At 70.3% G+C, this 56164-nt stretch carries 59 protein-coding genes and 2 pseudogenes; 29 read left to right on the top strand and 32 right to left on the bottom strand.

Annotated elements, in window-relative coordinates; all coding sequences use genetic code 11:
* Both ABZU74_RS21400 and ABZU74_RS21405 read right to left on the bottom strand, forming a co-directional pair.
* Window positions 1-108, bottom strand: a 108-nt coding sequence (locus ABZU74_RS21400; protein ID WP_222431411.1) for a glutamine synthetase, incomplete at its 3' end; no start/stop codon positions are given.
* 311 nt (window positions 109-419) lie between these two features.
* Window positions 420-1649, bottom strand: a complete 1230-nt coding sequence (locus tag ABZU74_RS21405) for a hypothetical protein (protein ID WP_355426512.1) — start codon at window positions 1647-1649, stop codon at window positions 420-422.
* A 31-nt stretch (window positions 1650-1680) separates the two neighbouring features.
* Here ABZU74_RS21405 and ABZU74_RS21410 point away from each other — a divergent pair, with 31 nt between their 5' ends.
* Genes ABZU74_RS21410 through ABZU74_RS21425 form a run of 4 tightly spaced genes read left to right on the top strand, consistent with a single transcriptional unit; the run spans window position 1681 to window position 4563 of the window.
* On the top strand, window positions 1681-2442 hold the full coding sequence (locus ABZU74_RS21410) for a cyclase family protein (RefSeq protein ID WP_355426515.1): 762 nt from the start codon (window positions 1681-1683) through the stop codon (window positions 2440-2442).
* 12 nt (window positions 2443-2454) lie between these two features.
* Window positions 2455-4113 carry a thiamine pyrophosphate-binding protein gene (locus ABZU74_RS21415; protein ID WP_355426518.1) on the top strand — a complete coding sequence of 553 codons (1659 nt, stop codon included), beginning with the start codon at window positions 2455-2457 and terminating at the stop codon, window positions 4111-4113.
* 20 nt (window positions 4114-4133) lie between these two features.
* Window positions 4134-4262, top strand: coding sequence for a VOC family protein (locus tag ABZU74_RS21420; protein ID WP_355426520.1), 129 nt, complete (start codon window positions 4134-4136; stop codon window positions 4260-4262).
* Window positions 4263-4266: 4 nt separating this feature from the next.
* The gene (locus ABZU74_RS21425; RefSeq protein ID WP_355426522.1) at window positions 4267-4563 is read left to right on the top strand and encodes a hypothetical protein; all 297 of its coding nucleotides are present in this window, start codon (window positions 4267-4269) and stop codon (window positions 4561-4563) included.
* Window positions 4564-4596: 33 nt separating this feature from the next.
* Here ABZU74_RS21425 and ABZU74_RS21430 read toward each other — a convergent pair whose 3' ends face one another.
* From ABZU74_RS21430 to ABZU74_RS21490, 13 genes are all read right to left on the bottom strand, one after another.
* Window positions 4597-5004 carry a four-helix bundle copper-binding protein gene (locus ABZU74_RS21430; RefSeq protein WP_355426525.1) on the bottom strand — a complete coding sequence of 136 codons (408 nt, stop codon included), beginning with the start codon at window positions 5002-5004 and terminating at the stop codon, window positions 4597-4599.
* Window positions 5005-5180: 176 nt separating this feature from the next.
* Complete coding sequence (locus ABZU74_RS21435) at window positions 5181-5639, bottom strand: hypothetical protein (RefSeq protein ID WP_355426528.1); 459 nt, start codon at window positions 5637-5639, stop codon at window positions 5181-5183.
* Between the two features lie 3 nt (window positions 5640-5642).
* On the bottom strand, window positions 5643-8078 hold the full coding sequence (locus tag ABZU74_RS21440) for a nitrate reductase (protein WP_355426531.1): 2436 nt from the start codon (window positions 8076-8078) through the stop codon (window positions 5643-5645).
* The gene (locus ABZU74_RS21445) at window positions 8047-8517 is read right to left on the bottom strand and encodes an HPP family protein (RefSeq protein WP_355426534.1); all 471 of its coding nucleotides are present in this window, start codon (window positions 8515-8517) and stop codon (window positions 8047-8049) included. The genes ABZU74_RS21440 and ABZU74_RS21445 overlap by 32 nt, the downstream gene beginning before the upstream one ends.
* A 397-nt stretch (window positions 8518-8914) precedes the next feature.
* On the bottom strand, window positions 8915-10252 hold the full coding sequence (locus ABZU74_RS21450) for an RICIN domain-containing protein (RefSeq protein WP_355426537.1): 1338 nt from the start codon (window positions 10250-10252) through the stop codon (window positions 8915-8917).
* A gap of 68 nt (window positions 10253-10320) precedes the next feature.
* Window positions 10321-11670, bottom strand: coding sequence for a ricin-type beta-trefoil lectin domain protein (locus ABZU74_RS21455; protein WP_355426540.1), 1350 nt, complete (start codon window positions 11668-11670; stop codon window positions 10321-10323).
* A gap of 374 nt (window positions 11671-12044) precedes the next feature.
* The gene (locus ABZU74_RS21460) at window positions 12045-12548 is read right to left on the bottom strand and encodes a DM13 domain-containing protein (protein WP_355426778.1); all 504 of its coding nucleotides are present in this window, start codon (window positions 12546-12548) and stop codon (window positions 12045-12047) included.
* 123 nt (window positions 12549-12671) lie between these two features.
* On the bottom strand, window positions 12672-13511 hold the full coding sequence (locus ABZU74_RS21465; RefSeq protein WP_355426543.1) for an S-methyl-5'-thioadenosine phosphorylase: 840 nt from the start codon (window positions 13509-13511) through the stop codon (window positions 12672-12674).
* A gap of 44 nt (window positions 13512-13555) precedes the next feature.
* The gene (locus tag ABZU74_RS21470; protein ID WP_355426546.1) at window positions 13556-13981 is read right to left on the bottom strand and encodes a hypothetical protein; all 426 of its coding nucleotides are present in this window, start codon (window positions 13979-13981) and stop codon (window positions 13556-13558) included.
* The gene (locus ABZU74_RS21475; protein ID WP_355426549.1) at window positions 13978-15132 is read right to left on the bottom strand and encodes a molybdopterin-dependent oxidoreductase; all 1155 of its coding nucleotides are present in this window, start codon (window positions 15130-15132) and stop codon (window positions 13978-13980) included. Before ABZU74_RS21475 ends, ABZU74_RS21470 begins: the two co-directional genes overlap by 4 nt.
* The gene (locus ABZU74_RS21480; protein ID WP_355426781.1) at window positions 15129-15743 is read right to left on the bottom strand and encodes a class I SAM-dependent methyltransferase; all 615 of its coding nucleotides are present in this window, start codon (window positions 15741-15743) and stop codon (window positions 15129-15131) included. The genes ABZU74_RS21475 and ABZU74_RS21480 overlap by 4 nt, the downstream gene beginning before the upstream one ends.
* A 95-nt stretch (window positions 15744-15838) precedes the next feature.
* Window positions 15839-16516 carry a TIGR04282 family arsenosugar biosynthesis glycosyltransferase gene (locus tag ABZU74_RS21485; RefSeq protein ID WP_355426552.1) on the bottom strand — a complete coding sequence of 226 codons (678 nt, stop codon included), beginning with the start codon at window positions 16514-16516 and terminating at the stop codon, window positions 15839-15841.
* Window positions 16513-17190: a glycosyltransferase family 2 protein gene (locus tag ABZU74_RS21490; protein ID WP_355426555.1), complete on the bottom strand. Its 678-nt coding sequence runs from the start codon at window positions 17188-17190 to the stop codon at window positions 16513-16515. The genes ABZU74_RS21485 and ABZU74_RS21490 overlap by 4 nt, the downstream gene beginning before the upstream one ends.
* Window positions 17191-17345: 155 nt before the next feature.
* On the opposite strand from ABZU74_RS21490, the gene ABZU74_RS21495 reads away from it, so the two are divergent.
* Window positions 17346-18701, top strand: a complete 1356-nt coding sequence (locus ABZU74_RS21495) for a hypothetical protein (RefSeq protein WP_355426558.1) — start codon at window positions 17346-17348, stop codon at window positions 18699-18701.
* On the opposite strand, the gene ABZU74_RS21500 is transcribed toward ABZU74_RS21495, so the two are convergent.
* A complete protein-coding gene (locus tag ABZU74_RS21500; protein ID WP_355426561.1) occupies window positions 18673-19752 on the bottom strand; it encodes an NAD-dependent epimerase/dehydratase family protein in 1080 nt (359 codons plus the stop codon). The two genes, ABZU74_RS21495 and ABZU74_RS21500, sit on opposite strands and share 29 nt — an antisense overlap.
* Window positions 19753-19912: 160 nt before the next feature.
* Here ABZU74_RS21500 and ABZU74_RS21505 point away from each other — a divergent pair, with 160 nt between their 5' ends.
* A complete protein-coding gene (locus ABZU74_RS21505) occupies window positions 19913-20608 on the top strand; it encodes a response regulator transcription factor (protein ID WP_355426564.1) in 696 nt (231 codons plus the stop codon).
* The gene (locus tag ABZU74_RS21510) at window positions 20601-21617 is read left to right on the top strand and encodes an ATP-binding protein (protein WP_355426567.1); all 1017 of its coding nucleotides are present in this window, start codon (window positions 20601-20603) and stop codon (window positions 21615-21617) included. The genes ABZU74_RS21505 and ABZU74_RS21510 overlap by 8 nt, the downstream gene beginning before the upstream one ends.
* Before the next feature lie 9 nt (window positions 21618-21626).
* On the opposite strand, the gene ABZU74_RS21515 is transcribed toward ABZU74_RS21510, so the two are convergent.
* Together ABZU74_RS21515 and ABZU74_RS21520 are read right to left on the bottom strand one after the other, a co-directional pair.
* Complete coding sequence (locus ABZU74_RS21515; protein WP_355426570.1) at window positions 21627-22379, bottom strand: hypothetical protein; 753 nt, start codon at window positions 22377-22379, stop codon at window positions 21627-21629.
* Between the two features lie 114 nt (window positions 22380-22493).
* On the bottom strand, window positions 22494-23531 hold the full coding sequence (locus ABZU74_RS21520; protein ID WP_355426572.1) for an NADPH:quinone reductase: 1038 nt from the start codon (window positions 23529-23531) through the stop codon (window positions 22494-22496).
* Window positions 23532-23629: 98 nt separating this feature from the next.
* On the opposite strand from ABZU74_RS21520, the gene ABZU74_RS21525 reads away from it, so the two are divergent.
* Entirely contained in the window at window positions 23630-24052 is a 423-nt protein-coding gene (locus tag ABZU74_RS21525; protein WP_355426575.1) for a metalloregulator ArsR/SmtB family transcription factor, read from the top strand.
* 56 nt (window positions 24053-24108) lie between these two features.
* Here ABZU74_RS21525 and ABZU74_RS21530 read toward each other — a convergent pair whose 3' ends face one another.
* Complete coding sequence (locus tag ABZU74_RS21530) at window positions 24109-24639, bottom strand: GNAT family N-acetyltransferase (RefSeq protein ID WP_355426578.1); 531 nt, start codon at window positions 24637-24639, stop codon at window positions 24109-24111.
* A 43-nt stretch (window positions 24640-24682) separates the two neighbouring features.
* Window positions 24683-25210: a MarR family transcriptional regulator gene (locus ABZU74_RS21535; RefSeq protein WP_355426580.1), complete on the bottom strand. Its 528-nt coding sequence runs from the start codon at window positions 25208-25210 to the stop codon at window positions 24683-24685.
* A 39-nt stretch (window positions 25211-25249) separates the two neighbouring features.
* Here ABZU74_RS21535 and ABZU74_RS21540 point away from each other — a divergent pair, with 39 nt between their 5' ends.
* The gene (locus tag ABZU74_RS21540; protein ID WP_355426583.1) at window positions 25250-25876 is read left to right on the top strand and encodes a disulfide bond formation protein DsbA; all 627 of its coding nucleotides are present in this window, start codon (window positions 25250-25252) and stop codon (window positions 25874-25876) included.
* A gap of 135 nt (window positions 25877-26011) precedes the next feature.
* Window positions 26012-26887 carry an endonuclease/exonuclease/phosphatase family protein gene (locus ABZU74_RS21545; protein ID WP_355426586.1) on the top strand — a complete coding sequence of 292 codons (876 nt, stop codon included), beginning with the start codon at window positions 26012-26014 and terminating at the stop codon, window positions 26885-26887.
* A 79-nt stretch (window positions 26888-26966) separates the two neighbouring features.
* Here the strand turns inward: ABZU74_RS21545 and ABZU74_RS21550 are convergent, their stop codons facing one another.
* Window positions 26967-27323 (bottom strand): GNAT family N-acetyltransferase, encoded by a 357-nt coding sequence (locus tag ABZU74_RS21550; protein ID WP_355426589.1) that lies wholly within the window; start codon window positions 27321-27323, stop codon window positions 26967-26969.
* A 60-nt stretch (window positions 27324-27383) separates the two neighbouring features.
* On the opposite strand from ABZU74_RS21550, the gene ABZU74_RS21555 reads away from it, so the two are divergent.
* Complete coding sequence (locus tag ABZU74_RS21555) at window positions 27384-28238, top strand: ATP-grasp domain-containing protein (protein ID WP_355426592.1); 855 nt, start codon at window positions 27384-27386, stop codon at window positions 28236-28238.
* Here ABZU74_RS21555 and coaD read toward each other — a convergent pair.
* A pseudogene (gene coaD / locus ABZU74_RS21560) lies at window positions 28215-28604 on the bottom strand (pantetheine-phosphate adenylyltransferase); the annotation flags it as partial. The gene ABZU74_RS21555 and the pseudogene coaD overlap by 24 nt on opposite strands.
* 73 nt (window positions 28605-28677) lie before the next feature.
* Window positions 28678-29210: pseudogene (locus ABZU74_RS21565) on the bottom strand (DUF6817 domain-containing protein).
* Between the two features lie 160 nt (window positions 29211-29370).
* Here ABZU74_RS21565 and ABZU74_RS21570 point away from each other — a divergent pair.
* The 7 genes from ABZU74_RS21570 to ABZU74_RS21600 all read left to right on the top strand — a co-directional run bounded on the left by ABZU74_RS21570 (window position 29371) and on the right by ABZU74_RS21600 (window position 37664).
* Window positions 29371-29955: an NADAR family protein gene (locus ABZU74_RS21570; RefSeq protein ID WP_355426784.1), complete on the top strand. Its 585-nt coding sequence runs from the start codon at window positions 29371-29373 to the stop codon at window positions 29953-29955.
* Window positions 29952-30479: an HAD domain-containing protein gene (locus ABZU74_RS21575; RefSeq protein ID WP_355426595.1), complete on the top strand. Its 528-nt coding sequence runs from the start codon at window positions 29952-29954 to the stop codon at window positions 30477-30479. Before ABZU74_RS21570 ends, ABZU74_RS21575 begins: the two co-directional genes overlap by 4 nt.
* 291 nt (window positions 30480-30770) lie before the next feature.
* On the top strand, window positions 30771-32168 hold the full coding sequence (locus ABZU74_RS21580; protein WP_355426598.1) for a family 43 glycosylhydrolase: 1398 nt from the start codon (window positions 30771-30773) through the stop codon (window positions 32166-32168).
* Window positions 32169-32204: 36 nt separating this feature from the next.
* Window positions 32205-33644, top strand: a complete 1440-nt coding sequence (locus ABZU74_RS21585) for a glycoside hydrolase family 43 protein (protein WP_355426601.1) — start codon at window positions 32205-32207, stop codon at window positions 33642-33644.
* Window positions 33645-33674: 30 nt separating this feature from the next.
* The gene (locus tag ABZU74_RS21590; protein ID WP_355426604.1) at window positions 33675-35150 is read left to right on the top strand and encodes an RICIN domain-containing protein; all 1476 of its coding nucleotides are present in this window, start codon (window positions 33675-33677) and stop codon (window positions 35148-35150) included.
* Window positions 35151-35883: 733 nt separating this feature from the next.
* Window positions 35884-36594, top strand: coding sequence for a ThuA domain-containing protein (locus tag ABZU74_RS21595; protein ID WP_355426607.1), 711 nt, complete (start codon window positions 35884-35886; stop codon window positions 36592-36594).
* Window positions 36564-37664, top strand: a complete 1101-nt coding sequence (locus tag ABZU74_RS21600; protein WP_355426610.1) for a Gfo/Idh/MocA family oxidoreductase — start codon at window positions 36564-36566, stop codon at window positions 37662-37664. The genes ABZU74_RS21595 and ABZU74_RS21600 overlap by 31 nt, the downstream gene beginning before the upstream one ends.
* A gap of 82 nt (window positions 37665-37746) precedes the next feature.
* On the opposite strand, the gene ABZU74_RS21605 is transcribed toward ABZU74_RS21600, so the two are convergent.
* The 3 genes from ABZU74_RS21605 to ABZU74_RS21615 all read right to left on the bottom strand — a co-directional run bounded on the left by ABZU74_RS21605 (window position 37747) and on the right by ABZU74_RS21615 (window position 41195).
* Window positions 37747-38805 carry a hypothetical protein gene (locus tag ABZU74_RS21605; RefSeq protein WP_355426613.1) on the bottom strand — a complete coding sequence of 353 codons (1059 nt, stop codon included), beginning with the start codon at window positions 38803-38805 and terminating at the stop codon, window positions 37747-37749.
* 148 nt (window positions 38806-38953) lie between these two features.
* Window positions 38954-40453 carry an FAD-dependent oxidoreductase gene (locus tag ABZU74_RS21610; protein WP_355426615.1) on the bottom strand — a complete coding sequence of 500 codons (1500 nt, stop codon included), beginning with the start codon at window positions 40451-40453 and terminating at the stop codon, window positions 38954-38956.
* A 121-nt stretch (window positions 40454-40574) separates the two neighbouring features.
* Complete coding sequence (locus ABZU74_RS21615) at window positions 40575-41195, bottom strand: TetR family transcriptional regulator (RefSeq protein ID WP_355426618.1); 621 nt, start codon at window positions 41193-41195, stop codon at window positions 40575-40577.
* 134 nt (window positions 41196-41329) lie between these two features.
* On the opposite strand from ABZU74_RS21615, the gene ABZU74_RS21620 reads away from it, so the two are divergent.
* The 11 genes from ABZU74_RS21620 (at window position 41330) to ABZU74_RS21670 (ending at window position 50448) form a co-directional block, all read left to right on the top strand.
* Complete coding sequence (locus ABZU74_RS21620) at window positions 41330-41689, top strand: DNA polymerase ligase N-terminal domain-containing protein (RefSeq protein WP_355426621.1); 360 nt, start codon at window positions 41330-41332, stop codon at window positions 41687-41689.
* A 59-nt stretch (window positions 41690-41748) separates the two neighbouring features.
* Window positions 41749-42483 carry a VOC family protein gene (locus ABZU74_RS21625; RefSeq protein ID WP_355426624.1) on the top strand — a complete coding sequence of 245 codons (735 nt, stop codon included), beginning with the start codon at window positions 41749-41751 and terminating at the stop codon, window positions 42481-42483.
* A gap of 130 nt (window positions 42484-42613) precedes the next feature.
* Window positions 42614-43219 carry a TraR/DksA C4-type zinc finger protein gene (locus tag ABZU74_RS21630; RefSeq protein ID WP_355426627.1) on the top strand — a complete coding sequence of 202 codons (606 nt, stop codon included), beginning with the start codon at window positions 42614-42616 and terminating at the stop codon, window positions 43217-43219.
* A 156-nt stretch (window positions 43220-43375) separates the two neighbouring features.
* Window positions 43376-44419, top strand: a complete 1044-nt coding sequence (locus ABZU74_RS21635; protein WP_355426630.1) for an aromatic ring-hydroxylating dioxygenase subunit alpha — start codon at window positions 43376-43378, stop codon at window positions 44417-44419.
* Window positions 44416-44634 carry a hypothetical protein gene (locus ABZU74_RS21640; protein WP_355426632.1) on the top strand — a complete coding sequence of 73 codons (219 nt, stop codon included), beginning with the start codon at window positions 44416-44418 and terminating at the stop codon, window positions 44632-44634. The genes ABZU74_RS21635 and ABZU74_RS21640 overlap by 4 nt, the downstream gene beginning before the upstream one ends.
* Window positions 44631-45584 carry a PDR/VanB family oxidoreductase gene (locus tag ABZU74_RS21645; protein ID WP_355426635.1) on the top strand — a complete coding sequence of 318 codons (954 nt, stop codon included), beginning with the start codon at window positions 44631-44633 and terminating at the stop codon, window positions 45582-45584. Before ABZU74_RS21640 ends, ABZU74_RS21645 begins: the two co-directional genes overlap by 4 nt.
* 30 nt (window positions 45585-45614) lie before the next feature.
* Window positions 45615-46370 carry an IclR family transcriptional regulator gene (locus tag ABZU74_RS21650; protein WP_355426637.1) on the top strand — a complete coding sequence of 252 codons (756 nt, stop codon included), beginning with the start codon at window positions 45615-45617 and terminating at the stop codon, window positions 46368-46370.
* A gap of 162 nt (window positions 46371-46532) precedes the next feature.
* On the top strand, window positions 46533-47459 hold the full coding sequence (locus ABZU74_RS21655; protein ID WP_355426639.1) for an SDR family NAD(P)-dependent oxidoreductase: 927 nt from the start codon (window positions 46533-46535) through the stop codon (window positions 47457-47459).
* Window positions 47460-47510: 51 nt separating this feature from the next.
* Window positions 47511-48392, top strand: coding sequence for an amidohydrolase family protein (locus ABZU74_RS21660; RefSeq protein WP_355426642.1), 882 nt, complete (start codon window positions 47511-47513; stop codon window positions 48390-48392).
* Window positions 48393-48409: 17 nt separating this feature from the next.
* A complete protein-coding gene (locus tag ABZU74_RS21665; protein WP_355426645.1) occupies window positions 48410-48862 on the top strand; it encodes a MaoC family dehydratase in 453 nt (150 codons plus the stop codon).
* A 59-nt stretch (window positions 48863-48921) separates the two neighbouring features.
* Entirely contained in the window at window positions 48922-50448 is a 1527-nt protein-coding gene (locus tag ABZU74_RS21670; RefSeq protein ID WP_355426648.1) for a long-chain fatty acid--CoA ligase, read from the top strand.
* Here the strand turns inward: ABZU74_RS21670 and ABZU74_RS21675 are convergent.
* The 6 genes from ABZU74_RS21675 to pobA all read right to left on the bottom strand — a co-directional run bounded on the left by ABZU74_RS21675 (window position 50372) and on the right by pobA (window position 56162).
* Complete coding sequence (locus ABZU74_RS21675; protein ID WP_355426651.1) at window positions 50372-51259, bottom strand: PaaX family transcriptional regulator C-terminal domain-containing protein; 888 nt, start codon at window positions 51257-51259, stop codon at window positions 50372-50374. The two genes, ABZU74_RS21670 and ABZU74_RS21675, sit on opposite strands and share 77 nt — an antisense overlap.
* A 39-nt stretch (window positions 51260-51298) precedes the next feature.
* Window positions 51299-52111: an ABC transporter ATP-binding protein gene (locus tag ABZU74_RS21680; protein ID WP_355426654.1), complete on the bottom strand. Its 813-nt coding sequence runs from the start codon at window positions 52109-52111 to the stop codon at window positions 51299-51301.
* Window positions 52104-52928: an ABC transporter permease gene (locus ABZU74_RS21685; RefSeq protein WP_355426657.1), complete on the bottom strand. Its 825-nt coding sequence runs from the start codon at window positions 52926-52928 to the stop codon at window positions 52104-52106. Before ABZU74_RS21685 ends, ABZU74_RS21680 begins: the two co-directional genes overlap by 8 nt.
* Window positions 52925-53725 carry an ABC transporter permease gene (locus ABZU74_RS21690; protein ID WP_355426659.1) on the bottom strand — a complete coding sequence of 267 codons (801 nt, stop codon included), beginning with the start codon at window positions 53723-53725 and terminating at the stop codon, window positions 52925-52927. The genes ABZU74_RS21685 and ABZU74_RS21690 overlap by 4 nt, the downstream gene beginning before the upstream one ends.
* 72 nt (window positions 53726-53797) lie before the next feature.
* A complete protein-coding gene (locus ABZU74_RS21695) occupies window positions 53798-54772 on the bottom strand; it encodes an ABC transporter substrate-binding protein (protein WP_355426661.1) in 975 nt (324 codons plus the stop codon).
* Between the two features lie 208 nt (window positions 54773-54980).
* Window positions 54981-56162 carry a 4-hydroxybenzoate 3-monooxygenase gene (gene pobA, locus ABZU74_RS21700; protein ID WP_355426664.1) on the bottom strand — a complete coding sequence of 394 codons (1182 nt, stop codon included), beginning with the start codon at window positions 56160-56162 and terminating at the stop codon, window positions 54981-54983.
* Window positions 56163-56164 lie beyond the last annotated feature (2 nt).

The raw sequence follows: 56164 nt of genomic DNA on the forward strand, positions 1-56164 counted from the left end.
CAGGTTGAAGTGCTGCATCACGCCGGGCAGGTCACAGAAACGAACGTCGACGAACTTCACGTCCTCGTTCTTGAGGTATCGCAGCAGTTCCTCGGAATTGGCGAACATGAGTCCCCCGGAAGACTTGGTCCGATCATGGCCCGGTGTGGTGGGCGTGTCCGATTCCGGTCGACGCACCCCGCCTCGACCGTAAACGGCGGAGGCGGCGGGCGCCGCCGTTTGTTCGGCTTCGCCGTCGACGTCCCTCAGCGGGATCCGGCCGCTTGTATTCGGGGGAGCGCGACGGTGGGACGGATGATGTTGAGCAGCTCGGCCGCCCGACCGAGCCAGAGCGGCGGCCTGAGCAGCAAATCGCGAGGTCAGCGGCGGCGGTGTCCAGCGACACGGCGGCGTCAGGTCGAGGGCTGGCATGACGGGATTCAGCAGTCGTCACCCCCTGTCACGTCGGCGAACGCGCCGAGGTGCAGGCGCGCCGCCATGTCGCTGGCGAACCAGGCGAAGAAGTCGCTCGCCGGGTCGAGGCCGGCGCGGACCTCGTGGCGCCAGGCGGGCTGCTCGAGCACTGCGAGGTACTGCTGCACGATGCGGTCTCGCTCCTCGGCGGTGCATCCGCACTGATACGAGGGCTTGACCGTCAGATGGTTGGCGATGACAGCGGCGTCGACGTACCGGTTCACAGTCGGCGCCTGGCGGGCGAGGTGGGCGGCGTGCGCGGCGAGGACGATGGGTGCCGGCGGATAGTGCTCGAGCGTCATGCCCATGCCACCGCAGTGGGCCATGGTCTTCAGGAGTCGGCCGGTGTGATCGATCAGGTCATCGTCGACCTCGGTGCTGGTGATCGCTTCGTGTAGGTGGGCTGCGGTGGCGACCCGGCCGGCGAAGTAGCCGTTGAGGACGTCACCGTCGCAGGCGTTGCGCAACAGCCACGGCCTGGAGCCGGAGAGGCCGTGACGGCACAACGCTTCGACGACGTAGACCCGGCCCCAGCCGGAGACACGGGCGGCGAGCCAGAGCAACGCCTCGTCGCCTCCGCGGCGGCGTTGCAGTGCGTCAGCGGCCAACGGCCCGAAGTGGTCCGACAGCAGGCCGATGGTTTGGATCAGTGGAATGTCGTCTTCGGCCCAGTCGGTGGCCAGCAGCGCCAGACCTACCGTGGCCGCGCTGCGGTCGACGCTGTGCCGCACCAGCCACCGACCGGTCTGCCGCACACGCTGCCGGTCCGCGCGTAGCGCTGCGGCAGAGATGTGCTCGTTGCGATGGATGGGGACGTCGGAATCGTGGAACGCCTCGGCAAGTTCGCTTGCCGGCGCGTCAGGCTGACTGAAGTGCCTGTCGAGAATGATGGCGACATCGGCTCCGTCGAGTCGCCGGTCGCTCCTGGACGGCCTGGTCCGCGCCCGCGCTCGGTGGCGGTCCTCGTCCGGATATGGCTGGCCGTCATGGGGGAGAACACCGTCGGGATCCTGCTGATGCAGACGCAGGGCATGGGCGAACAGGGTCACCGGGGGTCCGAGCAGTCCAGGCTCGGTTGGCGCGCTCACCGGCGGACGGAGGACTCGATTCTTTTGATCATGGCGGCAGTTTACCCCGCCGGAATGACGGGCACGGCCCGGCCGGCCGCTGCGACCGCAGCCCTGGTCGTGATCCATCGTGGAGCGTGAGCGGGTGTACCGTCGCCGCATGACGGTGCTGCAGGAGTTTGTCGCCGCTCTTTCCAGCGGCCGGATCCAGGTTGTCGACCTCACCGCTCCGCTCTCGGACCAGACCCCGATCCTGGGTCTGCCCGAGCAGTTCGGCCAGACCTGGCCGTTCCGGCTCAGTGAGATCAGCCGGTACGACGACCGCGGTCCGGCCTGGTACTGGAACAACTTCTCCACCGGCGAGCACACCGGCACCCACTTCGACGCACCGGTGCACTGGGTCACCGGTCAACAGGGCGCCGACGTCTCGCAGGTCCCGGTGAGCCAGCTGATCGCCCCGGCGGTGGTGATCGACCACGCGGCCGACGCCGCCGACAACAGTGACTTCCTGCTCGAGGTCGACCACGTCAAGGCGTGGGAAGCGGAACACGGCGCCCTGCCCACCGGTGGCTGGCTGCTCTACCGCACCGGCTGGGACGCGTACGGCGACGACCCCCAGCGGTACGCCAACGCCGGGCGTACCCCGGGCATCTCGGTGGAGTGCGCCCGCTGGCTGGCCGAGGAGTCGCCGATCCAGGGCGTCGGGGTGGAGACGGTCGGGACCGACGCGGGCGCCGCGCACTCGTTCGACCCGCCGTTCCCGTGCCACTCGTTCCTGCTCGGCCAGGACAAGTACGGCCTGACCCAGCTCCGTAACCTGGCGCAGTTGCCGGCGACCGGCGCGGTGGTGATCGCCGGACCGTTGCCAATCGTCTCCGGGTCCGGCAGCCCGTGCCGGGTCCTCGCGCTTGTCGAACGGTAGGCCGGGCCACCGATGCGGGTAGCCGAGGTAGTCGGGCGGGTCCTGTACGGACACGGCGCACGGCACGTCTTCGGGGTGGTCGGTAGCGGCAACTTCCATGTCACGAACGCGCTTGTCGCGGCCGGTGCCCGGTTCGTGGCGGCGGCCCACGAGGGCGGCGCGGCGAGCATGGCCGACGGGTACGCCCGCACCTCCGGGAGGGTGGGCCTGCTCTCGGTGCACCAGGGTCCGGGTGTCACCAACGCGCTGACCGGCCTCACCGAGGCCGCGAAGAGTCGTACCCCGATGGTGGTCCTGGCCCCGGAGGCGACCGCGCCGCGGTCGAACTTCTTCATCGACCTGCCGGCGCTCGCCGTCGCGGTCGGGGCCGACTTCCGCCGGGTACGCCTGTCGCACGCGGCCGAGGACACGGGCGCGGCGTACCGGGCCGCCGCCCGGGGCGCGACGGTGGTGCTGGGCCTCCCGCTGGAGGTGCAGCAAGCCGTGACCGAACCGTGGTCCGGTCCGGTCCCCGCGGTCCCGCCGACCCCGGCCACCGCCCCGCACGTCGAGCCGTTGCTGGCCGCGATCCAGGCCGCCCGTCGACCGGTCTTCATCGCCGGTAGGGGGGCACGGTCGGCCCGGGAACCGCTGATCCGGCTCGCCGACGCGTGCGGCGCGCTGCTCGCGGTCTCGGCCGCGGCGAAGGGACTGTTCGCCGGGAACCCGTGGAACCTCGACGTGGCCGGTGGCTTCGCCACCCCGCTCGCCGCCGAGCTGATCGGCACGGCGGACCTGGTCGTCGCGTGGGGCAGCACGCTGAACATGTGGACCACCCGGCACGGCGAACTGATCCCGCCCTCCGCGGTCGTCGTCCAGGTGGACCATGACCCGGCCGCGTTCGGGGTGAACCGCCCGGTCGACCTGGCGGTGGCCGGTGAGGTGACGGCGGTCGCCGAGGCGGTGCTCGCCCGGCTCGGCGTCGGCACCACCGGGTCCGGGGACGCCACCACCGGCGGGTGGCGTACGCCGGAGCTGGCACAACGGATTCGCGACCACGGCCGCTGGCGGACGGTCCCGTACCGGGACGAGAGTGCGACGGGGCGGCCCGACGGAGCGGCGACGATCGACCCGAGGACCCTCTCGGCAGCCCTGGACGACCTGCTGCCGCCCGACCGGACGGTGGTGGTCGACTCGGGCAATTTCATGGGTTACCCGTCGATGTGGCTCGACGTGCCGGACGTGGTTGGATTCTGCTTCACCCAGGCGTTCCAGTCGGTCGGGCTCGGCCTGGCCAGTGCGCTCGGCGCGGCGGTCGCCCGCCCGGACCGGCTCACCGTCGCCGCGGTCGGCGATGGTGGCTTCGTGATGTCCGCGATCGAACTGGTCACCGCCGTCCGGCTGGCGCTACCAGTGCTCGTGGTGATCTACGACGACGCGGCGTACGGCGCCGAGGTGCACCACTTCGGCCCGGACGGGCACCCGTTGGAGACCGTCACCTTCCCCGAGACCGACCTGGCCGCGATCGCCCGCGGTTACGGCTGCGACGGGTTGACCGTCCGGACCGTCGACGATCTCCGACCGGTACGCCAGTGGCTGGCTGGTCCCCGCACCCGGCCGTTCGTGGTCGACGCGAAGGTCTGCGCGGAGCGCGGCTCGTGGTGGCTGGAGGAGGCGTTCCGTGGCCACTGAGCCACCACCGCCGTGCCCGGTTGATCCGGCAGAAGGTGCCCGACCTGGTTGCCGCCGGCGCGGCGGTGGTCCGCGAGGAGTGGTGTGACGATGTCCTCGGGCACATCGTCATGAGTGACCCCGAGGGCAACGAGTTCTGCGTCGCCTGATGCCATGATCACCGCCGTGGCGACCTCGCGGGCTGATGGCGTCCCCGCCGAGCAGGTGCCGATCGAGCAGCGCCGGCGGGACCGTTTGCTGGTGGAGCCGGAGGGTAGGTGGGAATCCATGACTACGCCTGAGCAGAGCCAGCAGGAAAGAGCCCTCGAAACCGGCGCGGTGTATCAGGACGCCGAGGGACGCCGAACGACAGATCCCGGCTCCGGTGCCGCGAACGCCGAGAGCGAGGCCGACCGCAACGCGGAGCACCTGAGGCGGGGCGAGGTCGGGCCGCGCGTCCCAGAGGAGTAGCGGTCCGGGTTGGGTGACCGTCCCGCCTGCTTCTCAGCTCATGGTGGCCAACAGGTCCCGGCAGGCCCGCTCGCACGTCCGGCACACCTCGGCGCAGACCCGGCAGTGCTCGTGCTTGTCGGCGTGAGCGGCGCACTCGTCTCCGCACGACCTGCAGGCGATGGCACACGCCTCCAGCAGGCTGCGGCTGATATTCGCGTCGTAGCCGGTGTGTCGGGAGAGCACCCGAGCGGTGGTGGTGCAGATGTCGGCGCAGTCCAGGTCCGTTCGGATGCACTTGGTCAGTTCGGCGACCATGTCCTCGCTCAGGCAGGCGTCCGCGCACGCGGTGCAGGCCTGGGCGCAGTCGTTGAGCGCGTCGATCGCCGCCGCCAGCTTCGTCCGGTCCAGGTTGATCGATTTGGGGTACGTCTCCAGCATTGCCATGGTGGTGGTGCTCATCAGGAAGCCCTCTCTCTCGGTTCCTGATGCCCTACCCGAAGAGCCCCGAGACACACCGGGTAGACGCCGCCGGACGACCGGAGATCAACGGGCCGACGTGCCGCCCTGCCCGGGTCGTCGGTCGGAGAGTGGGTCATGGCACCGAGTCCTCACGGTCGGTGCGCCCGTCCGGGTTGTCAGTCGGCGACGACGAGCGCCTGGGGCGCGGCGGCCTTCATCCGGGTTCGCAGCCATTTGAGCTGGATCGCCGTTTCTCCTTCGCAGTGTTGTACGACCGCAAGCAGCTCCTTGTCGCGGGCACCGTAGGCGGCCTGGCCGACGACGGTCCAGGTGATGTCGCACTCGGCGGCCATCAGGTAGAGGTCCTGCAGGTCACGCAGGAGGCCGATGCCGCCGGTGCGGGTGCCGGTGAACAGTTGCGAGTACAGCCGGTCGGGTTCGTCGGGGGCGTCCTCGGAGTAGCGGACCACGAATGGATGCAGCTGTTCGGCGTATCCGTCGCAGCGCTGCGCCTGCTGCTGGCAGAGGTGCTCGATGTCGGGTTCCTCGGCGTGCGCTTCGGCGACCTGCCGGAACGCGTCGGCAAGGTTGACCTGCGCGCGGTGCAGGAGACCGAGGTAGTGGGCGAGCTGCACGACTCACTCCTTCCCACTGGTGGCTTCGGCCGTCGGGCCGCCAACGGTGGGTGGCACGTCAGCGTCCGCTGGTGGTGCGCTGCCGCCGACCGTCGGCGCCGGCGAGGGTACGCCCCGCCCGTCGGCGAGTTTCGTCACCGCGACGGCGGCGACCTTGAAGAGGGGCTGCTTGGACACCGGGTCCCAGGCGGTGATGGTCAGTTCGTTCGCCGCTCGTGGGGTGCGCCCGGCGGGGTCCTGGTCGAAATAGCCGTAGTGGAACGGCAGGAAGACGACGCCGGGGCGGATGCCGCAGAGCCGGGCGTGGGCCTGGATGGTGCCGCGGGCTGAGGAGACGCCGACCAGGTCGCCCTCGACGATGCCGAGCCGGGCCGCGTCGGCGGGGTTGAGCTCCACCCACACGTCCGGTGCCGCCTGGTTGAGCTGTGGGGTGCGGCCGGTCTTGGTGCGGGTGTGGAACTGGTAGACGGTGCGGCCGGTGGTGAGGAGCAGCGGATGCTCGTCGTCGGGCACCTCGGGTGAGGGTTGGTAGTCGACGGTGTGCAGGAACGCCCGCCCGTTCGGTTCCTTGGCCCGGTATTCCGCCTCGGTGAACTCCGCACCGGTGGCCAGGTCCTGGCCGTACGTCTCGCAGTAGTCCGGGTCGGTGTGGAAGTGTCCGTCGGTGTAGAGGCGCTCGGTGCCGTCGGGGTGCTCGTCGGTGCAGGGCCACTGGATGCCGGAGCCGCCGCGCAGCTTGTCGTAGGTGATGCCGGTGTAGTCGCACGGCCGACCCCGCGAACACTCCTTCCACGCCTCGAACACCTCCTCCGGCCCGGTCCAGTCAATCAGCGGCTGGCCGTCCCGGTCGCGGAAGTCCATCCGGCGGGCGTAGTCGAGGAAGATGTCCAGGTCCGGGCGGGCCTCGCCGGGCGGATCGACTGCCTTGTCGGAGATGTGCACGGTCCGGTCGACGCTGGTGAACGTGCCGGTCTTCTCACCCCAGGTAGCGGCGGGCAGCACGACATCGGCCAGCTCGGCGGTCTCGGTGAGGAAAAGATCCTGGACCACCACGAACAGCTCCGGCCTGCTCAGGATCTGCCGGATCCGGCGCAGCTCCGGCAGCGAGACGGCCGGGTTCGTGGCGGAGATCCACAGCAGTTTGATCGAGCCCTGCTCGGCGTACCGGAAGATCTGCATGGCGTGCGTCGGCGGCGCCCAGTGCGGGATGGTGTCCACGTCCACGTTCCACAGCCGGGCCAGTTCCTCGATGTGCCGCTCGTTGTACCAGTTGCGCAGGCCGGGCAGGTCGCCGTCGGCGCCGGTCTCCCGGGTGTTCTGGGCGGTGGGCTGGCCGTTCATCTGGTAGATCCCGGCGCCGGGCCGGCCGATCATGCCGCGAACCAGGTGCAGGTTGTTGACCGCGCAGGCGGCGGCGGTCGCCTGGTTCGACTGGTAGAAGCCCTGCAACACGGTCGACAGCAAGCGCTGCGAGGTGCCGAGCAGTTCGGCGGCACGTTCCACATCGGCGGCCGGCACGTCGCAGATGTCGGCGACCCGCTGCGGCGGGTAGCCGTCGACGACCCGGCACAGCTCGTCGAAACCCACTGTGTGCGCGTCGACGTAGTCGTGGTCGTACCAGCCGCGCTGGATGATCTCGCGGAGCAGGCCGTTCATCAGGGCCACGTTGGTGCCGTTACGCACCGCAAGGTGCAGATCGGCCTCTCGGGCGACCGGGGTCGCGCGCGGGTCCACCGCCAGCATCGCCGGCGGGTTGGGGCCACGGCGTCGGTCCAGCATCCGCATCCACAGCACCGTCTGCGTCTCGGCGACGTTGTGACCCCACAGGGCGATGGCGTCGCAGTGGTCCACATCGGTGTACGAGCCGGGCTGCCCGTCGGTGCCGAAGCTCGCCTTCATCGCCGCCGCCGCTGTAGCCGTGCAGAGCCGGGTGTTGCCGTCCATGTGCGGCGTGCCCAGACCGGCCTTACCGATCACACCCAGCGTGTAGTACTCCTCCAGGAACAGCTGCCCGGAGGTGTAGAAGCCGAAGTGCCCCCACCCGCCCGGCCCGTCGAGGAGTTCCTTCGACCGGGCCACGATGCGGCCCATCGCGGTGTCCCAGTCCGTCTCGACCAGACGATCGCCGTCGCGGACCAACGGTCGGGTGAGCCGGTCCGGGCTGTGGTTGGCCTGCCAGCCGTACAGGTCCTTCGGGTCGACCCGACCCCGGTTGATCCGGTCCACGGCCCGCCCGCGCACCCCGACGATCCGCCCGTCGGCGACGCCGATGTCCAGCGCGTCGCCGTTGGAGTGCAGCACCGAGGCCGACTGCACCCAGCGGTCCACGTCGGCATCGGCCCGGCCGTCGGCCAGGTACCGGTCCACCCGCACCGGCCACTGCTGCCCCGACCCGTACGGGGTCCGCTCACCCCACGGGTCGGCGATCCGGTCCACCACGATGTCCTCCTTCCGGCGACGGCGCGAGCGCCGCCCACAGCGGCATCGGTCGGCCCGACACCCGTCCGTACAGCCAGTCGACGACCGTGACCAGCACCACCGCGCGGGCCGCGACGAGCAACTGGGTCGGGGTACGCAGCAGGCCGAGGCTCACGATCAGTGTCGTCGCACCCGCCGGGGCGTGTGATGCCTTCAGCAGCACCAGCACCGATATGGTCACCGCCAGCGACCCGGCGACCCCCGCCACGATCCTGGGCCCGGTCACCCCCTCCTGGAGCGCCGAGGGTTCGTCGGCGAGCCCGCAGACCAGCAGGAACAGGTACCCGGCCAGCAGGGCCAAGAGCCACGGCTGGTGGGTGACGAGCGCGACCAGCCCAGCGAGCGCCACGGCCAGTGCGCCGCCGACGAAGGCGTGCGCGGAGCGCCCCGCTCGGCCCATCACGTTCCCCTTCTCACCTCGACCACCTTCCAGCATGTGGCCCTACCCCCAGGTCGGCGGGTCGAACCGGACGGACGGCACCTCTTCGGGGCTCCTGAAGATCACACGGGGAGAGACTGGTCGACCGCTCGACTGCGCATCCCGGTCGCCCGAGACCGCACCGGCCGCCACAGGTCGCGCCCGGGATCCACCCACCCTTTGCTCTGCACCCGCCGACGCGCCCGTTACGGACCGTGCGTGGTGCGCGGGCGGGTGCAGAGCAAAGGGTGGCCGTGCCTGTGGTGCTACCCGTCCGCGCGCCCGGTCTCTGCCGCCCTCACTGCCTGACGGCGACGCGCCGCCCGGGACAGGACCCGAGCGGCGCGTCACCGACCTGGTGGGCGTTGCCTGACGCGTACTAGGTGCGCCTGCTCCACTGCTGGTTGGCGCCGCCGTGGCAGGCCCAGAGGTGGAGTTGCGTCCCATTGGCCGTGCCGGAAGCCACGGCGTCCAGGCACAACCCGGACTGGGCTCCGGTGATGGTGCCGTTGGAGTTCAGGTTCCACTGTTGGTTGGCTTGGCCGTTGCAGTCCCAGATGATCACCGCAGTGCCGTTGCTGCTGCCCGCCCCGCTGGCGTCCAGGCACTTGTTGCCGTAGACGGTCAGGGTGCGGTTGGCGGTGTAGGTCCAGCGCTGGTTGGTGCCACCGTGGCAGTCCCACAGTTGCGGGCGGGCGCCGTTGGTCGTGCTGGAGTTGGGGATGTCGATGCAGCGGCCGGACGGGCTACCCACGATCAGCACGTTCTGCTGGCCGGGCGGTGGGGTCGATGGCGGGGGAGTGGTGGGCGGCACGTCAGACCCGAACTGGCTGAAGAACCGCCACACCTCCGGCTTGACCCAGCTCCGCGCGCCGCTCTCGCAGCCGGCACACCCGTCCACCGGACCTTGCTGGTGGCCGCCGTCGAACGCGGCCCAGACCACCGGGTATCCGGGCTGGCAGGAGTACGCGGTGGTGATGTGGGTGCGGCTGCCCGCGGCCGGTTCGGGTGGGTTCTGCGCGGCACATCCGTTGTTGCGGACGAACCTGTCGCGCAGCGACCGTCCGCTGGGGATGTTGTCGTTGATGCCGTGAATCCCCAGGTAGGCCACCGGCTGGGTGCCGCCGCTGCATCCGCTGATCGCCCCCGGGGCCGCGATTGCCGCTACCGCACGGAACACCGTCGGCCGGGAACACGCCAACGAGTAGCTCATCGCGCCGCCGTAGCTGAACCCGACCGAGAAGCGTTGGGTGGTGTCGACGCAGAGAGCGTTCTCGATCACGCGGATCATGTCGTCGGTGAAGGTCACGTCTTCACCGTTGGAGTTGCCCCAGCCGTTGTTGAGGCCCTGCGGGGCCACGAAGATGGTGCTGTTGTTCGCCTGCGAGAGCATGCCGTAATAAGCCCACGCGGCGCCGTCGGTTCCGCCCGACGCCACCTGACTGGCGGTGCCGCCCAACCAGTGGAACCCGAAGGCCAGCCGGTGGGCATAGGTGTTGTTGTAGCTGTCGGGCAGCCGAAGGATGAAGCTGCGACTCTTCCCGCTGCTCTGGATGGTGTGGGTGCCGCTGTTCAGCCCGGGCGCCTTGCCGCAGCCGGCAGTGGTGGCGGCGGCCGCCGGTGCGACGGTCGTGACGACGTACATTCCGACGGCGATCAGGACCATCACCGCCATGGCTGCCCCCAGCCAGGGGGCGGAGAATCTGCGAAGTGGCACGGCTGAGCCTCCTTGTGGGTGCTTGAACATCCGTTGGACCGGTCCCCGTCCCGGGAACCTCGCCGGGATCAGCTCCGGCTCCAGCGCTGGTTGGCCGCGCCGGTGCAGTCCCAGATCTGGACGCGCGTGCCGTTGGCCGTGCCGTTGCCGACCAGGTCCAGGCACCGGCCCGAACCAACTCCGGTGATCGATCCGTCGGCGTTGAGCCGCCACTTCTGGTTGGACTGGCCGTTGCAGTCCCAAATGATCACCGAGCTGCCGTTCGCGGTGCCGGCGCCGTTGACGTCGAGGCACTTGCTGCCGAAGACGCGCAGCTCCTGGGCGGCGGTCAAGGTCCAGCTCTGGTTGCTCTGGCCGTGGCAGTCCCAGATGATCGCCGCCGCGCCGTTGGTCTGCGAGGCGCCGTTGACGTCAAGGCACCGTCCGGAGGACGTGTTGCGCAGGGTCGACGTGCCGCTCGGCGGCGGGGTGGTCGGTGGCGGCGACGTGGGATCGGTGCTACCGAACTGGGTGAAGAACTTCCACACCTCGCCCTTGGTCCAGGTCCTGGCTCCGCTGTCCCCGCCGCCGTCCACCGGCCCGGGGGTGTGCCCGCCGTCGAAGGCGGCCCAGACCACCGGATAGCCGGACCGGCAGCCGGAGTAGGTGGTGGTGATGTGGGTCAGGCTGCCCGCCCTCGGTTCAGGTGGGCTCTGTGCGGTGCACCCGTTGTTCCGCACGAACGTGTCCCGCAGGGACCGTCCGGCGGAGATGTTGAGCACCGGGTCCCCGATGCCATGGATGCCCATGTACGCGACCGGCTGGGTGCCGCCGCTGCACCCGCTGAGCTGCCCGCCGGAGTAGACCGCGACAGCGCGGAAGACACCTGGCCGGGAACAGGCCAGCGAGTAGCTCATGCCGCCGCCGTAGCTGAAGCCGAGCGCGAAGCGTTGCGTGGTGTCGACGCAGAGGTCCGCCTCGATCAGGCTGATCATGTTGTCGACGAAGGTGACGTCCTGGCCACCGGGGTTGGCCCAGCCGTTGCCGTTGCCCTGGGGGGCGACGAAAATGGTGCTGTTGTTCGCCTGCTGCCGCAGCCCGTAGTAGGACCAGGCGGCCCCGTCGGCCCCGCCACCGTCGACGTCGTTGGCGGTGCCGCCGTTCCAGTGGAATCCGAAGATCAGCCGGTAGGTGTGGTTCCTGTCGTAGTTGTCAGGAATCCGCAGGATGAAACTACGGTTCTGGCCGCTGCTCTGGATGGATCGTTGGCCGCTGGTCAACGTGGGCGCCTTGCCGCACCCCGCGGTCGCTGCGGCCGCTCCGATGTTCGCGGCCGACGCGGTGGTGCTCAAGCCGCCGGCCACTGCCGCCGCGCTCACTGTCACGACGACCGCCGCCGTCGTCGCGAGCAATCCAAGGATGGGTCTACGTCTTGTCATGAAGGGGCTCCCGCCACTCGGCACGAAACTGGTTGAAAGGGGGTCCGCCGCAACCCGCACGCCGCCACGACGCGCCACTGCGGGTCACTCCCACCGACCACGTTCGCCGCGGGCGAACCCCGGAAGACGCGTTGTGCCGACGACGCCCGGCCGGCTCATCGACGCAGGTTTCCGCCGCTGGTCTCGCCGCCCACGCAGGACCAGTCGGTCGTCGAATCGATGGTGGCCACACCGTGCGCCCGAACACCACGCGACCGATCGCCCGACGATGCCGGAGCACCTGGTGTCGGCGTCGAATCGATTCGCCCCGACGCTAGATCTCACAGTGACAGATGTCAATGCCGTGTCCGGCAGGTTGCGTCCCGGGTGGCCGGTCAGGCCACGGTGAGATCGGCCGCGCCGAAGGAAACCGCGAACCGCTTGCACCAGATGGAGACGCTGCGGAAGTCGCGTGGGTCCACCGAGGCCGGTAGCGCGTACACCTGGTTGCCCTTGTTGCCTTTGAGCTTCGCCAGCTCGACCCATGCGCCATCGTCGAACACCCGCCAGCCGGCCGTGCCCCGGATGACCGGTTGGTCGGTCAGCCACACCCGCAGGTCCGGACCGTTCGACGTGTTCAGGTCTCGGATGACGAGCTGGTGGCGTCCGTCGGCGAGCCGGTGAATCTCGGCACTGCCGGTCGTCCGGTGCTCATGGGTGACGAACTCACCGGCGGCCAGGATCTCGTTGCCCGCAGGGGTAGGTGCCGACGTCGCGGGGGCCGCGCTCGCGGACGCCGGGGGCGGGGTGGCCGATGCCGTTCCCCCGCCGGGAACCGCTTCGTCGACGTAGGTGTCGGTGAACAGCTTCCACGGTTGGAACCAGTAGAGAGCCAGCATCGCCACGACGAAAGCTGCGGCGAGGCTGGCCCGGGCCACCGGCGACCGGAAGATCCGTTTTCCCACCCCCGCAGCGTACGGCCGCGGTCGCCGTCGAACTGGCCGCGAATCCTTTCCGAACCCTTACGACGGCGTGCCTGCCAGCGCCTGCGCGCACGGGCAGGCGCCCTGGTCTGCCGGCATCGTCTTCACCGCGTCGCCGAGCAGGAGGCGCAGGCGATCGATGTTCCGGGCGAAGACCGTGAACACCTCCTGCTGCGTCACGCCGTGACCGACCTCGACGCCCGAGTCGAGGTCGGTCACCAGGGACAGCGCGGTGTAACACAGTGCCAGTTCACGTGCCAGCACTGCTTCCGGGTGACCGGTCATGCCGACGATCGACCAGCCCTCCCGGCCGTACCACAGTGATTCGGCTCGGGTGGAGAACCGGGGCCCTTCGATGACGACCATGGTTCCCCCGTCGGCCGGCTGCCAACCCGCGGATCGGGCGGCGTCGAGGACCGTGGCCCGTCCGATCGGACAGTACGGGTCGGCGAAGGGCGCATGGACGACCTGGGGGAGTTGCCCGTCGGCGCGTTGCTGGCCGTCGTAGTAGGTCTGCGTGCGGCCGCTGGTCCGGTCCACCAGTTGGTCCGGCACGACGAGGGTCCCGGGGCCCAGCTCCGGTCGCAGGCCGCCCACGGCGCCCGGGGCGAGCACCTGGCGGACGCCGCGTGCTCGCAGCGCCCACAGGTTGGCCCGGTAGTTGATGCGGTGTGGGGGGAGGGTGTGCCGGCGTCCGTGGCGGGGCAGGAACACCACCGGCCGCCCGGCGAGACTCCCGACGGACAGCGCGTCGCTCGGCGGTCCGTACGGTGTGTCGACGGTGACCTCGGTGACGTCGTCGAGGAACTCGTAGAACCCGGATCCGCCGATCACGCCGATCGGCGGTCGGTCGGTCGTGCTGATGTCTCCTGCTGACATGGGTATCCCTCCTGGGCGAACGGTGAAGAACGCGTGGGGCCGGCTCAGGGCCGGTCTCTTCGCCGGTCGGTGACGCGCCGGTCGACCGCCGTGGCGACGACCAGCACGATCACGATCGCGGCCCAGACGACGGCCAGCGCGACGGCGAGCCCCAGCGGGTAGTTGCGGTCCGGTAGGCCCGGGTTCGGAGGTGCCGAGGGCGGTCGCCACAGCAGGGGCACCGCGATCAGCAGCAACGTGGCGCTGGCCAGCAGACCCGCGGTGATCCAGGCCCGGCGTGCCCGGTTCGTCACCAGCCGACCCAGCGCCAGCCCGACCAGCCCGACCAGCGGCGCCACCAGGAGGTCGTGCAGCACCGGACCGCCGATCAGCCACGGCACTGTGGTGCCGAGCTGGGGGAGGAGCAGCCAACCGCCGTAGGCCGTGAACGCGACGCCGACCACGAGCAGGAGCCTTCGGACGGTTCTCACCGCAGCACCTCCAGCCGGGCCACCCACTTGGTCTGCAGGACGCCCGGCCGGCTCGCAGCGATGAGTCGGCAGGGGTAACCGTGGTCGGGGGACAGTTGCTCGCCATTGATCCGCAGGGCGAGCAGGGTCAGCGGGTCGCTGGCATGAGCCGCCGGGAGTGTGCTGGCCGCGTACAGGCCGTCGGTTTCCAGTGAGGTGACCCGAACCGGTCGGCCGGTCGGTGCGCCGGCCCGTCGGAGCAGTTCGACGACGGGCACACCGGTCCAGTGGGCCGAGGCGCTCCAGCCCTCGACGCAGGCGATGGGCAGTTCCGCCGTGCGTTGCGGCAGGGCCGCCAGGTCGAGCAGGGACAGGGTGTCCCGCCCGCCCGGCCAGACGATCTCCAGTCGCCAGTCCGGCGGAACGACGATGCGCGCGGCAGCCGCCGTACGGTTGATCGGCGCGCCCTGCGGCCCGGAGGCGGAACGCCACGCCAGCGGCGACGCTCGACGTAGCCACGGCACTGTGACCCCGGCGGTGGCCAGCACGGCGATGCCGGCGACGCCCGCCGAGGTACGCAGGAACGCCCGTCGCTGCGCCGACTCCGGATCGTCGGCCCCCAGTGCCGCTCGTCGGCGCCGCAGTGGCGCGCTCAGCGCCGCGCGGGCGACCGGGAGCTTCACCGCGACGTGCAGCAGCATCGCCCCCGCCACCAGCCAGGCGACCGCGTAGTGCGCCGTCGGGAAGAAGAACCCCCACGGGTACGACTGGGCGACGTTGAACAGGCCCGTGACCAGTTCGAAGAACGCGGCGCAGACCAGCACCAGGACGGAGATCCGTTCGAGGGCGTGGGCTGACAACCGGATCGGCTGGCGCAGGGGCGGACGGGCAAACAGCCGGGGGTAGACGCTCCACAGCTTGGCCAGCAGCAGCGGGATCGCCGCGACACCGGAGAGCACGTGGACGCCCTGGGTGACCCGGTACAGGTTGACCGGCCGGGTCGGCCAGGTGAACCAGCCCGGCGGGTGCTGGAGGTAGTGGCTGAGCAGCCCGGTGCCGAAACACAGCCCGAACGCCACACCGAGCCAGAGGCCGAGCCGGGCGGTGACCAGCGGTGAGTGCGAGGGCGCGGTGAAGTCCTCGGGGGCGGGGAGGCGTGGTCGGCGGATCATGAGCGCGCCAACTCGACGAACCAGCGTCGGCCGAACCGGAAACGGTCGGCGACCCGCAGGCCGGCGGTGTCGGCGGCCCGGGCCACCGCCTCCGCCCCGACCCGCGCCCATCGAAACGCCGGCCCCCGCAGCTGTCCATCGCCGGACGATCCAGACAGGACGTACGCCTGTCCCTGCCACAGCCCGGCCCCCGGCGGTTCCACCTCGACCACGAGCGTTCCGTCGGTCGCGATCAGGGCGCCGCACCGGCGCAACAGTCGGACCGGGTCGCCACCGATGCCGATGTTGCCGTCGATGAGCAGGGCGTGCGCCCACCTGCCCTCGCCGGGAAGTGGTGCGAAGACGTCGCGTCGCAGGGCGACCACCCCCCGGCCCTGGGTCAGGCGTACCGCCTCGGCGGAGATGTCCACCCCCAGTGCGACGAGGCCGCGTTGGGCGAGTGCCCGGGTCAGCCGGCCGGGGCCGCAGCCGAGATCGATCGTGGGCCCGGCGCAGCGTGCGGCGACGGACTCGACGGCCGGTTCCGGTGGGCCGTGCCAGCGCCGTACCGGCAACAGGTCACGTCGCCCGTCGGCGTGCACCAGCCAATGGTCGGGTTGGGCCGCGGGCATCGGGCCGACCTGCCCGTCGCGCAGGTCCTGCTCGGCGGACCACCCGCCGAGCCTGCCCAGCGCCACGTCGAAACCGTCGAGACTGATCGTCGAGGTCACCGGGGGCGTCCGCTCACCAACTGGCCCACCGACGCGACGGCCTCCGCGAACCGGGTGCCGGGTAGGTCGGCCGCGACGGCAAGCGCCGTCGGCCAGTCGTCGACATCCCGCTGAACGGGCAGGATCGCCGGGCGTATGCCCTGCTGGCGCAGGGCGGCGAGGGTACGGCGACCGGTGTCCCCTGTCGACATGGGTACGTCGCGTAACGCGCTCGCGGACGACGGGTCGCGTAACCCGAGCGCCCACCACCCGCCGTCGAGCGCCGGCCCGAACACCGCCTCGTGATCGGCGAGCCGCTCCAGCGCGGTGGTGAGCAGGCTCGGCCGGATCTGCGGTGTGTCCATGCCGATCTGCAGCACCGGCCGGCCGGGAAACGTCGCGGCGGTGTCGGCGTGAGCGTTCGCGAGGCGGTCGGCGAACGTGCCGCCGCGCTGCGGAAGCAGGTGCCAACCCACCAGGGCGGCGGCCAGTTCAGCGCCGTACTCGGCATCGGCGAACCGGCCGGTGTGGGCCAGCACGGGAATGGTCGAGGCGGTGGCGCGTACCGCCGCGAGGGTGTCCAACAGCGACGCCGCCGCGATCCGGGCCGCCTGGGTGGGGTCAGCCGGCGGGCAGAGGCGCGTCTTGGCCAGCCCGGGGACCGGTGCCTTCGCGACCAGGAGCAGGACGTTCACCGACCACCACCGGCGTCGGCGCGGAGCACTCCGGCGAAGTCCCGGGTCGCCCGCCACGTGCCCCGGACCGACCCGGAGACCTTCGAGGTGGTGCCGGCGGCCCGGTGCGCGTACGCGACGTCCAGCTCGAGGATCCGCCAGCCCGCCTCGGCCGCGCGGAGTAGCAGCTCCAGGGGGTAGCCGAACGCGCGGTCGTTGACACCGAGGCCCAGCAGCGCCGCGCGGCGGGCCACCCGGATCGGGCTGATGTCGTACACCGGCACGCCGCGACGCCGCAGCAGGGCGGCGACCAGCGCGTTCCCGGTGCGGGCGTGCCACGGCCAGGCATCCGCCGAGACCGGCCGACGCCGCCCGACGGCGAGATCGGCCCGACCGTCCCGCACGGCCGCGACGAGCCTGGTCAACTCGGCTGGATCGAACGAGCCGTCCGCGTCGAGCACGCAGACCAGGTCCGCCTCCGCCGCCAGCAGGCCGGCGTGCACGGCCGCGCCGTAACCGCGCCTCGGCTCGTGGACGACCCGGGCCCCGTGCGCGGTCGCGACGACAGGCGAACCGTCGGTGGAGCCGTTGTCGACCACGATGGCCCGGTAGCCGGGCGGCAGCCCGCTCAGTACGGCAGGCAGTGCGGCCGCCTCGTCCAGACACGGCAGCACCACGTCGATCGCTGTGTGCATACCGGCGACGCTAGGCCCGCCGCCGGCCGTCCGGACCGCCGTTGCACCTTACGAATCGCTTACGCGGCAACGGATCTTACGACTCCCTGACGTCTCACCGTCCGGCCGTCGAATCCCTGGTCGAGGTCGTAGCGTCGGCCGTCACCATGACCATGATGACCCGACCGGGACGACCCCGGTCCGCCGACCTGATCGTCCTCGGCGCCGAGGTGGCCCTGCTCGCCGTTGCCGTCGCCGTCGGCGCACTGCTCAACCAGCGGGGTGTGCGGCTTCATGCGGACGCGGCGCCGCTCTACGCTTCCTGGCAGCCCCATCTGGGGGCCGGTACCCCCGTCGCGCTGCTCGTCGCGGCTCTGTTCGTCTGGCGGGGCACGCGCTGGGGAACCGGCACGCCGTGGCCGCGGCTGCTGGCAGTCGGCTATCTCGCCTCGGTGCTCTGGACACTGTCGCTGGCCCTGGTGGACGGCTGGTCGGCGGGGTTGACCGAGCGGCTCACGGTGCAGGCCGAGTATCTGCACGAGGTGCCCCGGGTGACGGATGTCGGCGTCATGCTGTCCGGCTTCGCCGACCGGATCCTCGACTTCCAGCCCGATTCGTGGTCCACCCACACCGCGGGTCATCCACCGGGAGCGTTGCTGCTCTTCGTCTGGCTGGAGCGGATCGGTCTGGGCGGCGGGACTGCCGCCGGGCTCGCCTGTGTGCTGCTCGGCGCCACCGTCTCGGTGTCGGTTCCGGTGATGTTGCGGGCGCTCGGCGCCGAGGACGCGGCCCGGGCGGTGTGGCCGTTCCTGGTGCTCTTCCCGGGAGCGGTCTGGGTGGGCGCGTCAGCGGACGGGATCTTCGCCGCGGTGGTCGCCGCCGGGCTGGCACTGCTGGCGGTCGGCGGCCGGCCCGGGGCCGCACTGAGCGGGTTGCTGCTCGGCTTCGCGCTCTACCTGTCGTACGGGTTCGTCCTGGTCGGGTTGCTCGCGTTGACCGTCGTGTTGCTCCGGGCGCGGGACCGCCTCGGCGTGCTCCTGGTCGCGGCGACGGGGGTCGCGGCGGTCGTCGCCGTGTTCACCCTCGCCGGCTTCTGGTGGCTGGACGGCTACCACCTGGTGGCACGTCGTTACTACCAGGGCTGGGCGGCGGAACGTCCGTACGGTTACTGGGTCTGGGCGAATCTCGCCGCCCTGTTGCTCTCGGTCGGTCCGGTGGTCGGGCCGGCGCTGCGACGGGCGGTGACCGCAGTGTCGGTCCGATCACCGCACCCGCCGCTCGCGGCGGCCCTCCGACAGCGGATCGCCGGCGCCGGTCCCACGGTGTGGCTGCCGATCGCGGCGACGGTGGCGGTGCTCGCGGCGGACCTGTCCGGGCTCAGCAAGGCCGAGGTGGAGCGGATCTGGCTACCGTTCGCCGTCTGGCTGCTGGTCGCCACCGCGCACCTGCCCACCGGTCACCGACGGTGGTGGTTGGCGGCCCAGGCCGCCACGGCTCTCGCCGTCAACCACCTACTGTGGACGGTGTCGTGACCGATGCCGGATCCCGCATCACCGCTGTGGTGAAGTCGGCGATGCCAGCGGCGAAGCCGATTCGGGCGGTGAAACCCAGCAGCCGGGCGGCGCGGGCCGGATCGGCCACGACGTGCCGTACGTCCGCAGTTCGCCCGCCCCCGACCGTGACCGGCGCTGGCCCGCCCATCGCCGACGCCAGCTCGCCTGCCAACTCGCCGACGGTGTGCGGTTCACCGGAGCAGACGTTGACCGGGGTCAGGGGATCCGGTGCCGGTGTCGTCAGGGCCAACAGGTTGGCCGTGGCCACATCGGTCACGTGCACGAAATCGCGCCGTTGCCGGCCGTCCTCCAGCACCCGGGGCGGTTGCCCGGCGGCCAGGGCGGACCGGAAGATCGACGCGACCCCGGAATACGGCGTGTCACGAGGCATTCGTGGACCGTAGACGTTGTGGTACCGCAGGGCCCAGACCGACCCGCCGGTCTGCCGGGCCCAGGCGCCGGCGAGGTGTTCCTGGGCCAGCTTGGTGGCGGCGTACGTGCTGTGCGGCTCCAGCGGCGCGTCCTCCGGCACGAGACCGGGGGAGAGCACCTGGTCGCAGCGAGGGCAGGTCCGCTCGTACCGGCCCTCGGCCAGGTCGACGGCCCGGCGGCCGGCGGGCCGGACGATCCCGTGGGTAGGGCAGTGGTAGCGACCCTCGCCGTAGACCACCATCGAGCTGGCCAGCACCAGTCGGCGTACCCCGGTGGCGTGCATCGCCGCGAGGACGGTGGCCGTGCCGAGGTCGTTGTGCGCGGCGTACCGGGGGGCGTCGACCGGGTCGACGCCATGGCCGACCATGGCCGCCTGATGGCAGACCGCGTCGACCCCGGCCAACAGCCGGGTCAGCAGTTCGCTGTCGCGTACGTCGCCGACCACCAGGTCGTGCCGCTCGGTCCAGGGCGGTGCTGTCGCACCGTGCGCCTCGGGCAGGAGCGCGTCCACGGCCACCACCTCGTGCCCGTTCTCGGTGAGCAGGTCGGCGACGTGTGAGCCGATGAACCCGGCCGCACCGGTGACAAGTATCCGCATTCCGGTCACCGTATGACCTCGCGTACGCCCGCTCGGGTTTCCGCACGCAGCCGTAAGAACCCCACAAGGTTTGCCAGGGCGGGCGGACCCCGGTGCGTGGCTACGCTGGGCCGATGGACATCTGGGGGGAGACGGTGACGGGGCGGGACGGGGAAGGCCCGTGACGCAGCGCGTGCTGGTGGTCGACGACGATCAGACCGTGAGCGACGTCATCCGCCGTTACCTCGAGAACGACGGCTTCCAGGTCAGCCTGGCCGCGGACGGCGCGGCGGCGCTGGCGGCGGTGGAGCGGCAGGCGCCACACCTGGTCGTGCTCGACCTGATGCTGCCCCGGATCAACGGCCTGGAGGTGTGCCGGGCGCTGCGGGTACGGCCGGACGGCGTACCGATCGTGATGCTGACCGCGCGCGGCGACGAGGCCGACCGGATCCTCGGACTGCAGCTCGGCGCGGACGACTACCTGACCAAGCCGTTCTCCCCCCGGGAACTGGTGCTGCGGGTCCGTTCGGTGCTCCGTCGCGCCGGCGGCGGAACGCCACCCGAGCGGCCGGAGGCGCTCACCGACGGCGATCTGGTGGTGCACACGGCCTCCCGAACCGCCCGCCTCGCCGGTGCGGATCTGGCGCTGACGCTGCGCGAATTCGACCTGCTCGTCCACCTCATGCGGCATCCGTCCCGGGTGTTCGGCCGGGCCGAACTTCTTGAGCAGGTCTGGGGCTGGAACTTCGGGGACCACTCGACAGTGACCGTGCACGTACGCCGGCTGCGGGAGAAGATCGAGGCCAACCCGGCCGATCCGCAGCGGATCGTGACCGTCTGGGGCGTCGGCTACCGCTACGAGCCAGCCAATGCGTGACGTACTCCTGATCTTCGCGATCGCCCTCAGCGCGGCACTCGGCATCGGGCTCGCCGGCGCGGTGCTGCTCCGCGCGCTTCGGCGTAGCTCGATCACCGTGCACCTCAGCGTGCTGCTCACCACCACGGTGGTCGCCGTCGCCGTCGGGGTGATGGCGGTCGCGGAAGCGATGTTCCTCTCCGCACACGACAGTGAGGTGGTCCTGATCACCGTCGCGGCGGCAGCGGTGGTCAGCCTCGCCGTCGGCGGGCACTTCGGTCGGCGGCTGGCCCGCGCCGCGGTGTGGCGCGACCAGGCCCGGGAGCGGGAACGGCAGCTGGAGAAGGGCCGGCGCGACCTGGTCGCCTGGGTCTCCCACGACCTGCGGACCCCGCTCGCCGGGCTGAGGGCCATGGCGGAGGCGTTGGAGGACCGGGTGGTGCGTGATCCGGACACGGTCGACGAGTACCACCGACGCATCCGGCTGGAGACGGACCGGATGACCCGACTCGTCGACGACCTGTTCGAGCTGTCCCGGATCAACGCGGGAGCGCTGCGGTTGTCGTTGACGGCGGTGCCGCTCGGAGAGGTGGTCTCGGACGCGCTGGCCAGCACCGTCCCGCTGGCCGACGCTCGCCGGATCAAGCTGGTTGCCAGCGAGTCGGGATGGCCGACGGTCGCCGCCAGCGAACCGGAGCTGGCTCGGGTCGTGGCGAACCTGCTGCTCAACGCGGTCCGCTACACCCCGGAGGACGGCACCGTACGTATCGAAGCCGGCCGAGAGGAGGACCACGCCTGGCTGTCGGTTGCCGACACCTGCGGCGGCATCCCCCCGGCCGACCTTCCCCGGCTGTTCGACGTCGCGTTTCGTGGCGAACCGGCCCGCACTCCCGGCCCCGGCGACGATGGGGCGTCCGGAGGGCTCGGCCTGGCCATCGTTCATGGCCTGGTGGAGGCACATGGCGGTCGGGTCGAGGTGCGCAACACCCGCGACGGCTGCCAGTTCATGGTCCGGCTGGCCACCGCCTGACGCGGTCTGCTATTCGTACTCCTGCCCACACCGGGCCAGCTCCGCCAGATCGTCCCAGCCGAGGGAATCGATGGCGTGATCGCCTGGCTCCGGCTCGTTCACCAACGGCACGACGGGGCCAGGAACCGGCATTCGCAGGCCGTCGTCCTCGCTCCAGCCGCCCAGTGCCCCGGCCAGCCCGCATTCCAGGTACGCCTTGGGGTCGAAGTTGTACCAGCGGATGCCGGTGGCGCGCACACGTCCCGCCGCACGGGGTGCGTCAATGCCGAAATAGGCGTGCTCGTCGAGTGGCCCCTGGTCGGCGAAGTCGGCCAGGTCCGCGAGCTGAGACAGCACAATGGCTTCCCAGTGGGCATACGTGGTCGGCTCGTCCATGTAGCGGAACGAAGCGGAACGCCAGGAGGCCTGCGGCGGTGCCGGCTCGACCATGCCCGCCGCCGTGACCATCGCGGCGACCGTGTCCAGGTCCAGCCGGACCCGACCCGACAGCGGCCGGGCGACCTGCCGCCACGCACGGAGGAACTCGTCCAAACCGCGACCGGAGGCGTTCATGTGCTCGCCTTCTCCAACAACGCGTCGGTAGAGGTCGCGGTTCGTGCGGCAGGCCGGGCCGGGTGGGCCGTCGACCCAGTAGGTCTGCTTGTGCGCCACCCCGGACTCCAGCGCCAGGGCTTTGGCCAGCGCCTCCACCCGATCAGGGAAGGTGCCTACCCGGACCTGGTTGCCGTTGTCGTCCTGCCGCCAGAGCTCCCACACCATCACGGCAGCACCGTAGTCGTCGGCTCTCGCCGTTGCCAGCCTCGCGGGACCACACTGTTTGCCGGATCTGACCACGCGGGCGAACCCGGTCGCCCGGGACAGGAGCATCGCGGACGGCTACGAGGAGAGCATCGTCGTGTCTGCGACGTCCACCAGCACCTTGCCGACCGCGCCGGCTTCCACCGCTCGATGAGCGTCGGCGGTGCGGTGCAGTGGGAAGCGGAGCAGTGGCAGGCCGTGTTCCTCGCCAACAGGTAAGGCGCCGTCTCGGATCGCGGCGGCGACGTCCTCGACGGCTGCGGCGCGGGCGTGCGGGCCAGCCGTGTAGAGCACCAGGAACTGCAGGCGGGTGTTCAGCACCATGTGCTGGCCCACGTTCAGCGCGACAGGATGTCCACCCACGTTGGCGTACGTCGCGATGGTGCCTCGGGTGCGCAGCACGGCCAGGTCCAGAGCCAGGTTTGCGCCCAACGCCACCTCGGTGACGATGTCCACGCCGTCGGGCGCGATGGCACGGATGGCGGCGGCAGGGTCACCCTCGCGATAGGTGATGGTGTGGTGGGCTCCGGCCGCGGTGGCCAGCGTCGCCTTCTCCGGGCCGCTGACCGTGGTGATCACGGTGGCGCCGGCCCATCGGGCGAGTTGGATCACTGCGTGCCCGACCGCGCCGGCTCCGCCGGCGGCGAGCACCACCTTGCCGTCGAGTACGCCGGGGCGCAGGCGGCGTGGCCCGTCCTCGGCGACGGTGAGGGCGCGGTGTGCGGTGAGCGCGGGAACGCCGAGTGAGGCGCCGACGTCGAAACCGGCCTCGTCTGGCAGCGGCACGGCCTGGTCGGCGGGTACGACGGTGAACTCGGCGGCGGTGCCGGTGGGCCGCCCAGCGGCGGCCATGAACAGCCACACACGCTGACCGACCCGACCGGGGTCGACCCCGGCACCGACGGCGTCGACCACACCGGCACCGTCGAGGTGCGGGGTGATCTCGGGGAACAGCTTGCGGTGGGCGTTGCCGGAGCGGGCCTGCCAGTCGGTCGGGTTGACCCCGGACACGGCAACCCTGACGCGGACTTCACCGGGTTCGGGCGTGGGTCGGTCACGCTCGACGAACTGGAGAACGTCGGGGCCGCCGTTGTCGCGGTAGATGATCGCCTTCATGATCCGTCCAATGTTCGATCTGCGTCGTACCGTTCGAGCAGGATCGAACAGTACGACGAGGGTCGTACTTTCCGCAAGATCTGGCTAGGCTTCGTCTCGTGACCGAGGTGATCGAACCCGCAATCGAGACCGTGACGATCGACGTCGTGCTCAGCGCGCTCGCCGACCCGGTACGGCTCACGCTCGTGCGCGCCCTCGACGCCGCCGGGGACTGGACATGCGGCAGCGACATCCTCAAGGAGACCGGCGTCACCATTGGCAAATCGACGGTGTCGCACCACATCAAGGTGCTGCGCGATGCCGGCCTGATCCGCACGCGAGTCGACGGCATCCGCCGCCTGGTCACCCTCCGCTACGACGACGTGGAACAACGCTTTCCGGGGCTGCTGACCATGCTCCGCGAGCCTGCCCCTGCCCGTGCCGCCGCAGAGACGCCCACCTCCACTGGCCATCCATCGGCGTCGCCTCAGGTCAAGGCCGATTCCCGTGGCTTCCTCGATTACCAGGCCACACGCTCTTAGCAGCCGGTCGCGTGCGATGACTGAGGGGCGTCGGACGCCTGACCCGAGAGCCCGGATCAATTGACCCGTTGGGCCAGCACCTGCCCGGGCCAGGTTCCGGCCAGGAAGGTCTCGGTGGACGTGAACCCGTGGCGCTCGTAGTACGCCACCAACTCGCCTCCGCCGCCCGCCCAGCAGTCGACCCGTAGCAACCGCACGCCGGCTCGCCGGGTTTCCTGCACGGCCTGTGTCAACAGGGCCGACCCCAGTTTCCGGCCGGCGAATCGTCGGTTGGAGACCAGGAGGCGGACGTACCGTTCAGGTTCTTCCGCAGGCGCGATCGGTGCACGCGGATCGGGCCCGGCGCCCAACACCAGGGCCGCGGCCGGCGTCCCGTCCACTTCCGCGACGAAGGGGAGGTTTTCGGTCAGATACCGATCGACCTGTTCGGCCCGTGCGGGTATTTCCGAGAACGGCCTCGTGCCCCACTGCTCGGTGTTGCCGCGGTCATTCATCCAGACCACCGCGGAGTCGAGCATGTCCAGTACGGCAGTCGCGTCGGCCGGGCCGGCGCGTCTGATGCGTACGCCACCGGTGGTGTCGTCCATGGCGAAATGGTAGTCGGCGAACTGGCGATCACGACCGAGGCCGTCATCCGGTCGGACCCCCACCCCCAGGTCCGAGATCTCCGGAGTCCAGGGTCCGACTCATCGCCGCGAGCAGGCGCTCAAGGGCCCTGCGGTCGCTGTCGGTGAGGCCACGAAGGATGGCCGCCTCGTTGGCCAGATGTTCCTCGATGAGCCGGTCGGTCAACGTCACGCCGGCCGGAGTCAGCCCGACCACTCTGCCGCGCGCGTCGGCTGCGGAGACCGAGCGGGACACGAGGCCGCGGGCGATCAGTCGGTCCACCCGCTTGGTCACCGCTCCGGTGGTCACGAGCATCCGCTGACTCAACTGGCCCGCAGTGAGCGTGTAGGGCTGGCCCTCGCGGCGCAGCGCCGCGAGCACGTCGAAGTCGCCGTTGCCGAGGTCCGCCGCGGCGAACGGCGGCCGCAGGGCCACATCGAGTACGGCGGCCAGCTGTTGGATGCGGCCGATGATCAGCAACGGAGTGGGGTCGAGGTCTGGTCGCTCTCGGCCCCACTGGCCGACGATCTCGCTGATCCGGTCGTCATCCACTGTTGCATCTTACCTTCCGAGGAAGATAACTTGTCTTCCATGGAAGACAAGTTGTCCCTACCGTCAGCTCCGGTCGTCACGGCGTACGTTGATCCGTCCTGCCCGTTCGCCTGGACCACCTCCCGGTGGCTCATGGAGGTCGCGAAGATGCGGCCGCTCGCTCTGCGGTTCGAGGTGATGAGCCTCGCGGTGATCAACGAGCATCGCGACCTGGAGCCCTGGTACCGCGACTTCAACGACCGGGCGTGGGGGCCGGCGCGGGTGTGCGTGGCGGCAGCCGCGCAACACGGCTCCGCCGCTCTCGCCCGGCTGTACCCGGCGCTCGGCCGCCGGATCCACGACGCCGGCGACAAGGACTTCGACACAGTCGTCCCGCTGGCACTGGCCGAGGCCGGCCTCCCCGTCGACCTGGCCGACGCCGCCCATCGGTGCGACGTCGACCCACAGATGCGGGCCAGCACCGCCCGCGCACAGCACCTGGTGGGCGAGGACCTCGGCACGCCGACTGTCGTCGTCGACGACGTGGCCTTCTTCGGTCCCGTACTGAACGCGATTCCCCGTGGGGAGGAGGCTGTCCGGGTCTTCGACGGCGCCCGCCTGCTGGCCGGCTGCCGGGCCTTCTCCGAACTCAAACGAGCCCGGTCCGACGGTCTCACCTTCGCGTAGTTCCACCACCGGGGAGTCACCTACCCCCGACTCAGGCGGGTCGATATCTGGTAACCGGACGTTCGGCGTCGCGTCGACTCGAATCGATAGGGTGCGTTGGCCGCCACCGACGGCGGTTCGTGCGGAAGGACATCGATGCGCAGGACAACTGAGTGGTCGGCCCGCGCCCTGGGCGCCCTCGCGGGCGCTGTCGCGCTGGTGGCGGCCCTGCTGCCGGCGGCCCCGGCGACTGCTGCGAGCGTGGGCTTCAAGGCGGCCACGCTGAACATCTACTACGGACTGAGTCAGGCCGATTTCGTACACGACCTGAACCTGATCGCGTCCAAGGCCGACCTCGTCGGTCTCAACGAGGTCGGTGCCCGCAAGGAGTTCCTGGCGAGCTGGGCCGCCGCCAACGGCTGGTGGTTGTACGCGCCGGGCGGGACCAACCAGGCTGGCGAAGCGTTGATCGCCAAGAAAAGCATGTTCGAGGTGCTCGACAAGGGCTCCATCTTCGTCTGTGACACCAACGGTGCCGGCGAGGTGCCGCCCGCGCGCTACAACAACTGGGTGAAGTACCGGCACAAGGCCAGTGGTCGCAACGTGACCCACATCAACGCCCACGCGGTGGCCGGCATCGAATCCGCCGGCCGGCCGGAGGACCTGCCGCGCACCAGGTGCGCCGAGGCGCAGTTCCAGGGCCTCAAGGAGTTGGCTGTCGACAAGCAGGACGAGGGCCAGGTCATCGTGAGCGGTGACCTGAACGTCGACTTCAGCGCCGACCGGAGCTACGGGTACGCGAAGTTCCCGTGGCAGGTCTTCGAGGCCAACGAGCTGCCGAATCTGCGCTCCAACTACAACCTCTACGGCGAGAAGGGCACCGGGACGCACGGCAACCGGCACATCGACTACGTCTACTTCTGGAAGCGGCTGCCCGAACACCAGCTGATGTGGATGACCGACTACGACATCGTCGGTGGCACCAGGTCCGACCACAACGGTGTCGTCGCCACGTTCTCCATCCAGAGCTGACGCCTTCGGTCCGCCGGCTATGAGCCTCGGCGCTCAGGATGGCCCCGGTGCGCGGCCCACTCGGGTGCGAGGATCGACATCACAGTGGCGTCAACCCAGGGCCGGCCGCGGTGAGCAGGGTCCGGAAGTTGCAGTTCCGGTTGACGGGGTCCCAGTCGTTGAGGACGACCTCGCCGACGCAGGCCCCGGTGGCGCGGTCCACGACCGCCAGGTCGAGCCGGTCGGCCTGCGCGTTGCGACCGCCGTACCAGGAACGCAACCGCTCCTCGTCGGGAACGTCATCGGCCGGGCTGCCGGTCAGCCTGGCCACCTCGGGGTCGGCCACCGCCGCCCGGAAGGTGTCCAGGTCATCGTCGACGAAGGGCCGAAGGATCACCCGCACCCCGGTGAGGGTGGGCTTGATCGAGAATTCGGGGGTCGCCTGGTCACTGGGCATCGACTGATCGTCGGCGCGACTCCGGCGACGGGCAACCGGTTTCCGGAGCAGGATACGAGGGTGATCCTGATCGTTCCCGCGAATCCGCTGCGTCCACGCCAACCGGACGAGCACTTCACCGCCGAGGCTGAGGCGGCCCGTGCCGCCGGGTTCCAGGTGGCGGTCGTCGACCACGATGCCGTGGCGGGGGGCGGCGACGTACGTCGGGCCGTGGCTTCGGTTTCGGGCACCAGTGCGGCGGTCTATCGGGGTTGGATGCTGCGCAGCGAGCGGTACGCGGAGTTCGCCGCGGCCCTCGGCGAGCGCGGTGTGGTGTTGAGAACCAGTGGTGAGCAGTATCGGCGGGCACATGAGCTGCCCGGCTGGTACGCGGCGCTGGCGACGGTCACTCCCGCGTCGGTGTGGACCCAGGGCTCGGATCAGGCAGATCTTGACCATGCGCGCGTCGGGCTCGGGGCAGGACCGGCGGTACTGCGGGACTACACCAAGTCGATGAAGCACTACTGGGACGACGCGGCCTTCATCCCCGAGCTCGACGACGCGGTGGCCGTCCGGAGAGTGGCGAGCCGGTTCCTGGAGTTGCGCGAGGACGACTTCGTGGGCGGGTTCGTGCTGCGCCGCTTCGAGCGGTTCACCTCCGCCGAGGTGCGCACCTGGTGGGTCAACGGCGAGTGCGTCCTGATCGGCCCACACCCGGACACCCCGAACGATCGCCCGTCGGTCGAGGTCGACCTGGAGCCGGTCGCCCCGATGATCGCCGGGCTCGGGTTGCCCTTCGTCACCGTGGACCTCGCCCTACGCGCCGACGGCGTGTGGCGGGTCATCGAACTGGGCGACGGGCAGGTCAGCGATCGGCCAACCACCATCGAGCCCGAAACGATGATCGCCGCCCTACTCGGCCCGCCACGCCCCTAGCGTGCGCACCGCTGTCGACGACACAGCGGCCAGTTCGGGCTGCGCCGGCAGAAACACCGTGGGCACGCCCAGCGACTGGTTCATCGCTGCGAGCTGGTACTCGGCCCGGAGGTCGGTGGTGTTACGCACTCCGCGGACGATCACTCCTGCTTCCCGGAGACGACAGTAGGTGGCGGTCAGCCCGCTCCAGGCCGCAACAGTGACCGAGGTCCACTCGGCCGGCAGCACGGCCCGGACGGCGGTCGCCCGCTCCTCTTCGTCGCTGCCCGGATGCTTGATGCTGTTGACCGCGACGAGCACGACCACTTCGTCGAAGAGAGCGCGTGCCCGGCTGACCACATTCAGATGCCCCGGAGTGAAGGGATCAAAGCTGCCGGGTTAACGGCTCGGACCCGTACGCGGCCGGAGGTCCGTGCTGTCGGACGCGACGATTCGGGTGTCACTGCCGCAAGACCCGCTGCGCATCGCTGATGACCTGCTCCGAGGCGATCGGGGCCCACGACGCGAACAGCTCCCGGAAGTAGGCCCCGTGCCGGTCCGCCACCGCAGGATCGTGCTCGATGACGTCCAGCTTGTTGACGATGCTCAGGTCCACGAGCGACTGGAGTTGAGTCTCACCGGGCGTCCGCACCTGACGTGCGAAGCGGTCGAACACCTCGCCGGTCCTTGCCAGGTCCCGCCAGCTGCGTCCACGGTCGCAGGCGCCGTACAGATAGACGATCTCCTCGGCGTCGGCGCCAACGAGATCCCGCAGCACCGCACGATCGGCCCGATCAAGCAGGGTGAGGTCGAACCCGTCGGTCCCGTAGACGGCGTGGTGAGGCCTGCTGCCTGCACGTCACGGGCGCAGCCGAGCACGGCGAGCCGTTCGCTGACTCGACAGAGGTGGGCGTACAGGTTGCCTCCGGGATGGGCGATCTGCTCAGCTCCCTGCCGGCGGAGCCAGACCCGCACGCGGTCGTCGGTGCTCATGGTCCGACTGTAGGCATCGACCGTCGGATCCGATGGCCGCCGGACGTGGGCAATATGTCACAGCGCCGTGGGCATGCCTGGCGTGGCGGGCGGCCGCGAGCACGTCGTCGTGGTCGAAAATGCGAGGTACGCGCATCGCTGGTGCCGCACACTCGCCATCATGCTGGCATCGGTTCGTAGCGTCGGGGACCTGGCCGCTGCGCAGGCGCAGGGTCATCAGGTCAAGTTCCTGTTCTTCTGGGGGCACCAGCCCGAGCGTGACGGGGCCGTCGGCGCAGGCTGCCTGAGTCAGTGGTGGCCGGCGCCGTTCACCGTCGACGAGCTGCGGTTCGCCACTGCGGAGCACTACATGATGTGGCGCAAGGCCACTCTGTTCGACGACCGCGCCATGGCGGAACAGATCCTTGCCGCGCCACATCCCCACGCCGCGAAGGTGCTGGGAGGACGCGTCGCGGGTTTCGATCAGCAGACGTGGAGCGAACACCGGTTCGCGATCGTCGTGGCCGGCAACCTTGCGAAATTCGACCAGCATCCCGCGCTACGAGCATTTCTGCTGGCCACCGGGCAGCGAGTCCTGGTGGAGGCCAGCCCGGTCGACCGGATCTGGGGCATCGGCCTGAACCGCGACGATCCGGCTGCTGGTGACCCCGGCTGTTGGCGAGGGCTCAACCTGCTCGGCTTCGCGCTCATGCAGGTACGTGAGGCGCTCAGGGATCACTGTCGGCAGGGGACGGTTCCGGCGTGACTTCCGGCTTCGCCGGACGTCTGGTGATCTTCGTCGATGTGGACGGACCGCTGATCCCGTTCAAGGCCCGACCGGCTGGCCAGAGACGTCCGTCGGGCGATACCGCCAGGCGGCAGACGGAAGATACCGGCAACCCCCTCCTTGATCGTCTCAACCCAGATGACGGTCGTCGGCTGCTCGCCCTGGGGTGCCAGTTGGTCTGGGCAACGACGTGGATGGCGGAGGCGAACGAGGTCGTCTCCCCCCGGCTCGGGCTTCCGGACCTGCCCGTCGTTGATTGGCCCGACGACGACGAGGAACCGGGGCGTGGCCTGCACTGGAAGACCGCGTTCCTGACCCGGTGGGTGACAGGTGGCCCCTTCGTGTGGCTCGACGACGAGATCACCGACGCCGACCGTCGATTCGTGAGGGCTCACCACCCGGCGCGGGCGCTGCTGCATCGCGTTGACCCGTACACGGGTCTGACCGAGGCGGACTTTGCCGTCGTCCATCGATGGCTTCAGGAGGGTCACTTCACGGTCTGACCGGGGTTGTGGACGACGGGGTGACGTGACCGGGGTCGCGGGGGAGCGGCCATGGTCGATCCCTTGACACTCGTAGATGCGATCGCTAACACTTGTCCGCAACGCGAACTTAACGAACCGAACACATTGTGCCTGCGGTCGCGTAACGCGTCAGGGGTGCCGCATGCGAAGACTCCACCCGACGCCGGGGCCGCCCAAGCCTGAGCCCGCTTTCTGCCTGCGCTTGTTAACGTTAACATAGATGATCTTGCGAGAGGGGCCGGGATGGTGATTCCGTCGGGAGCATCGACCATGCGTCTACGTGCCCTCCTCGTGCTCACCGCCGTGGCCGCCGCAACTGTCGTGGTGGTGGCCGACGGGCCGGCGAATGCCGCCACGCTGCCGACCGGCGCCGTCTCGCTGGAGGCGGTCAACCAGGCCGGACGGTACGTGCGCCACATCGACTATCTCGGTCAGCTCGACCCGGTCACCTCCAGCAGCGCCAACCAGACCAAGCTGGATGCCACCTTCACAGTGGTCAACGGTCTGGCGTCGCCGACCTGCTACTCGTTGCAGACCAAGACAGGTCTGTTCCTGCGGCACCGCGACTACCGGCTCCGGGTCGACCCGAACACCGGCGACGCGGCGTTCCGGGCCGACGCCACCTTCTGTGCCGTGGACGGCTCGGTCAGCGGATCGGTCGCGCTCGCCTCGTACAACTACCCGAACCGACGGATCCGGCACCGCGACTTCGCACTCTGGCTCGACGCCTACCAGGACACCGCCGCGTTCCGAGCCGACAGCGCCTTCCGCCTCGTCGCGCCCTGGGCGCCGAAGACCACCAAGGGGCCGGTGATTCCAGGCCTCTTCGCCGACCCGCATCTCGCGGTGTTCAACGGCCGCTACTACCTGTATCCGACCACCGACGGCTACGCGAGTTGGTCCGGCACCTACTACAAGGCGTTCTCCTCCACCGACCTGGTCAACTGGACAGACCACGGCGTGATCCTCGACCACGGTCCGGACGTGTCCTGGGCGGACAACTCGGCCTGGGCGCCCGCGGTGGCCAGCGTCAACGGCCGCTACTACCTGTACTTCAGCGGTGGCACGGCCAGCGGCAACACGGCCAAGCAACTAGGCGTGGCGGTCGCCGACAGCCCCACCGGGCCGTTCCGTGACGCGCTGGGCCGACCGCTCATCCGCAGCGACCAGTTCTCCGGCGGACAGACCATCGACCCGATGGTGTTCACCGACGACGACGGGCAGTCGTACCTGTACTGGGGGCAGGGCGTCGCGCGGGCGGTGCGCTTGAACTCCGACATGGTCTCCTTCGACGCGGCGCAGGCGCGGGTCATCACGCCGTCGGGCTACAACGAGGCGCCGTTCGTGTTCAAGCGCAACGGTCTGTACTACTTCATGTGGTCGGAGAACGACACGCGCAGTGAGGACTACCGGGTCGCCTACGCCACCGGCTCCTCACCTCTCGGGCCATGGACCAGGCGCGGCGTGGTGCTGCAGAAGCGGCTCGAGGTTGGCATCAAGGGCACCGGCCACCACTCCGTGGTCCGGGCGCCCGGCAGCGACACCTGGTACATCGCCTACCACCGGTTCGCCGTCCCGGCCGGCAACGGCACCAACCGGGAGACCGCCATCGATCGGATGGAGTTCAACACCGACGGCACCATCCGCCCCGTCGTACCGACCCTCTAGCTGACTCGTATGCCCCTGCGCGAAGGAGAGAGACACATGTCGAGAGTCCTCGCCCGGCTCGGTGCAGTTGCGGTCGCCGCGTGCCTGCTGTTCACCACCTGGTCGGCGGCGACACCGAAGGAGGCCGCTGCGCTCGACCCGACCGTCGGCTACCTGATGGCCCATTTCACCGGCGAGTCCTCGACCGACCAGCAGATCTACCTCGCCCACAGCACCGACGGCCTGCGCTGGACGGACCTCAACAACGGTGGGCTCGTGCTGCGGTCCACAGTCGGCACCCGCGGCGTCCGCGACCCCGCCCTGGTGCGCTCACCTGCCGGCGACCGGTACTGGATCATCGCCACGGACCTGTGCATCGGCTGCGGCCAGGACTGGTCGACCGCGATCAACAACGGCAGCCGCAACCTCGTCGTGTGGGAGTCCACCGACCTGGTCACCTGGTCGGCGCCGTGGCTGCTGAACGTCGCCGGCGCGATTCCGGACGGACGCAACGCCTGGGCTCCGGAGGCGATCTGGAACCCGGCCACCGGCGACTACGTCCTCTACTGGGCGACGAACGTCCCGCTCAACGGGGTGACGAAGCACCGCATCTACTACGCGCGGACGGCGAACTTCCGCAGCGTCACCACGCCGCAGGTCTACGTCGACCGGCCGGGAAACCAGGAAATCATCGACACCCAGATCGTCGAGGTGCCGGCCGGCGTCAGCGCCTACCGCTACGTGCGGGCCTCCCGGGACGGCCAGATCGCCATTGAGGGCAGCAACTCCATCCTCGGCACCTGGACCAGCCTCGGGAACCTCTCCGGCATCGGGCTGACCGGCTCCCAGGTCGAAGGCCCGATGTGGATGAAGATGAACAGCCGTAACGAGTGGGTCCTCTACCTCGACCAGTACTCCAGCGGACGCGGTTACCTGCCGGTCCTGACCACCGACCCGTCGAGCCCGGGCAGCTACCGGCTCCCGGCGTCCGGCTCGTACGCGATGGGTGGCACCAAGAAGCGGCACGGTTCGCTCCTCAACCTGACCGCCGCCGAACAGAACAGGGTGCTCGCCCGCTGGCCGGCCACCGCGGTCAACCGGATCCAGTCGTACAACTTCCAGGACCGGTACGTGCGGCACTACGACTACGACGTCCGCATCGACCCGAACGTCAGCCCTGCCCAGGACGGCCAGTGGCGGCTGGTGCCCGGCCTGGTCGGCTCCGGCACGGTCTCCATCCAGTCGGTCAACTATCCGGGCTACTACCTGCGCCACTACGGGTTCGACTTCCGGTTGGAAGCCAACGAAGGCACCGCCACCTTCGCCGCCGACGCCACCTTCCGGCAGGTCGCCGGCCTCGCCAACTCCTCGTGGACGTCGTTCCAGTCCTACAGCCACCCGGACCGCTACCTCCGGCACTACGCCTACCTGCTGCGGCTCGACCCGGTCGCCGACGCGCAGAGCCGCGCCGACGCCACCTTCCGCCTGACCAGCTGAAGCTGGTCCCTGTCCCAAGGAGTTCCGACTGTGGCACTACATCGACGGGCGTTGTACGCCCTGGTGGCCGCGCTGACCGCGCTGGTTGGCGTCGTCGTCGTCGCATCGTCGCCGGCCACTGCCGCCACCAGCCAGTTCCGAGGCATGAACTGGGCCGTGTTGGGTGACAACTTCAAGACCAGCCCACTCGTCGTGCAGGGCCTGAACTCGTCCGACAGCAACGCGACAGTACGTGCCAAGGCCAATGCCCTCTACGACGACATGGCGTCCACCATGGGGGTCAACACGGTCCGGCTGCCCATCAACACCCACACCGTGGGGACGGCCTGGTGGGAGGCGTACCGCGGCGCCATCGACGCCGCCACCGCCCGCGGCTTCAAGGTCATCCTCGCCTACTGGGAGGACGGCGCCGCCTCCGGCGGCAGGATCACGAACCTCGCCGCGTGGAACGCGATGTGGTCCACGGTGACCAACACGTACGGCTCGAACACCAACGTCTACTTCGAGCCCATGAACGAGCCGCACGGCTACAGCTCGGCGGAGTGGCGCGACGTCGCGGCGAACTGGCTCAGCTACCACTACTCGGCGGTGCCCGGCCGGGTGCTGATCGGCGGCACCGGCTTCAGCCAGGACCTGCGCGACATCTGCAACGACAGCCGCTTCAACTCGACGCTGCTGTCCTTCCACTACTACGCCTTCTTCTACGGCGCGATGACCTACGACGCCTTCCGCAGCCACATCCAGGCCCGTCTCGGCAACTGCGCCTCCCGCGCGGTCGCGACCGAGTTCGGCGCGCCCATGAACGACGGCCGCAACTACGCCGACGCGGGCAGCACCGACAACTTCGTGCGCTACATCCGCGCCATGGCCCAGGTCATGCGGGACAACCAGATGGGTGGCACCTACTGGCCCGCCCTCGGCGGCAAGACCGGCAGCATCGGCTACGACTGGTACTCGATGTTCGCCCTCAGCGGCAGCGGCACCGACCTCAACCTGACCGTCCGCAACACCTCCGGCGCGGACCGGATCCGGTACGCGTGGGGCGACACCGTCGACGGTGGCCCGACCACGCCGCCGCCGTCGACGGGGACGTTCTACCGGATCGATGTGCGGCACAGCGGCAAGGCCATGGACGTCCAACAGCCGAACACCGACAACGGTGCGCGCGTCGGCCAGTACACGTACGGCGGCAGTGCGTGGCAGCAGTGGCAGTTCCAGGACGCCGGCAGTGGCTACTGGCGCATCATCAGCCGGCACAGCGGAAAGTGCCTCGACGTGGTGAGCGCGTCGACCGCCGACGGCGCGGAGCTCGTCCAGTACACCTGCGGCACCGGCGCCAACCAACAGTTCCAGATGGTCACCAACGGCGGCTACTTCCAGCTCCGGGCACGACACAGCAACAAGTGCGTGGACGTGCCGGCCGCGGCGACCGCGGATGGGGTGGTCCTCAAACAGTATTCGTGCAACACCGGCGCCAACCAGCAGTGGTCGCGCACCACCGTCTGACTGTCGTTCCGGGCGACCACGGAGAGCTTCGGCACGGGCGCCCGTCAGATCGTGCCGGGGGAGGTATCCAGGTGTGGCGATGCGGCCGCGCCCTGGGGCTCGGGCCGCCCCGGCGGGCAGCAGGTAACGGCCGTCCCATCGGAGCGGGGGACCACTCGGTTGGGCCTGGTGTTGCGCTACCGTCAAGGCCCGTAACCCGCCGTCGATCAGCCTGCGTCCGCCGGCCGTCGATGGCCCGTGCAGGACCCCACCACATTCAAGGAGAGCCCGATGCCGGAGCCTGAGCCCGCCCAAGACGTCCCAGCGGTGGCTGCCGACACCTCAACACCGGCCGAGACCGAGACCGACCCGCCTGCCGTTCCCGCGAATCGGGCTGCCCGACGCGCGAAGGGCAAGGTCGCCTCACCTCAACCGCATGGCAAGGGTCAGCACCTCGGCGGCCGTGGCTCGGTCCAGAGCCCTCGCCAGTGGGGTAACCGCCGTAGCGGCTGATCCGTCGATGGGCGCTTTCCCAACCCGGTAGGCCCGGAAACCTCTGCGCGATCCGGCACTTGTGTCGTCCCTGGCGCGGTCCAGGCGGACCGGGCAAAGTCGAATCCGGAGGCCGGCGTACGTCGGCTTTGCCGGCGACCACGGGTACGGTTCCGGTGCTCGACACGTACGGGCATCGGCGGCACGTTGTCGGGGCGGAAGCAGCCAGCCCGGTGGCGACGGGCCGTGGGAGGGAGCGAGGGTGGCGCAGCGGAGAGCATTGGTGGTTCGGGGCGGTTGGGAGGGGCACCAGCCGGTCGAGGCGACCGAGTTGTTCCTCCCCTTCCTCGAAGGCAGCGGCTATGCCGTGCGGGTGGAGGAGTCGACAGAGATCTACGCTGACGCCGCCGAGATGGCCGAGACCGACCTCGTCGTGCAGTGCATGACGATGTCGCAGATCACCGCGGACCAGGTGGCGGGCCTCAGTGCGGCGGTCATCGCCGGCACGGGCTTCACCGGCTGGCACGGCGGCATCGTGGACTCGTTCCGCGCGTCCTCCGAATACCTGCACCTGGTGGGCGGCCAGTTCGCTACCCATCCGGGCTTGGAGCCGTGTGAGCGTCACGGTGGCCCGGAGGACAACTTCCTGCCGCACACGGTGCGCATCACCGACCTCGGCCGGGAGCACCCGATTACCGTGGGCATCGAGGACTTCGACCTGGTCACCGAACAGTACTGGGTGCTGCACGACGACCTGATCGACGTGCTGGCCGTGACCACCCACCCGACCCAGGCGTGGCATCCGTGGCACCGGCCGGTCACCTCGCCGGCGATCTGGACCCGACAGTGGGGTGCCGGGCGCGTCGTCGTGACGACCCCGGGGCACAGCCTCGACGTGTTGGAGCACGCGGGCGTCCGTACCGTCATCGAGAGGGGAATGGTGTGGGCGACCCGCACCGCGTCGGCGTCGTAGGTCTCGGGGTCATCTCCCGCGCGTACCTGGACACACTCGCGGACCACCCCGAGGTGAGCATCGCCGCGGTGGCCGACCTCGACGCCTCCCGGTCGGCAGCGGTCGCGGCCACGATTCCCGGAGCCGAGGCGATGAGCGTCGACCGCCTGCTCGCCCTCCCGGCCGTGCAGACGGTGCTCAACCTCACCATCCCCGCGGCGCACGCGGACATCTCGCTGGGTGCAATCGACGCCGGCAAGAACGTGTACGGCGAGAAGCCGCTCGCCGTGACGTTCACGGACGGCCGCTCGATCATCGAACGGGCCACGTCGGCAGGCGTGCGCGTCGGGTGCGCGCCGGACACCGTCCTGGGTACGGGTACGCAGACGGCGCGAGCGGCGATCGACGGCGGGCTGATCGGACGCCCGATGTCCGCGTCGGCCGTCATGGTCACTCCCGGTCACGAACGCTGGCATCCCAACCCGGACTTCTACTACGCCCCGGGCGGCGGCCCACTGCTGGACATGGGGCCGTACTACATCTCGGCGCTCATCCACCTGCTCGGGCCGGTCCGGGCGGTGACCGGAGCCGCCAGCCGCCTGCGCACCGAGCGCGTCATCGGCTCGGGTCCGCGCACCGGCGAACGGATCCCGGTGGGGGTGGACACCCACCTCACCGGCGTCCTCGAGCACGCCAACGGTGCGCTCTCCACCATCACGACGAGCTTCGACGGCGTCCGGACGACTGCCGCCCCGATCGAGGTGCACGGGGAGGCCGGCACGCTCGCCGTCCCCGACCCGAACTACTTCGACGGTGAGGTCCGCCTCTTCGCGCTCGGTGACACCGAATGGCGTGCCCTCGAACCGGGGGCCGGTTACGCCGAGGGCTCCCGGGGCATCGGTCTGATCGACCTGGTCAGGGCCGACGACAAGCGTCCGTCGCGGGCCGGCGGCGACGTCGCACTGCACGTGCTCGAAACGATGACCAGCCTGCTCCGGTCGGCGGCGGAAGGCCGACGGATCGAGCTGACGACGACGGTGCAGCGGCCCGCACCGGTTCCGCTCACTCCGGTCGAGGGCTGGAAGGTGTAGGGACGTTGACGGGAGTCAGACAGGGCTGAGACGCCTCCGCTTCCGGAAGGGCCCGTACCCATGTGACGTCGGTAGCCCTCGGTCAGTTCCGCAGCGACCGGCGGACGGCGGACAGGATGTAGCAGATGACCTGCTCGTCGTTGTAGAGGCTGGAGTGCGCGAGGCCACTCCTGGTGGCGCTGGGGCGAGGCTCGAGCTGCAGCAGCGTCGCCGTGCCCGGCGGGGCTGCCTCGGCCGAGCAGGACGCGACCAGGCCGGCGAACGGGCCATCGATGCCGAACACCACCGCCGAGCCGGCCATCGCCGCCACCACGGCAACCACCACGAGGCCGGGTGTGGTGAACCCGTAGACCAGCAGGTTGAACGCCATCCGCCCGCCGTGCCCGACGAGAGTGGCCACCACGATCGCGAGCTGCGGCAGCCCGATGAGGACGGTCCAGAACCACAGATTGGTCAGCAGCCGGGTGGCTGCCGCGCTCAGCCAGCCGACGAACTGGCCGGCCGCGAGCAACCCGGATGCCTCGTCGCCGGCGGCCCGGATGACAATGATCTCGTTGGGTCGAGCCGTGGGCGCGTGAACAGCGCTGATGAGCCGGCCCCGCCAGCCCGGCCTCAGGGATCGCCGGTGCTGGACCGCGCCGACGGCGCACAAGGCCAGGATGGCCGCGAACACGCCGCCACCGAGGACCAGCGCCGCGTCGGCCGGTGAGCGCGGGCCGGTCACGGCTGTCGCCGAAGCCGAACTGAGCAGCAGCACGCTGAACAGCACGATGACGAACAGCGGCCAACCGGCGATGTGGCGAGAGCGCGCGTGCAGGAACGGCGTCGCCAGGGTCACTGTGGTGACGGGCGCAGCGCCGCCCCGCGCGGTACGTAACTGGTCGGCGGCGTGCAGGGCGACATTCCCGCCGTGGCTGTGCGCGATCACCCAGTGTCGGGCGCGAGGATGCTCGGTGAGCTGCTGCCGCAAATGCTCGGCCAGGCCGTGCGCGGCGCCGGCTCGCGCCCGGTGAGAGTTGCGGCCCGACCACACGAACCGGGTGACGTGGCAGCCGGCCTTTCGCAGCGATGTGCTCAAGGCGCTGTCCGGCCTGGTCCACGCGGCGTCGGGTGCGAACGTGCCGTGGACCAACGTGATCACAGAGACACGGTCACCGTTCGTGGCTCGGGTCGAGCGCTTGCCCATCGACGTACCTTACTGACCATGCCCACTGGCCGGCCAGTACGGAGAGCCAACGGTCAGCGCAGCCGCTGATAGCGGGCTGGCGCTCGTGGATGGTCTCCGGTGGTCATCGAGGAAGGCCGAAGTGGTGGGTGAGCGAGGCGCGCAGCGTATCGGCGTCCCCGGCGGACCAGGCGACGAAGCAGTCGGGGCGTACGAGCAACGCGGTCGCTGTGGTGCCCCGCAGTGAGCCGGTGACCACGTCGACCCGGTCTCGCCAGGGCGCGGCGATCTCGGCGTAGACACCCGTGGAGTCCAGCAGCAGCGGCCGGGCGGTGCGGGTCAGCTCGGCGAGGCGTGTCGGACCGTGGTCGTCGTGCACGACCACGTCGGGGGCGCAGCGGCCGGCCATCGGGTCGGTGGGATCGGCGGGGTAGCTGATGTCCGCGCCGGACATCAGCGCCGCGATGTGCCCGGTCACCTCAGGTTTGCACAGCAGTTCGGCGAAGAGTTGCCGCAGGCCGGTGATCTCGTCGCCGGGGCCGATGAGCGCCGACTGCGCCTGGGTGGACATGACGACCCGTTCGGCGACGGGGCGACGCTCGCTTTCGTATGTGTCGAGCAGGCCCTGCGGTGCCCAGCCGCGCACCGTGGCGGCGAGCTTCCAACCCAGGTTGACAGCGTCCTGCAGGCCCAGGTTGAGGCCGGGGCCGCCGATCGCGGGGTGCACGTGCGCGGCGTCGCCGACGAGCAGCACCCGGCCGGCGCGGTAGCGGGCGGCGATCCGGGTGTTGCGGCCGGTCAGCCGCCGCAGCAGGCCCGGGCCGTCAGGCGCGCCGAGGGGGATGTCGGCTCCGAGCACCCGGGCGACGCTGGCGCGCAGCTCCGCCAGGTTCATCGGGGTCTCGTCGTTCGTTGGCGTGTCGGGCCACTCCGTCGTGCTCAGGATCGCCGGGCGGCCGGGGAAGGGGGCCCAGGCGATCAGGCCACGCGCGGTGCGGGTGTGCTGGAACGGCGGGACGACGCCGTAGCCGGGCACGCGCAGGCCGCCCGTCTCGGGGTCGAGGGCAGACGTGGGCACTGTCACCGTGGCGGTGCGGGAGATCGACCGGTCGTTTGTGACACCGGGGAAGTCGATGCCCGCGAGGCGGCGCACCGCGCTGCGGCCACCGTCGGCGCCGACGACGAAACGGCAGGTGAGCTGCGTACCGTCGGCGAGTGCGACCTCGACCCCGGCGGGGCGTTGCCGGAGGTCGATGACCTCGTGGCCGCGGCGCAGGTCGACGCCGAGCTCGACGGCCCGGGCGGCGAGGGCGGCCTCGAGCTGGGCCTGTGGCACCCCGAGCACGTAGTGCGGGTTCTCCGCGAGCATCGTGAGATCCAGCGGGAACGCGCCGAAGGTGAAGGCAGGTTGGGGGACCGGCGGGGTGCTCTCACCGCTGAGCCGCGCGTAGAGGCCGCGTCGGTCGAGCAGGCGGACGACCTGGCCCACGAGGCCGTTGGCGCGAGCCTCGCCGGCGGGCGCGGGGTGGCGTTCGAGGACGACGGGGTGCACGCCGGCGAGGGCCAGTTCGCAGGCGAGCATGAGGCCGTTGGGGCCTGCTCCGACGATGACGACATCGATCATGATCGTGATCCCTTCGGGGTGTGCGTCATCGCCACGGCAGGCGCGGCACGGGGCCGGCCCGCCGCGGGAGTGGGACGCGGCTGGAGACGTGGGTGAGGTGGTGCGGTGGACGAGGGGCAGCTCAGTGCGACGGGGCCGGGAGGCCGGCGGCGACCTGGCTGAACGCGTCGGTGATGAGGCGGTCGATCGGGGCGGGTGGGTCGGCGCTGTCGAGATAGTGCTGCATGGCGACGGCGACGGCGGCGCTGGCGGCAGCCGCGACGAGCCTCGGATACATGTCGGTGGCGAGGTCGGTGCCGGTGCGCTCGGCGACCGCGGCGGCGAGCTCGGCCTCCGCGACCGCGGTGGCGCGCAGCCGTTCGCCCTGTAGCGCGGGCTCGGCGAGCATGGTGCGGACGCCGGCAACCCATTGCGCGTGGCCGGGGGAGGGCATCGCCTCGACCTCGGGGCCGCGGGTTAACTGCTCCAGTGCGGCCTGGGTGAGCGCCACCCAGAGCGGCTCGTCGGCGGGACGTTCGCGCAGCGCGGCGGCGGTGCGCAGGCTGCGGTCGAGGTGGCGGGACGCGATCGCCTCGGCCTTGCTGGAGAAGTAGTTGTTGAAGGTGCGCGGGGAGACACCGACGGCCTCGGCGATGTCCTCGACGCGGACATTGTCGTAGCCGCGCTCCGCGGTGAGGTGGATCGCGGCCCACCCGAGCGCCGCGCGTGTCTCGGCCTTCTTGCGCTCCCGCAGCCCCGTCATGCCACAACGCTAGCACTATTTGCGGGACACGCAAATATGCGCGCCACGCAAGAAGTTGCCATGTGACGGGTGCCGGCCGCGCGAGGTGATCGCGTCGACAGGCGCGAGGGCCGGCCGGCGCCGACAATGGGGGAGTGGCGCCCGCCTTCGTCCTGCACGACCACCGCAAACCACGACCGCACTTCGACCTGCGGCTCGAGGAGAACGGCGTGCTGCGCTCGTGGGCGGTGCCTCGTGGTCTGCCAGACAGCCCCAGCGACAACCGGCTCGCGATCGCCGTGCCCGACCACGACCTCGATCACCTCACCTACGAGGACGTCGACAAGTCGATCGCCGACATCGGCACCTGGGAGGAGCACGATCGCACCGACCGCCGGATGCTGTTCACCTTGCACGGCCGCACCGGCCCCCGGCGATACGCGCTGATCCGCACCGGCGAGGGGTGGCTGCTCCACCTGACGAAGGAGCAGCCTCCCGCTGAGCGCGGACGGTAGCCGACGAAGACGGCGATGGTGGGCAGCGGGACTGCGTCACAGGCCCTAGCATCGCCGGCATGGCAACGCGGCTTGTGCAGATCAACATGAAGGCTCGGGACGACGCCGCGCTGGGCGGGTTCTGGGCGCAGGCGCTCGGTTGGGGGGTCTCCAGCGAGGGACCTGGCGTGACGAACCTCGAACCCGAGGGTTTCGTCTACCCCGACCCGGTCGCTGTCTGCGTCGACCTCATCGTGTCTGCGGAGCCCAAGACGGTGAAGAATCGCGTGCACGTGGACCTCGCCACCACCTCGACGGAGCATCAGGCGGAGCTGGTCGCGCGCCTGAAGGATCTCGGCGCGACAGCCGCCGACGTGGGCCAGGGTGACGTGCCGTGGACGGTCCTGTCCGACCCGGAGGGCAACGAGTTCTGCGTGCTGGACCCCCGACCGATCTACCAGGGCACCGGGCCGGTCGCCGCCGTCGTGGTCGACTGCGCCGACCCGCGAGCCATGGCCCGGTTCTGGAGCGAGGCCACGGACTGGACGCTGCACGAGGTGACCGACCAGGGGGCGAGACTGCGCTCCGCCAAGGGCGTCGGCCCCTACCTGGAGTTCATCCGTACACCTGACGTGAAGAGCGGATGGAACCGCGTCCATCTCGACGTCCGCCCGTACCCCGGTGACGACCTGGAGGCCGAGGCAGCCAGGTTGCGGAGTCTCGGCGCGACCCCCATCGACCTGGGTCAGAGCGTCCCGTGGCGGGTGCTCGCCGATCCGGAGGGCAACGAGTTCTGCCTCCTCACCCCGAGCTGACCCAGTCAGGTCGCGGTGCCCGCCGCGTCGGGCAAGAACCCTGCTGCGTCGGAAAGCCGCAGTTCGTGGCCGAAGTGAGGTCCCACCGCGGACGTTGGCTTTACGGCAAACACCAATCTATGGTGGGGGCATGCCGCCGGTGACCCTCCGCTCGCCCGCCGCCACCGAGGTGGCGGTAGGCGGTGCTGTCCAGGTGCCGACGGTGACACGCCTCAAGGCCGACATGCGGGTGCCGGTTGTCCGCGCGCCGCACACCGCGCTCACGCACAAGATGTCGAGCCCGACGCGAACCGGCCGAGGCCCACCTGCGGAATCGTTGCATACCCAGAACGACCGCCAGGGCGAAGCTATCCAGCTTCGGCCCTTTTTGTTTTTCCCGCCCAATCCCCTGGAAAGGCAGACCATGACCGTCGATCATCGTCGTACCCTCGATCAGAGTTGGCTGGCTGATGTGCGAGCGTCCCTGGCGGACGACTTCGCCACCCAGACGGCTCGGCTGCGGGAACTGACCGAACTCAACGCGGACACCGGCGACCCCGGCGAGGCCCACAACCGGGCCGCGCTGCTGGTGGCCACCCGCCAGAACATCGAGCAGATCACCGGTGCGCTGAGCAGGATCAGCGACGGCACCTACGGTGCCTGCCAGAAGTGCCACCAGCGCATTCCGGCCGAGCGGCTCGCTGTTCTTCCGCACGCTCGCTTCTGCGTGCCCTGCCAGGAGAAGCAGAACAGGTGACGCCCCGGTGTGGCTGCCGTGCCGCCGGCACGGCAGCCACACCAGCACGGGCCAGAGTCCGGCCTTTCATTCAGTGAAAGCTCCGGTTCCCCAGCGGGGACACCGCACGGGACGATCCGGCTCCATCGACGTCCGTCGGCATGGAGGTCCGGTCGCATGGCATTCGCGCGTAACCAGTGGTATGTGGCCGCCTACGGCAGTGAGGTGGGGCGAAGCCTGCTCGCCCGGACGGTGCTCGGGGAGCCGCTGGTGCTGTACCGCACCAATGCCGGGCAGCCGGTGGCGCTCGCCGACCGGTGCGTACACCGGCGCTTCCCGCTGTCCGAGAGCCGGCTCGACGGCGACACCATCGTCTGCGGCTACCACGGCTTCACCTACGATCCGACCGGCGCCTGCGTCTTCGTACCCGGTCAACAGCGCATCCCGCGTACCGCGCGGGTGGTCTCGTTCCCGGTGGTGGAACAGGACTCCTTCATCTGGGTGTGGATCGGCGACCTGGACCGGGCCGACCCGGCCGCGATTCCCCGCGCACCGTGGCTGGCCGACCCGCGCTACGCGGTGGTGCGGGGTATGGCGCCACTGAACGCGCGGTACGGCCTGCTGGTGGACAACCTCCTGGACCTGTCCCACGAGACCTATCTGCACGGCGGTTACATCGGCACGCCGGAGGTGGCGAACACTCCGATCACCACCGAAGTGGACGAGGACCGGGGAATCGTCTACGTCAGTCGGCACATGGACGACGCCGAGTGCCCGCCGTTCTACGCGCGCTCCACAGGCATCCAGGGCCGGATCACGAGGTGGCAGGACATCGAGTACCACCCGCCCTGCCTCTACCTGCTGCACAGCCGGATCGCGCCGCAGGGTGTCCTCCCGCCCGCCGAGGGCGAGGACAGCGAAGCGTTCCACGCCGAGATCGTGTACGCCATCACCCCGTCGACGGAGCACACCACCTATGACTTCTGGGCTGTGGCGCGCGACTTCGCGATCGACGACGAGTCGGTCAGCGAATACCTCCACCACAGCAATCACACAGTTGTCATGCAGGACGTGACAGCGCTCAACATCCTGGAGCAGGTGATCGCGACCGAGCCGGACAGGTATCAGGAGTTGAGCATCAACATCGACACCGGTGGCCTGGCCGCTCGGCGGCTGCTGGCGCGGATGGTCGAGTCGGGGACGGTGGGAGCGGCGCGGTGAGATCCCGAGCAGGCTCCCTCACCGGGGACCGGGTCTACCGGATCCACTGGGTGCCGGGCACCGACACCCTGCGCGGGATCTGCCACTGCGGAGCCGAGCGCCTCGCCGAGGAACCGGTCGAGTTGTGGGAGTGGCTGCTCGGCCACCCGCAGGGCCACCAGGGCGTGGCCGTGCCGGTGCCCGGACCGTCGAGGCGGCTGGCGATGCGCGAGTGACAGTGGAGGCGCTGACCGGTGTCGAGTTGGTGGTCGCCGGCCGCGATCAGGTGGCGGCCGAGGTGGTGGCGATTCGCCTCTGTCGCGTGGACGGCGGTGACCTGCCCGAGTGGACGCCGGGCGCGCACATCGACCTGGAGCTGAAGGCCGGGCTGGCCCGCCAGTACTCCCTCTGCGGTGACCCGGCCGAGCGGTCCGTCCTGCGGATCGCGGTGCAGCGCGAACCGAACGGGCGCGGCGGATCCCGGCTGGCGCACGAGCGGCTGACCGTCGGCGCGACCGTTCGGGTGAGCGGACCGCGCAACACCTTCCCGCTGGTCGCGGCACGGCGCTACCTCTTCATCGCCGGCGGCATCGGTATCACCCCCATCGCGCCGATGGTCGCCGCGGCCGACGCGGCGGGCGCCGACTGGCGGCTGGTGTACGGCGGACGCAGCCGCGCCACAATGGCCTTCGCCACCACCCTGCGGGAAAAGTACGGCGACCGGGTGAGCCTGCACCCGCAGGACGAGACCGGGCTGCTCGACCTGGCCGGGTTGCTGGGCCGGCCCGGCACCGGTCTCGTCTACTGCTGCGGCCCGGAACCACTGATCACCGCCGTCGAGGAGCACTGCCGCGGCTGGCCAGCCGGCTGCCTGCACGTCGAGCGGTTCACCGCCCGGGGCGACACCGGTGGGCCGGAGACGACGATCGAGGTCGAACTCGCGCTCTCCGGGCGGACGGTGACCGTGCCGCCGGGCACGCCGATCCTGCGGGCGGTGGAGGAGGCTGGGGTGCAGGTCCTCTCGTCCTGCCGGGAGGGCACCTGCGGCACCTGCGAGACGCCTGTGCTCGCCGGTGTGCCGGAGCATCGCGACAGCCTGCTCACCGCGGAGGAGCGGGCCGCCGGGGACACCATGATGATCTGCGTCTCCCGGGCCCGTACGCCCCGACTCGTGCTGGAGCTGTGACCGCCCGACGTGGGCGGGGATGATGACGGGGTGCGCGCAGAACCGGGACGGTCGGTCACGAGCAAGGTGCTGGCGCTGCTCGACGCGTTCAGCCCGGCCACCCCGGCGTTGACCCTGAGCGAGTTGGCGCGTCGCACCGGGATGCCACTGCCCACCGTGTACCGGCGGGCCGCCGAGTTGGTCGCGTGGGGGGCGCTCGAGCGCGGCGACGACGGGCGGTACTGGATCGGCCTGCGGCTGTGGGAGGTGGGCTCCCTTGCCCCGAGGGGCCTCGGGCTGCGGGAGCTGGCCCTGCCGGTGATGGAGGACCTGTACGAGGTGACTCACGAGAACGTCCAGCTCGCCGTCCGGCAGGACCTCGAACTCGTCTTCATCGAACGGATCGCCGGGCGACACGCGGTGCCGGTGCTCACCCGGGTGGGGGGTCGCTTCGCGCTGCACGCCACGGGCGTCGGGCTGGTCCTGCTCGCCCACGCGCCCGCCGAGGTCCAGGAGCAGGTGCTGGCCGCGCCGCTGGAGCGGTACACCGAACTGACCATCACCGACCCGAGGCGGTTGCGTCGCTGCCTCGCCGAGGTGCGCCGGGTCGGGTACGCGGTCAGCGACCGTCAGGTCACCATGGACGCCCTCTCGGTGGCCGCGCCGATCCGCGTACCGGAGGGTGTGGTGGCGGCGATCTCGCTGGTGGTCGCCCACGACCGGGCGGACCCGGTGGCGTTGGCGCCGCTGGTCCAGGCCGCCGGCCGGGTGGTATCCCGGGCGCTGAACAGCTCCCACCAGGGCTGACGGCGAGTTCACCGAGCGTCGCCGCCGGCCCCAACCGCCGCGGCGTCTGATGTAGACAGACTGCAAATCGTTGACGCCCGATCAAATTCTGCATTACGTTGCCCGTGCGCGTGTTACTCCCCACCTTCGTGCGCAGATCGGCATCGACGAAAGGGAGCACTCATGTCACTGGACGGCAAGGTCGCCATCGTCACCGGCGCCGGGCGGGGTCTCGGCCTCGCCTACGCGCAGGAGTTGGCGCGGCGGGGCGCCTCGGTCGTGGTCAACGACGTCGACGCCGAAGCCACCGCGGCCGCCGTGGCGGCGATCGAGGCGTCCGGCGGCCGGGCCGTCGCGGTGGTCGCACCGGTCGGCCCGACCGAGACCGCGAAGGAGCTCGTCAGCACGGCGGTCGAGCACTTCGGGCGGCTGGACATCCTCGTCACCAACGCCGGCGTGCTGCGCGACACGGTGCTGTGGAAGATGAGCGACGACGACTTCGACACAGTCATCAACGTGCACCTGCGCGGCACGTTCACCACCGTCCGCGAGGCGGTGCAACACATGCGGCAGGCCGGTGAGGGCGGGCGGATCATCTGCGTCGGGTCACCCACCGGGCAGCGGGGCAACTTCGGCCAGACCAACTACGCCGCCGCCAAGGCGGGCATCGTCGGCATGGTCCGGACCTGGGCGCTCGAACTCAAGCGGGCCGGCATCACCGCCAACACCGTCGTCCCGGTCGCCGCGACCGCGATGACGGCCACCGTTCCGTACTTCGCGGCGGCGGTGCGGGCCGAGGCGAACGGCGAGCCGATGCCCGCGTTCTTCCGACACGAGCTGGGATTCGGCACGGCGGACGACGTGGCCGGGCTGGTCGCGTTCCTCGGCTCCGACGCGGCGGCCTCGGTGACCGGGCAGGTGATCGGCGTCGGCGGGGACCGCCTGCAGATCTGGACCCACCCGGAGGCGGCGCTGACCGCGCACCGCGAGGGCGGCTGGACGTACGACGCGCTCGTGGAGGCCTGGCCGACGACGTTCGCAGGCGCCGCGCAGAGTGTCGGCGAACGCTTCCCGAAACTCCCCGAGGAGTTCGAGCCCACGCCGTCCTGACCGGCCCGAGCAGACCTGCCCGCACCGACCCGCCTGACGAAGGTTGGCCCCATGTACCAGCCCGCGATCGACCTCGACGACGTCACGGCGATCGACATGCACGTGCACATCGAGGTCGACGACCACGGTCACACCTCACTGCCCGAACCGCTCGTGGCAGCGGCGTCGGCGTACTTCAAGACGGACGGCCCACGGCCCGCGGTCGACGCGGTGGCGCGCTACTACCGCGAACGAGAGATGGCGGCCGTCGTCTTCACAGTGGACGCGCGTACCCAACTGAAGCACCAGCCACTGTCGAGCACCGACATCGCCCGCGCGGCGGCCGAGCACGCCGATGTGCTCATCCCGTTCGGGTCGGTCGACCCGCGCACCGGGGAAGCGGCCCTCGAACTCGCCGACCGGTTGATCCGGGAGGAGGGCGTACGCGGTTTCAAGTTCCACCCCACGGTGCAGGGCTTCGACCCCAGCCACGACGAGTACGCGCCGCTGTGGGGCCTCCTGGAGCGGGCCGGCGTCCCGGCGCTCTTCCACACCGGGCAGACCGGCATCGGCGCGGGCACGCCGGGCGGCTACGGCCTGCGCCTCGGCCGGTCGAACCCGATCCTGCTCGACCCGATCGCGGCGGACTTCCCCGACCTTCAGATCATCATGGCCCACCCGTCGGTGCCCTGGCAGGACGAGGCGTTGTCGGTGGCCACGCACAAGCACAACACCTGGATCGACCTGTCCGGCTGGAGCCCGAAGTACTTCCCGGCCGAGCTGGTGCGCTACGCGAACTCGCTGCTGAAGCGCCGGGTGCTCTTCGGCACCGACTACCCGATGCTCACCCCGGACCGGTGGCTTCGCGACGTGCGGGCGACCGACCTCAAACCGGATGTGCTCCCGGGCATCCTGAAGGACAACGCGGTCCGACTGCTGGGCCTGGCCCGGTGACGACGAGAGGAAACGCCATGACGACGACCATCACCTACGACCGGCTCGGTGACCTCGCCGGCACCGATCTCGGCCACACCGGGTACCGCACTGTCACCCAGGACCAGGTGGACCTGTTCGCGGACGCCACGGACGACCACCAGTGGATCCACGTCGACCCGGAACGGGCGAAGACCGGCCCGTTCGGCGCGCCGATCGCGCACGGCTTCCTCACCCTCTCGCTGGCGGTTCCCCTCTGGACCGAGCTGCTCGAGGTCAAGGGCGTGACCACGAAGGTGAACTACGGCCTCGACAAGGTGCGCTTCCCCGCGCCGGTCGTGGTCGGGGCGCGGGTGCGGATGCGGGCCACCGTCGTCGAGGTCGTCGAGGTCCGCGGCGGCTACCAGCTCGCCGTCGACCAGACGATCGAGATCGAGGGCGGGGCCAAGCCGGCGGTCGTCGCGCGAGGGTTGTACCGCTTCCACGCCTGAGCCCGGGGGCATCCGTCGAGCCGGGCGAGCACACCACCTCCACCCCCAGGAGAATGATGATGCACCAGCACGGAATCGGCCATTGGCTGGCCAAACGCCGGCTCAAGTCCCCGGACCAGGTCGCGATCATCCACGGCGACCGGTCGCTCATGACGTACCGACAGTTCGCCGACGCCGCGGACCGGGTCTCGGCGGTGCTGCGGGAGCGGGGCGTCGGCGCCGGCGACTCCGTCGCCTACCTGGGCGAGAACAGCCCCGAACTCCTCCAGGTGATGTTCGGGGCGGCGCAGGTGGGGGCGGTCTTCGTGCCGGTCAACACCCGGCTCGCGGCGCCCGAGATCGGCTACGTCCTCGCCGACTGCGCGGCGCGGGTGCTGATCCACGACCCGGACTTCGCGGTGCCGGTGGCCTCCGCGGCGGCGGCCGCCCGGACCCCGTACGTCATCGTCAACGGCGAGGGCACCGCGGACCGACCCGGGCTGGCCCAGCTGACCCGGGCCGCCGTCGCCGGGTTCACCGACCATGCCGACACCGCCCACCAGCATCCGGCGGCGATCGTCTACACCTCCGGCACGACCGGCCGGGCCAAGGGCGCGGTGCTGACCCACGGCAACCTCACCTGGGTGGCGCTCAACTGTGTGGTCGACTACGACGTCGTCTCCACCGACGTCGCGCTCATGATCTCGCCGCTGTTCCACGTCGCCTCGCTCGGCATGGGCGCCCTGCCCGTCATCCTCAAGGGCGCCACGATGGTCATCGAGAGGGGCTTCGAGCCGGGCCGCGCGCTCGCGCTGATCGAGCGGCACAGGGTCACCATGCTCAGCGGCGTGCCGACCACCTACCAGCTGCTGGCCGACCACCCCGCCTGGGCGTCGACCGACCTGTCGACGTTGACGAAGCTCACCTGTGGAGGTTCGGCGGTGTCGGCCCGCATCCTCAACGCGTACGAGGCGCGGGGCCTGTCGTTTTCCCAGGGTTACGGAATGACGGAAGCCGCGCCGGGCGCCACCGCGCTGCCGCCGACGATGACCCGCGTCAAGCAGGGCAGTGTCGGCCTGCCGCACTTCTTCACCGACGTGCGGATCACCGATGCGGCCGGTGCGGTGCTGCCCGCCGGCGCTGTCGGTGAGATCGAGGTGGCCGGCCCCAACGTCTTCCCCGGCTACCACGGGCTGCCGGAGGCAACCGCCGAGGCGTTCACTGCCGACGGGTGGTTCCGCTCCGGCGACCTCGGCCACCTGGACGCCGACGGATACCTCTACATCTCCGGCCGCCTCAAGGACATGATCATTTCGGGGGGCGAGAACATCTACCCGCTCGAACTCGAGCAGCTGCTCACCGAGGTCGACGGGGTGACCTCGGCGGCGGTCATCGGCGTACCAGACGAGCGTTGGGGGGAGGTGCCGTGGGCGATCGTGACCGTGCGGGAGGGGGTGTCCGTGGACACCGCCAGCGTCCGGGCCTGCCTGGACGGCAGGATCGCGCGCTACAAGCTCCCGAAGAACGTCGTCATCGTGGACGAGCTGCCGCGGACGGCGTCGGGAAAGGTGCGGAAGGCCGATCTGCGGACCCGATTCGGCGCCTAGTCGTGGGTCGGGCCGCGACGAGGTCGGCGAACTCCGCCGCGGACGCCTCGGCCAGCTTGTCGTGCACCCGGCGGTAGGTCCGCACCGATCTCGCGGCGGGCCATTCCGCGTCCATGAACTCGGCCGGCAGCCTCGGGTCGGCGCGCAGCAGCGCGAGCCAGTCCGCCACGAGCATCGTCCGTACGGTGAGGGCGCTCGGCGCCATCGCCAGCGCGGACGGGTCGTCCCACACCTCGATGAAGGCGAGGTGCGCGCGTCGGATCGCCTCGATGTCCCAGGCCGCGCGGACGCTCTCGCCGATCGGGAACCCGGCGAGTTCGCGGGCGTGGAAGGCGACCACGGTGTTGGGCGCGAGGTCCTGCCGCAGCCGCTCCAACGACCCGGCGAGGTCGACCTCGCCGGGCGCGAGCCAGAGCCCGTCCCGGAGCGGCGCGAAGCCCTCCCAGGTGAGGGTCGAACGGAGCCGGTGCCGCAGCATCCGCTGGCCCTCCGGGATCGAGAAGGTGACCAGGGTCCACCCGCTGCCCTGTGGGTCGAACGGCCGCGGCCCGCGAACGCGGTACGTCGCCTCGCGCAGCACCGCGGCCCCGTGCTCGGTCAGTGAGAACAGCGTCTCCCGACCGCTCCGGCTGCGGGCGAGGATGCCGCTGTGCACGAGACGGTCGAGGGTCGCGCGGGTGGCCGGCGCGGCGACGTCCGCGCCTTCCAGCACGTTGATCAGGGCGCTCGCCCGGATGGGTCCCGTGGCGGCGTCGACGACGTGTTCGCCGAAGAAGGCGAGCAACAACTGCTTCGGCTGACGACTACCCACAGCGCTTCCCTTCGGCGAACTCGTTGGCCTGGCCGCCGATCACCGCGCGGATCGCGGGGCCACAGCCTGCCCGCGCTTGGCCCGCTGGATCTGGTCGTAGACGTGCGTCCGCAGTTCCGTGAAACGGGGCAGAGCGCGGGTCGTGATCTGATCGCGCTCCGGCGGCAGGTCGATCGCGAGGTCCTCCTGGACCCAGGTCGGCGACGTGGACAATACTAGAACCCGCTGACCGAGATACACCGACTCGTCGATGTCGTGGGTGACGAAGACAACCGAGATGGTGCGGCTGGCGTGCAGCTCGCGGACCAGGTCCTCCAGGTCGGCCCGGGTCTGCGCGTCCACGGCGGCGAACGGCTCGTCCATGATCAGGACGTCGGGCTGGTAGGCGATCGCCCGCGCGATCGCCACCCGCTGTTGCATCCCCCCGGAGAGCTGCCACGGGTGGCTTCGCGCGGCGTGCGCGAGGCCCACCGCCTCAAGGGCGTCGACGACCAGCTTGTTCCGGCCCGTGCGGGTGAGCTTCTTGTGCCGCAGTGGCAGCTCGACGTTCCCGCGCACCGTCAGCCAGGGGTAGAGGCTGCGACCGTACTCCTGGAACACCACGGCCATGGCCGGGCTGGGCCCGGTCACCGGCGAGCCGTCCATCTCGACCACTCCGCTGGTGGGCCGCAGCAGGCCGGCGAGGCACTTCAACAGGGTGGTCTTGCCACAACCGGACGGCCCGACGATGCAGACGAGCTCACCGGCGTCCATCGTGAAGCTGATGTCCCCGATCGCTTCGACGGTGCCGGTCGCCGACTCGTAGACCTTCCGCAGGTGCTCCACCCGCAGCAGGGTGCTCCGATCAGGCACGGTTGACCTCCCTGATTCCGTGGTACCAGCGCAGAACACGCCGTTCGACGAGACCGAAAGCTACGGCGAGGAAGACGCCGACGAGACCGAGGAGGAGGATGCCACTCCACATCTCGGCGATCAGGTAGTTGCGCTGGAAGTAGGCGATCCGGTAGCCGAGGCCGGAGGAGGAGGCGAACATCTCGGAGATGACCATCAGGATCAGCGCTACCGAGAGGGCCTGCCGGACCCCGGCCATGATCCGTGGGCTGGCGGCCGGGAGCACGAGGAACCAGAGCCGCTCCCACCAGGTGACCTGGAACGATTCCGCGGTCTCCGTCATGACGCTGTCCGTCCCCCGGACACCCTCGATCGTGTTCAGCAGGATCGGCCAGACCGCGCCGGAGACGATCACGACGACCTTCATGGTGTCGGTGATCCCGAGCAGGAGCATCACCACCGGAATCAGCACCGGCGGCGGGATGGCCCGGAGGAACTCCAGCAGCGGTTCGAGGAGTTCGCGCAACCAGCGGGTCAGGCCGATGACGGTGCCGGCGGCGATCCCGAGCACGATCGACCCGGCGACACCGAGGCCGAGGCGGGCGAGGCTGGGCAGCACGTCCTCGACGAACGCCGGGCCGACCCAGGTCTCCCGGAAGGCTTCGGCGATCGTCAACGGGTCGGGGAAGAACCGACTCGTCGTCCTCGTCGCCACCAGAGCCCAGAGCACCAGCAGCAGCGTCGGCAGCCCCAGCGGGTAGAGCAGGCTCGCCGCGATCCGGGATCCGACGGTCCGGCTGCGTGCCGTGGTGGCGATCCGCCCGGTGTACGCGGTCACAACGGCTCCTCTCCTCGTACCGACTGGTGCCACGACAGCACCCGACGCTCGATGAACCGGAAGACGATGTTCACCGTGAGCCCGAGCAGGCCGGTGACCACGACCAGCGCGTACAGGCCGGCGGCGTCTCCGGCGGACCGAGACAGCTCGATCATGCGCCCGAGGCCCGGGTTACCGATCACCATCTCCGCGGTGATGGCGAGGATGAGCGCGACCGCGGCCGCGAGGCGCAGGCCCGTCATGAGGTACGGCAGGGTGGTGGGCAGGACGAGGTGCGACAACTGCTCCCGCCGGGTCAGACCGAAACTGCGGGCGGTGTCGCGAGCCACCGCGTCGACGTCGGCGACGCCGTAGATCACCTGCACGAACACCTGCCAGAACGACGCGTAGATGATGATGACGAGGGCGGCCTGCCGCTGGATGCCGAACATCAGCACGGCGAGCGGGATGAGGGCGACCGACGGGATCGGTCGCAGGAACTCGACCATCGTGTGCGTCGCGCGCCGCAGGAACGGCACCAACCCGACGACAGTGCCGAGGACGACGGCGGCGACGGTCGCCACCGTCAGTCCGATCGCCCAGGACGTCATGGTGCTGCCCAGCCGCCGCCAGAACGCGAGGTCGACGAGCTGCTCGAACAGCCGCGCCAGCACGTCCGTCACGTACGGCAGATACAGCGGGTTGATCAGGCCCAGCGTCGGGATCAGCTGCCAGACGACAAGGAACCCGGTCAGGCCGACGACGCCCAGCATCGCTTTGCGTAAGGCGCGCAGGCGTCGGGTGGGGAACACGCGCATGTCACTCCCGTCGTCAGGCGGGCGGTGAGGCCCTCCCCGGTCCGCCAGCCGGGGAGGGCGGGACCGCGCCAGCTACTGCTGCTGGATGAGACGGTCGAGGTTGGGTTGCTTGTCGAGAACCTTGTACTTCTGCGCGAGCTCGGCGAGCGTCTGCAGGCTCGACCGGTCGACCTCCCAACCGAACGCCGGTAGCCGCACCGACTCGGCCACCGGCGGCGGCAGCTCCAGGTTGTCCTTGATGGCCTGCCGCAGCGCCGCCTCGTTGGCGGGGTCCTTGGCCCACTCCAACGTCTTCTTCATCGCCGCGGTGAAGTCCTCGACCAGCTTGGCGTCCTTCTCCGTGCGTTCCTTGGTGGTGATGGTGGTGAGCGTGGTCAGGCCGGGCACCACCGCCTGGTAGGGCGCGACGATGAAGGTGTCGCCGCGGGCCTTCAGTTGGGTGACGAAGGGCTCCGGCACCCAGGCGGCGTCGATGTTGCCGGATTCGAGCTGGGCCGGGGCGTCCGGAAAGGCGACCTCGACGAACTTGATTTTCGACGGGTCGCCGCCGTCCTTCTCGACCGCCGCCATGATCGTCACGTCGCCGGCCGCGCCCAGGCTGTTGACCGAGACCCGCTTGCCGGCGAGGTCGGCCGGTCGCCTGATGCCGGACTTCGCCGAGGCCACCACGGCGTTGATGTCCTCGCCGTCGGCGTACGAGGAGGCGTAGTTGCCGATGATGACGACGCCGAGATCCCGCAGGTCGGCCCGGAACGGGCCGAAGGGCTGGCCGATCGCGAAGTCGATGTCGCCGTTCATGAGCGCCGGAATGGCCTGCGCGCCGCCCTGGGCGGGCAGCACCTCGACCTGGAGCCCGCGCTCGGCGAAGATGCCCGCCTTGATGCCGCCCCAGAGCGCGGCGGTCTCGGTGATGGGCAGCGCCGCGACCCGAACCTTGCGCAGGTCGCCCGAGGTCTGGTTGGACGGGTTGGACGCGTCGGAGTCGGTACATCCGGTGAGGGCGATCGCGGTAGCGGCGATCAGCCCGAGAGCCATGACCTTCTTCATTGACGAGGCCCTTCCTGGGCGGGGGTGGTGGGTGCGTCGGAAGTCGGCGGATGCCTCGGATCTGCAGGTGAACTACCGCTGTGTGGGGGCGCACGCCGCTGTGTTGGCCATGGTCAGTCACCCCGGCATTGAAAGTCAATAATTTCTGACGCCCGTCATGAATAAGTTGAACAACGCTTTGCGGTGGCGACGTCGCACCAGCTCGCGCTCACACCTCGGGCAGACCCACGTAGTTCTCGGACAGGCTCCTGGCGTACGCCTCGGAGGTGGCGACGTACCTCAGCGTGGCGATCTGCAGCTTTGTCTCGTACGGGTCGTCGCGCTCCAGCCGGTGCAGCATGGAGGTCATCCACCAGGAGAAGTGCTGAGCCCGCCAGACCCGGCGCAACGCCGTGGCCGAGTAGCCATCCAGCAGATCGGTGCGGCCCCCGTCGTACCACGCGGCGAAGGCGTCCCCGAGCAACGCGACGTCGGCGAGGGCAAGGTTCATGCCCTTCGCGCCGGTGGGTGGGACGATGTGCACGGCGTCTCCGGCCAGGAACAGCCGCCGCCACTGCATCGGCTCGACCACGAAACTGCGCATCGGGGTGATGGACTTCTCCACGATCGGTCCCTCGTTGAGCGACCACCCGGGCACCGTCTCCAACCGGGCGCGCAGCTCCGTCCAGATCCGCTCATCCGGCCACGCGGCGATGTCCTCGTCCGGCGCGACCTGTAGGTACAGCCGAGAAATCTCGGGCGAGCGCATGCTGTAGAGGGCGAAACCCCGTTCGTGGTTGGCGTAGATGAGTTCGTCCACCGCCGGCGCCGCGGCGGCGAGGACGCCCAACCAGGCAAAGGGGTACGCCCGCTCGTAGGTGGTCAGCACCCCCTCGGGCACCGCGCCCCGGCTCACCCCGTGGAACCCGTCGCAGCCGGCCACGAAATCGCAGTGCAGCTCCTCGTCACGCCCGTCACGTCGAAAGTGGACGACCGGCGCGTCCGAGTCGAGACCGGCCAGGCGTACCGCGTCGGCCTCGAAGAGGATCGCGCCACCGGCCGCGAGCCGGGCGGTGATCAGGTCCTTGACCACCTCCTGCTGCCCGTAGACGGTGATCGCCCGCCCGGTCAGATCTGCCATCGGCACCCGGTGCGACTCCCCGGCGAAGCGCAGCTCGATGCCCTCGTGGCGCAGTCCCTCCCGTTGCAGCCGCTCACCGACGCCGCTTCGGCAGAGCAGGTCGACCGAGCCCTGTTCGAGGACCCCGGCGCGGAGCCGGTGCTCGACGTGTTCGCGGCTGCGGCTCTCCAGCACCACGGACTCGATTCCGCGCAGGTGCAGCAGGTGCGACAACATGAGCCCCGCCGGCCCGGCACCGACGATGCCGACCTGGGTACGCATTCCCGGCATGC

The organism is Micromonospora sp. NPDC005171 (assembly GCF_040608575.1).
GTDB lineage: Bacteria > Actinomycetota > Actinomycetes > Mycobacteriales > Micromonosporaceae > Micromonospora.

Coding starts and splice junctions, on each gene's coding strand:
- ABZU74_RS21405 (WP_355426512.1), bottom strand. CDS start 1,649: ATGGATCACGACCAGGGCTGCGGTCGCAGCGGCCGGCCGGGCCGTGCC.
- ABZU74_RS21410 (WP_355426515.1), top strand. CDS start 1,681: ATGACGGTGCTGCAGGAGTTTGTCGCCGCTCTTTCCAGCGGCCGGATC.
- ABZU74_RS21415 (WP_355426518.1), top strand. CDS start 2,455: ATGCGGGTAGCCGAGGTAGTCGGGCGGGTCCTGTACGGACACGGCGCA.
- ABZU74_RS21425 (WP_355426522.1), top strand. CDS start 4,267: ATGATCACCGCCGTGGCGACCTCGCGGGCTGATGGCGTCCCCGCCGAG.
- ABZU74_RS21430 (WP_355426525.1), bottom strand. CDS start 5,004: ATGAGCACCACCACCATGGCAATGCTGGAGACGTACCCCAAATCGATC.
- ABZU74_RS21445 (WP_355426534.1), bottom strand. CDS start 8,517: ATGGGCCGAGCGGGGCGCTCCGCGCACGCCTTCGTCGGCGGCGCACTG.
- ABZU74_RS21455 (WP_355426540.1), bottom strand. CDS start 11,670: ATGACAAGACGTAGACCCATCCTTGGATTGCTCGCGACGACGGCGGCG.
- ABZU74_RS21460 (WP_355426778.1), bottom strand. CDS start 12,548: ATGCTGGCTCTCTACTGGTTCCAACCGTGGAAGCTGTTCACCGACACC.
- ABZU74_RS21465 (WP_355426543.1), bottom strand. CDS start 13,511: ATGTCAGCAGGAGACATCAGCACGACCGACCGACCGCCGATCGGCGTG.
- ABZU74_RS21475 (WP_355426549.1), bottom strand. CDS start 15,132: ATGATCCGCCGACCACGCCTCCCCGCCCCCGAGGACTTCACCGCGCCC.
- ABZU74_RS21480 (WP_355426781.1), bottom strand. CDS start 15,743: ATGCCCGCGGCCCAACCCGACCATTGGCTGGTGCACGCCGACGGGCGA.
- ABZU74_RS21490 (WP_355426555.1), bottom strand. CDS start 17,190: ATGCACACAGCGATCGACGTGGTGCTGCCGTGTCTGGACGAGGCGGCC.
- ABZU74_RS21495 (WP_355426558.1), top strand. CDS start 17,346: ATGACCCGACCGGGACGACCCCGGTCCGCCGACCTGATCGTCCTCGGC.
- ABZU74_RS21500 (WP_355426561.1), bottom strand. CDS start 19,752: ATGCGGATACTTGTCACCGGTGCGGCCGGGTTCATCGGCTCACACGTC.
- ABZU74_RS21510 (WP_355426567.1), top strand. CDS start 20,601: ATGCGTGACGTACTCCTGATCTTCGCGATCGCCCTCAGCGCGGCACTC.
- ABZU74_RS21520 (WP_355426572.1), bottom strand. CDS start 23,531: ATGAAGGCGATCATCTACCGCGACAACGGCGGCCCCGACGTTCTCCAG.
- ABZU74_RS21530 (WP_355426578.1), bottom strand. CDS start 24,639: ATGGACGACACCACCGGTGGCGTACGCATCAGACGCGCCGGCCCGGCC.
- ABZU74_RS21540 (WP_355426583.1), top strand. CDS start 25,250: ATGGAAGACAAGTTGTCCCTACCGTCAGCTCCGGTCGTCACGGCGTAC.
- ABZU74_RS21545 (WP_355426586.1), top strand. CDS start 26,012: ATGCGCAGGACAACTGAGTGGTCGGCCCGCGCCCTGGGCGCCCTCGCG.
- ABZU74_RS21550 (WP_355426589.1), bottom strand. CDS start 27,323: ATGCCCAGTGACCAGGCGACCCCCGAATTCTCGATCAAGCCCACCCTC.
- ABZU74_RS21570 (WP_355426784.1), top strand. CDS start 29,371: ATGCTGGCATCGGTTCGTAGCGTCGGGGACCTGGCCGCTGCGCAGGCG.
- ABZU74_RS21580 (WP_355426598.1), top strand. CDS start 30,771: ATGCGTCTACGTGCCCTCCTCGTGCTCACCGCCGTGGCCGCCGCAACT.
- ABZU74_RS21585 (WP_355426601.1), top strand. CDS start 32,205: ATGTCGAGAGTCCTCGCCCGGCTCGGTGCAGTTGCGGTCGCCGCGTGC.
- ABZU74_RS21610 (WP_355426615.1), bottom strand. CDS start 40,453: ATGATCGATGTCGTCATCGTCGGAGCAGGCCCCAACGGCCTCATGCTC.
- ABZU74_RS21615 (WP_355426618.1), bottom strand. CDS start 41,195: ATGACGGGGCTGCGGGAGCGCAAGAAGGCCGAGACACGCGCGGCGCTC.
- ABZU74_RS21625 (WP_355426624.1), top strand. CDS start 41,749: ATGGCAACGCGGCTTGTGCAGATCAACATGAAGGCTCGGGACGACGCC.
- ABZU74_RS21630 (WP_355426627.1), top strand. CDS start 42,614: ATGCCGCCGGTGACCCTCCGCTCGCCCGCCGCCACCGAGGTGGCGGTA.
- ABZU74_RS21635 (WP_355426630.1), top strand. CDS start 43,376: ATGGCATTCGCGCGTAACCAGTGGTATGTGGCCGCCTACGGCAGTGAG.
- ABZU74_RS21655 (WP_355426639.1), top strand. CDS start 46,533: ATGTCACTGGACGGCAAGGTCGCCATCGTCACCGGCGCCGGGCGGGGT.
- ABZU74_RS21660 (WP_355426642.1), top strand. CDS start 47,511: ATGTACCAGCCCGCGATCGACCTCGACGACGTCACGGCGATCGACATG.
- ABZU74_RS21665 (WP_355426645.1), top strand. CDS start 48,410: ATGACGACGACCATCACCTACGACCGGCTCGGTGACCTCGCCGGCACC.
- ABZU74_RS21670 (WP_355426648.1), top strand. CDS start 48,922: ATGCACCAGCACGGAATCGGCCATTGGCTGGCCAAACGCCGGCTCAAG.
- ABZU74_RS21690 (WP_355426659.1), bottom strand. CDS start 53,725: ATGCGCGTGTTCCCCACCCGACGCCTGCGCGCCTTACGCAAAGCGATG.
- ABZU74_RS21695 (WP_355426661.1), bottom strand. CDS start 54,772: ATGAAGAAGGTCATGGCTCTCGGGCTGATCGCCGCTACCGCGATCGCC.
- pobA (WP_355426664.1), bottom strand. CDS start 56,162: ATGCCGGGAATGCGTACCCAGGTCGGCATCGTCGGTGCCGGGCCGGCG.